Below are 57,671 nucleotides of genomic sequence, written 5' to 3'. Positions count from 1 at the left end.
ACGGGCTCGACGGAAACGGCCCGCCTCATCAACCGCACCCTGGCGGCCAAGGACGGGCCGATCGTCCCGCTCATCGCCGAGACCGGCGGGCAGAATGCGATGATCGTCGATTCGTCGGCGCTCCCCGAACAGGTGGTGCGCGATGTGCTGATCTCATCATTCCAGAGTGCCGGACAGCGCTGCTCTGCCTTGCGCGTGTTGTTCGTGCAGCAGGATATCGGCCCGAAGCTGGAGGAAATGCTGTCGGGCGCCATGGCGGAGCTGCGGGTCGGCGACCCGGCGCAACTCAAGACCGATATCGGGCCGGTGATCGATGCCGAGGCTAAATCGGTGCTGGATGCCCATGCCCAACGCATGGAGCGTGAAGGCAAGCTCATCTACCGCGTGGGTCTGGATAAGGATTGCGGCAAGGGGCATTTCTTCGCCCCCGTCGCCTATCGCATCGACGGTCTCGCGCGCCTGCAGCGCGAAGTGTTCGGCCCGGTGCTGCATGTGGTGCATTACGCTGCCGACAAGCTCGATGATGTCCTGGCCTCGATCAATGCCACCGGCTATGGCCTGACGCTTGGCATCCACAGCCGTATCGACGGCAAGGTCAAGTACATCGCTGAGCGGCTGCGAGTTGGCAATACTTACGTCAATCGCAACATGATCGGCGCGGTGGTCGGCGTGCAGCCATTCGGCGGCGAGGGTCTCTCCGGCACCGGCCCCAAGGCCGGCGGGCCGCATTACCTGTACCGGTTTGCGACTGAACGTACGCTCACCATTGACACGACGGCGGCCGGTGGCAATGCGAGCCTGCTGAGCCTGGAGGAAGAGGGTGCTTGGGATGGAATATGGCGATGACGAACTAGCGCCATTTGGACTGCGGTCAATTTGCTTTGGAAATGGTCGCGGCGTTTACTATGTCGAGGTAGATGAAACGAACCAGGACAGTGTGAGCGTACGAGTTGGGGGCGACAAGCGTAGCTGGTTTATCGAAACTAAGGAATCCATAGACAACGTGCTCGTGCTTTCGGGAATGACAGCGGGAGTCGGCGATCCTCATCCGGAGGATGTGTATTGGTACGAACTAATTTTAAGTGCGCCGGCGGTTCTGCGATACTGGGGCAATCAAATCGTCGTGCACGAAGACCGGGAAATGTCAGCGTCATTCTGAAAGCAAGATTTGTCAGTACGAGATGCCGAATAATTCGTTCCTGTTTATGTTTGTCATACCCGCGAAAGCGGGCATCCATGGAACGGGTTGCCGGGTCGATGGACTCCCGCTTTCGCGGGGGTGACAAAAAAGCAGCGGGAACTAGAACACCACCTGCGTCGCCGTTGCCAGTTCCGCCATCGGGATGTGGCAGGCGATGCGGTGACCGGCGGGGGAGACTTGTTCCGCGGGTGGCGTGTCGTCGCAGATGGAGCCCACCTTGCGCGGGCAGCGCGTCGCGAAGGGGCAGCCCTTGGGGCGGTTCTGCGGGCTGGGGATATTGCCTTCGAGGATGATGCGGCGTTGCTTGACGTCCGGATCCGCGATCGGCACCGCCGACATCAGCGCTTCCGTATAGGGGTGGTAGGGCGGCGCGAACACATCCGTGACCGAGCCATATTCCATCACCTTGCCGAGATACATGACCGCGACATGGTCGGCGAGATAGCGCACGACCGAGAGATCATGGGAGATGAAGAGCAAGGTCGAGCCGCGCTTCTTCTGGATATCGACCAGCAGGTTGATGATGGCGGCCTGCACGGAGACGTCGAGAGCCGAGACCGGCTCGTCCGCCAGGATCAATTCCGGCTCGCCGGCGAGCGCCCGGGCGATGGCGACGCGCTGCTTCTGGCCGCCGGACAATTGGCGCGACTTGCGGCTGGCGAATTCCAGCGGCAGGTTGACGGTCTTCAACAATTCGTCGACCTGGCCGCGCGCTTCCTTGCCGCTGATGCGCTTCAGCTTGGAGATCGCCCGTTCCATGACATAGCCGATGGTATGGCTGGGATTGAGCGTGCTTTCCGGATTCTGGAACACCATCTGGATCGAGCGCTTGGTATCGCTATCGCGGTCCTCGACCGCGGTATTGCCGATGTCCTTGTCGGCCAGGATCACCTTGCCGCCGGTCGCGAGTTCGATGCCGGTGAGGACCTTGGCGAGGGTCGACTTGCCGCAGCCGGATTCGCCGACGATTGCCAGGGTTTCCGATTTCCGGGCAGCCAACGTGATGTCGTCGACGGCATGGACATCATACCCGGTCGAGCCGAACATGCCGATCGCCTGATGATAGGTCTTCTTGACGTGGTCGAGGCTGAGGATCGCCGGCTGCGACGTGAACTCGTTGGCGGCCGCATCGGCCGTGCCGGCGCCCGGACGTGCATGCTTGGGCACTCGGCCATCCGCACGCATTTCACCCGGTGCTGGCCGCTGGCCCGGTAGGTCGAGGTGGGAATGGCCCCAGCGGTGCAACGCGGACCATCGGCATCCGGACAACGGGGGGCAAAGATGCAGCCCGGCGGCCGGTTGAGGATCGGCGGGACCTGGCCCGGAATGGCGCTCAAGGGCCGCGAGCGCTTGTCGGCGTTGAGCGTCGGGATGCAATTGAGGAGACCGCGTGTATAGGGATGGCGCGGATCGCGAAACACCTCGCCGATGGGACCCTCTTCGACCAGCTCGCCCGCATACATGACGCCGATGCGGTCGCAGATGCGCACGACGGTGCCGAGATTGTGGCTGATGAAGACGATCGAGCTGTTGCGCGTACGGCGCAACTGCGCGACGAGGTCGAGCACAGCGGCTTCGACCGTCACGTCGAGACCGGTGGTCGGCTCGTCCATCACCAGCAGCGACGGCTCCGACATCAGCGCCATGGCGATCACCACGCGCTGCTGCTGGCCGCCGGACAATTGATGCGGATAGCGCGTCATGATGCGCGCCGGGTCCGGCAGATTGACTTCCTCCAGCATCTGCAAGGCGCGCTTATACGCCTGATCCTCGCTGATATTGGAATGGATGAGGGGCACTTCCATCAGCTGCTTGCCGATCGGGATGACCGGGTTGAGGCTGCTCATCGGGTCCTGATAGACCATGGCCATGCGGCCACCGCGCAGCTTGCGCAACTCCTCGTCGGACATCCTGGTCATGTCCTGGCCTTCGAACAGGATCTGACCGCCGGTGACGCGGCCGGCACCACCCAGATACTTCATGATGGCAAAGGCCACCGTCGACTTGCCGCAGCCGGATTCGCCCACCAGACCCAGGGCTTCGCCTTCATAGAGCGTCAGGCTGATATTGGGCACGACCTTGAGCTCGCCGGCGCGGACGAAGTAGGAGATCGAGACATTGCGCAATTCCAGGATCGGTTTGCGCGTCTCGGTCCTGGCTTCGATCGTCGCGGCGGCGCTGGTGCTCATCGGTGCGCGTCCTTCATTCACTTAGTCGCGGATGCTGATCTCGCGCATGCCATCGGCCAGCAGGCTGAGGCCGACCACGAGCGATGAAATGGCGGCGGCGGGAAACAGCGACATGTGCGGATAGATGCTCATCATCGCATAGGTCTCCTTGACCATGCCGCCCCAATCAGGATCGGGCGGCGGCAACCCCAGGCCGAGAAAGCCGAGGACGCCGATGGCGATGGTGGTGTAGCCGAGACGGAGGCACGCATCGACGATGAGCGGCCCGCGGGCGTTGGGCAGGATTTCCACCAGCATGATGTAGAGCGCCGATTCACCGCGCATCTTGGCGGCCGCTGCATATTCGCGTTCGCGCAGTTCCAGGGTCATGCCGCGCACGATGCGGGTGATCTGCGGCGATGAAATGACGATGACGGCGATGACGATGTTGATGGCCGAGGGACCCAGCTTCATGATGACGATGATGTAAAGCACGATCGCCGGGAAGGAGAGCACGATGTCTGAAATGCGGTTGATGAGATCGTCGACCCAGCCGCGATAGTAGCCGGCCATCAGGCCCATCATGCAGCCGATCGCATAGGCACAGAGCACCGCGATCGGTGCCACCTGGAACACCGTGCGTGACCCCCAGATGATCCGCGAGAGAATGTCGCGGCCGGAATTGTCCGTACCCAGCCAATGCGCGGCTGTGGGCGGCGACATCAGCGCTTCCATGTCGTTTGCATTGGGATCATAGGGCGAAATCAACGGCGCGAAGATCGCGACGAAGACCCAGAACAGGACCAGGAACGCGCCGACCATGCCGACCGGCGATTCCTTCAGCAGTCGAATGCGGTTCCAGGTGAGGGCGATGATACCGTCGTTAGACATCTTGCCCTGCCTTAGCTGAAGCGAATGCGCGGGTTGAGCATCATGTAGCCGAGATCGCCGGCGATCTGCGTGCTGACCGAAATCAGCACGGCAAACAAGGCCGCGGCTTCGACGACGGCAACGTCCTGGGCAAGGGCCGCTTCCAGCAGCATGCGGCCGAATCCGGGATAGGCGAACACCGCCTCGACCACCACGACGCCGGTGACCAGGTAATTGATCTGCAGCAGGATCACGGTGAAGGGCGCGATCATGGCATTGCGCAAGGCGTGCTTCAGGATGACGGCGCGGAAGTTCAAGCCCTTGAGGACGGCGGTGCGGATATAGGGCCTTGTCATCACCTCGACCATCGAGGCGCGGACCATGCGCACGACATAGCCGAGGTCATAGAGCACCATCACCGCCACCGGCAGGATGAGCTGCTGCCAGAGCGACCATCCTGTCCCGGTTTCGAGCGGGGAGGTGCCCGGCAGCCAGGCCAGCCAGATGACGAAGATGGAGGCCAGAAACACGCCGGAGGCAAATTCCGGAACCGAGGTGGTGACGATGCTGGCAACCGAAATGGTCCGGTCGAGCATGGAACCTTCACGCATGCCGGCGGCGATGCCGAGGATGATGGAGAGCGGCACGATCACGGCAAAGGCGGTTCCTGCCAGCAGCAGTGTGTTGCCGAGGCGATCCCAGATGATGGCGTTGACCTCGGTCTTGTACAGCGTCGAATAGCCGAGATCGCCGGTGAGCGTATTGCCCAGCCACTCGCCATAACGGACGATGACGGGGCGATTGAGGCCCATCTCTTCGGTCAGGATGTCGACCTGGTTCTGGGTCGCGAAGGGCCCGAGGACCTTCCGTGCGACCTGACCCGGCGTGAATTCGAACGCGGCAAAGACCAGCGCCGAAACCACCAACATCGTGAAGGCAAGCAAAGCTATACGCTTGGACAGAAATGCCAGCATGTCCCCTCAGCCATCCCTGAGCCCTCAACCCGATACCGGGTCCCGATCTTTGCCGGGAAGTAGCTCTTGTCACCAACTAAAGCATAAAAGCTTGACCTTGCCAGCCTCTAATATCGAATAGTGGCATAACTGCCAGTAACTGGGCGCATGGCTGGATTCATTGGGAATTGTCAGGACATCGTCCCTGACCGTTCAAAAAGGTACTGGGCCACGGCCAAATCCTCATGACCGCCACCGCCGGATTTGAACCAGGTGATCTCATCGGCGGATTGTCGCCCCGAAGCGCCGTCCCGGTTGAGGTCGAACATGTCGATGAAATCCCCAGCGGTCGCGAGGCCGGCCGCGATCGGTTGACAGACATCGCCGACCACATCGATCGTGGTGAGGCGCGCATCAATGTAGTGGCGCGGGGCGCGGATGAACGCATTGTCGTCAGCCTCGCGCATATCGGGCAGATAGCCGCCCACGAGATCGAGGTGGCAGCCCGGTTTCAGCCAAGCGCCCAGAATGATTGGGGCGGTCGCGCGGGTCGCTGTCGATATGATGTCGGCCTGCCGTGCGGCGGCGGCAAGGTCGGTGGTGATCTCGACCGGCAAGCCGCGCGCGCGGAGCGGCGCAGCGTCCAAGGTTTCCGGCCGCCGGTTCCACCACAGCACGCGCCGGATCGGGCGTGTCGCGCAATGCGCTGCGATGAGGTGGGGCGCCAGGGCACCTCCTCCGCAGACCAGCAAAGTGGCCGCATTGGGCCGGCTGAGAAGATCGGCCGCCATGGCGGAGTTGGCAGCGGTCTTCACCAAGGTGAGGGCGGCGCCGTCCAGCGTCGCGATGGCGGCGCCTGTCTTGCCCTCGAACAGGGCATAGAGGCCCTGTACCGCCGGCAGATCGCGCGCCGGATTGTCCGGGAAGACGCTCACCAGCTTGATCCCGAAATAGCTGTCATAGGTCCAGGCCGGCAGCAGCAGCCAATCGTTCTGCGTGCCCGTGGCGGTGGTCTGGCCCAACAGCATCCGGTCGAGCACATCGACACCGCGCCTGTTGATGGCCTTGAGGGCGGCAATCAGGCCCGGATAGTCGGCCAGCGCATGGATCCGGTCGGCGTCGAGATGCTGCATGGTCAGAGCGTCAAGGCGAGGCGTCGGCCTTCGAAGATCGCCGCCGCGGCATGGCGCGGTGCCAGGCAATCGCCGATCGCATGATGGCCGAGGCCTGCACTTTCCAGCTCCGCCTGCAGCGCACTGTCGGCGGTGTTGGTGGTTGCCAGCACCAGGGAGTCGAAGGGCAAGCGCTGCTCGACGCTCGTCGACAGGTCGCGGATCGTCGCGGCGTCGCCATGCCATTCCAGGATGACGGAATCGGTGATGAAGGTGACGCCGAGCTTCTTCAGGCGGGAACGCATCGGAAAATCGGCGGCGGTCCGCGCCAGGTCACGGCCGACATAGGCATCGCCGGTGAGCAGCGTGACGGTGTGGTCCTTCTCGGCCAGATGCCAGGCGGTGCCGGGGCCGCGCCAATTGCAGGCATCATCAAGCAACAGCACGCGCTTGCCGAGCCGTGCCTCGCGCCGCAGGACATCTTCCACCGACCAGACATTGGCGCCTTCGACGCCTGGCAGCGTATCGCGATGGGCGAGGCTGCGCTGCCAGCCGCTCATGCTGGGCTGAGAACCGGTGGCGAGGACAATCTCATCGGCGCCGATGTCGGCGATATCCGCCTGTTCGAGATAGGTGTTGGTGCGGATCTCGACCTGCAGCTTGGTCAACTGGCCTTCATACCAGCCGATGAGGTCGGTGATCTGGCCACGGCGCGGCTGCAGGCCGGCAAGGCGGAACTGTCCGCCCAGTTTGTCGGTGGCTTCCGCGAGGATCACATGATGGCCGCGTTCGGCAGCAACACGTGCCGCCTCCAGGCCGCCAGGACCGCCGCCGACCACAAGCACCTTCTTGGGTTTGGGCGCCGGCGTGAATGTATCGCCGCCCCATTCGAACTCGCGGCCGGCTGATGGATTGATGAGGCAGGAGATCCAGTAATCGCGCGACCGCCGGCCCCAGCACATCTGGTTGCAGGAAATGCAACCGCGCACATCCTCCGGTCGGCCCGCCTTGGCCTTGTTGGCAAGATGCGGGTCGGCGATTTGCCCGCGCACGATGCTGACCGTGTCCGCCTGGCCGGAGGCGATGACATAATCGGCATTCTCCGGCGTGCGGATATGGCTTTCCGCCTGGACGCGCACGGTCTTCAGTGCCGCCTTCATCGCCTCGGCGAAAGGTGCCCCCATCTTGTCTTCATAGACGAAGGGCGGAATGATCTTGGTGAAGTCGAAATAACTGCCGGTGCCCAGGGTGATGTAGTCGTAGAGACCGCGCGCCTCATGCCATTGCGCGATCTCGATTTGCTGCTCGATGCTGAGGGCCGCCGGACTGCCGGGATCGAGGCTGATCGCCATGCCGATGATGAAATCCTCACCCACCTTGCGGCGCAAAGCGGTCAGAAGATCGCCTGAGAACTTCATGCGCTTTTCGAACGAGCCGCCATAGGCGTCGTCGCGGCGGTTGGCCTGGGCCGACCAGAACTGCTCGATGATGGCATTGTAGGCGGCCATCAGTTCGATGCCGTCATAGCCGGACGCCTTGGCGCGGCCGGCGGCGGCGGCGAAATCGCTGATCGTCTGCTCGATCTCGGCCACACTCATGCGGTGACTGCCATCGCTGTCATGCATGGACGGCGCGCCGGAGGGCGAATGGGCGGCTTCGAAGGAATTGTCCCAGTCGCCATGGGCGCCGACATGATAGAGCTGCTGGATCATCACCGTGCAAGGCGCGTGGCAGGCATCGGTGATGCGGCGGAAATGGGGAATGACGCCGTCGTCATTGGGCGGAAATTGCCGCGCGTCAGAACGGCGGCCTTGTTGACCGGTACCGGCTCGACCACGATCATGGCCGCCCCACCGCGAGCGCGCTCGCGGTAATAGCCGAGATGCCGATCGCTGGGCCAGCCGTCGACGCTCATGTTCGCGGTATGCGCGCCAAAGACGATGCGATTCTTCAGCGTCTTGTGACGCAGGGTGAGCGGCTGGAAGAGGTGCGGGAAGGGCTGCGACATCTGCGGTCTCTGGCTCTGCTCTGGCTGGTGCCAGATTGGTTGGCCGGGGCGCGCGGTGTCAAGCGGCGATCAGGCGGTCCTGGCCGTCGCCTGCATGCCGAGCGACCATTGAATGCCGGCCAGATGCTGCTGGTCATGGCTGCACAGAAAATGGATGAGGCCCTGCACGGTGACGGGGCCATAGCCTTCGAAGGTTCCGCGCCGCGCGAGGTCCATGGGTGTGACTGCATCCAGCAGCTTCATCGTGCGCGCCCTGCCGTTTTCGAAAGCAGCCAAAGCAGTACCGATCTCAGTCTGGTCATAGCGCCGGCTCTCAACCAGGGCATAGCCGTCGATCGAGGGCAGGAAGGGATCCACCTCGCGCAGCAGACTTTCGAAGCGCTGGATGTAACCGTCAATCTCGATATCGCGCACATGACAGATCTGTTGGCGGATGGTCAGCATCTCGCTCGGGATCCCATCCCAGCTCAGCGGTCGCCAATCCACCGCCTCGGCCGGGGTATCCGTCAGATAAGCGCGCAGCACCGACGGAAAAGCGCGCAGCGATTGCAGTGTGTTGGCGAGATGGTCCACGGCAGAGATCAGTCGATGAAGGGGGATTGGGCCGGCAGTTCGCCACCCGCTTCCTTGACGGCACGGGCATAGGCGCGCGGGCTTTTGTAGGGGCCGGTCTTGACCATGTCCTTGGGTGTGGCCGCGCGTACCTCAGCCGTGCCCGGCATGACCTTGAGGAAGCCGCCTTCCTTGCCGATGAGCAGGATCGGCTTCTTGTAGCGGGTCGAGATGCGGCGATGATTGGCGGAATGACGCTTCATCGCGTCCTTTTCCTCGGCGTCGCGGGCAAAGACGTATTCATAGGCGTCGATGAATTCCTTGACGAAGTCGCGCTCGACCACCTGCATGTTGGAGATGAGCCAGCAGCGATCGGCAAAGATCCAATAGGTGCCAAGGCCAAGCAACTCGCCCTTCCTGTCGAAATAGGGATAGAAGGGAAAGGCGCGGCAGGCGAGCGTCCGGTTGTCACGCTCGCAAAATCGGGCCCCCTTGCATTCGATGGCCCGGCAATTCTTGTGCAGTTCGTCGACGATCTTGCGCGCCGTCGCATCGGTCGGCTTGTAGCGATGCCACAGATCGGTGCGGCTTTTCAGCAGGTCGAACTCCGGCTTGTCGACCACGGGAATAGCATGTTTGGTGTCGCAGCAGACCGGCTGGCCCTCGTTCAGCGGGGCACAGAAACGACCGCAATCGAAGCGAGAGACATTCGCCTGAAAGCGGTCATAGACCGTCTTGAAATCCTCCGGCTGCATATCTTTGGTCATAACATCTTTACCTTGGCTTTTTATAGTAGGAGCCGGAATACGAGTGGACGCACACGCGCTTATGCGATTTATGCTTTGCCGCCGACTCGAAATCCAGTTAAGAATGAGCAGGTTAGCATGGTTTTTTGGCGCGAGTCTGTATTCCGCCGAGAGCGAAGGAACTGAAAAAAATCATGGCCCGTTTCTGGGTAATCGGCGGCGCATATGCCGATACGAACTTTGATCGCATTCAAGAGGGCGGCAAGGAAGAGCGGATCGGCCCCTTTGCTACCTATGACGAGGCAAAGGCAGCCTGGCAGAAGCGCGCCTGGGAGACAGTGGATCAGGCACATGCCCGCTTCCGGATCGAGGAAGAGGGTGGCGATATCTGCTTCTGGGTGGTTGGTGGGCCCTATTGCGACACGACCTTTACCGAGCCGGCGCCGGGTGGCGGCGAGCAGTGGTTTGGCCCTTTCGACACCTATGAGGATGCCAAGACGGCCTGGTCGCGCCACGCCTGGTCGACCGTCGACGACGCGATGTGCCGCTATCGCATCGAAAAGCTGGCCAAGGGCGAGCATCCCAAATCCGGGAAAGCGCACTGATCCGGCCATGGCGAATCCCGGCGATTTCTGGGTCGAGGTGATCGGCATTGTTGCCGCCTGCTTGACCACCTTCAGCTTCCTGCCGCAAGCCTTGCGCATCTGGCGCAACGGTTCGGCCAGAGACGTCTCACTCACCATGTATCTCATGATGTTTGCCGGCCAGATTCTGTGGCTGACCTATGGTGTCGTCATCGGCTCTGCCTCATTGATTCTCGCCAATGTCAGCGCCCTGCTGCTGGTGGGATCGGTCCTGCTGCTGAAACTGCGCGACCGGGCCGCCGCGGCTAGATAGAAGCGCGCGCCGCCAGACGTTGCACCATGGCCGGCTTGGGCTGGCTGACTTCACCACTGAAATAGCCAAGGACCGTGAGGCCGAATTCCTGCGCCAGACGCAGCAACTCGGCGGGCGCCAGCAGGAAGGCCGGTTTGCTGGGCCGGCCGAAGCGCTCATTGCCTGCGGCGAAGGTCTCGTAGATCAGCAGGCCACCCGGTGCCAGGGCGGAAACCAGCTGCGGCAGCAGGGGGCGGTGCAGGTAATTGGTGACGACGATTCCGGCAAAGCGCCGGTCACCCAGTGGCCAGGGCGAGCCATCCTCCAGATCGGCGGAAATGATCTCGGCCCCCACGCCCCCCAGCGCTGCCAGCGCCGTGACGTCTCGGTCGAGTGCCACGACCGGATGGCCCAGCCCGCGCAGGAAATGGGTATGTCGTCCGCTGCCGGCGGCAAGGTCGAGGACGCAGCCGGCAGGATCGATCCGGGCGCTGAACTGAACCACCCAGGGCGATGGCGGCGTGGTGGGCGCAACTGGCGTCAAATCACACTCATTTGTTAAAGGAGACGTTGAATGGTAGGGGTGAAGGGTAGCATTTCCAAGGCTCGCCTCTATATTCTTAAGACTTGTCGGCGAGAATAGGTCGATCGGGATTGGCGCGGCTGTTGCATGGGATGACCGCGCATAAGAGGCAGTGACGATGATTGTGTTTCAGCTCAATTGTGGCAAAGGCCACAGCTTCGACATCTGGTTCAAGGACGGCAACACGGCCGACCGCCAATTGGCGCGTGGCATGGTGGAATGCCCCGAATGCGGCGACCGCAAGGTCGGCAAGGCGCTGATGGCGCCGAGGATTGGGGCCAAGGGCGACAAGGCGCCGGCGCAGAACATGGCGGTATTGGCCAGCAACATGCGCGCGCAGCTCGCCGAGGTGCGTCGCCAGGTCGAAGAGAATTGCGACTATGTCGGCGACAAGTTCGCCGAGGAAGCGCGCAAGATCCACTATGGCGAAGCCGATGCGCGCGGCATTTTCGGTGAAGCGAATGAAGACCAGCACCGTGAGCTCGCGGAAGAAGGCATCGAAGTCGCACGCATTCCCTGGCTGCCCAGAGATGACGCCTAGGGAGATGACGCCTAGGCGACAACGCCTAGCGGCGCCTCACGCTATTTGATCCAATCGACGATGTGATCTTCCGGTTCGCCGGCGCGGGTTTCCGAGATCGCGCGCTTGCGCACGGAGATGCCGGCTTGGTGCACGGTCTTGGGATCGCCCGAGACCAGCGGATGCCACCAGGGCAGATCCTGCTTCTGATGGACCAGCTTATATGCGCAGGTTTCCGGCAGCCAATCGATGCGGCCGAGACTGCGCGGATTGAGCTGCACGCAATCCGGCACGATCTCCTTGCGATGGGCGTAGTCCTTGCAGTGGCAGTTGCGCAGGTCTAGCTGCTTGCAGGCGACATTGGTGAACAGCACCTGATTGGTGTCGGCATCGCGCAGCTTGACGAGGCAGCATTTGCCGCAGCCGTCGCACAGACTCTCCCATTCCGACGGCGTCATCTTGGAAAGGGGCGTCGTCTTCCAGAAAGGCTCCTTGGCGGAAGCCTTGGTCACGAGGCCTTGTTGCGACGGATGAACTCGCCGATGGCCGGGCTGATGCGCTCGCGCCAGGAACGGCCGCTGAAGAGGCCGTAATGACCGACCTTCTCTTCGGTGAGCTGGAGCCGCAGCTTGTCCGGGATGCGCGCGCAGAGCTCATGCGCTGCGTGGCATTGGCCCGTTCCCGTGATGTCGTCGCGGCCGCCTTCGACGGTCATCAAGCCGACATTGCGCATGGCGCCGGGATCGACCAGATGGCCGCGATGCTTGAGCGTGCCCTTCATCAGGGCGTGTTCCTGGAAAACGATGCGAACCGTGTCGAGATAGAACTGCGCGTCGAGATCCATCACCGCGAGATATTCTTCGTAGAAACGGCGATGTGCCCGGGCAAAGCGATCGTCGCCCTTGGCATGGGCCCAGAGGAAATCGATATGCGCGCGGAGATGCCGATCAGGATTGAGCGACATGAAGCCGGTCAATTGCAGCAGGCCGGGATAGACGCGACGTCCAGCACCCGGATGGAGCGGCGGTACATTGTGAACGGCGGCTGCCTCGAAGGATGAGATCGAATGGGATTGCGCCAAACGCGTCACTTCGGTGGTGCCGCGCCGCGTATCGACCGGGCCGCCCATGATGATGAGGTTGCGCGGCGTGAAAGGGTCCTTTGCTTCGGCCATCAGGGCCGTGGCAACGATCGAGGCCGGTGCCGGCTGGCAGATCGCCAGCACGGTGACGCCGGTGCCGATGCTGCGGATGCAGCGGTGGAGCACGTCGACATAATCTTCGAAGCCGAAACGGCCGTCGCTCAAGGGTACTTCGCGCGCATCCTGCCAGTCCGTCACATAGACTTCATGGGAGATCGCTAGACTCTCGATCGTGTCGCGGACCAGAGTGGCAAAGTGCCCGGAGAGGGGGGCCACCAGGAGGACCTTCGGATCCTTGCGAGGCTTTGCCAGAACGCGTTCGAAATGAACGAGGCGGCAGAAGGGCTCGCCATGGATCAGCTTCTCGGCGATGGCGACGGTCTGCCCGTCGATCTCCACGCTGTTGATGCCGAATTCAGGGCGCCCATGGCGCCGCGCGGAGCGCGCCATGATTTCCCAGGCCGCGGCACCGGCTCGGTGCAACGTGGTCTCGGCGAGCGGATTGCCTGGATGCGCCAGCAAATTGCGCCACGTGTCGGCGGCGATGCGGAATGGCGTCAGGGCGAGGTATTGAGCCTCTATGGCATGATAAAGCATATTAATTGTCCACGCTGCAGTGCGACATAAGGCAACCCTAACCCTGAGATGTGACCTAACTATTAAGCAGGACACCGGCCTCGACCGGCCATGTTAACCATATTGGCGCATCCATGGCGACAGAATCCGTGCCGATAATGGATCCGGGCGCGGCTGCGGCGAGCGCCTTGCGGTTCTGCAACGACACGGAGATCGGCGCCGTCCCTTCACGCCATTGGGCAAGAACGAGGCTGCGGTCGCCAAGATAGGAGCCGGCCAGGGCCTGCGCCTTGATGACATTGGCCGTGGATGAACCATTCCGCTGCGGCATGGTTGCGGTCGCGTCGATCTTTTCCGGGCGAACAGCGACGATGGCGGCTTGACCTGGCACTGATCCGGCACCGGCGGGGACACGCACATGCTGGCCGGGACCGATCTCCACTGCCGCGACCCCGTTGGCGATGCTGGCGATGCGCCCTTCAAAGAAGTTCATATTGCCGATGAAGCCCGCAACCTCGCGACAATTGGGCCGTTCGTAGAGGGAGGTCGCGGTATCGATCTGCAGGACCTTGCCACGTGCCATGACGGCAATGCGGTCGGAGAGCGACAACGCCTCCTCCTGGTCGTGGGTCACGAAGATGAAGGTGATGCCAAGGCTCTTCTGCAACTGGCGCAATTCGATCTGCATCTCCTCGCGCAGTTTCTTGTCGAGGGCGCCCAGCGGTTCGTCGAGCAACAGGACCTTGGGTTCGCAGACAATGGCGCGGGCCAGCGCCACCCGCTGGCGCTGACCACCGGAAATCTGGTTGGTGCGGCGATTGCCGAGACCTTCGAGGCGCACCATCTCCAACGCCTGGGTGACCTTCTTGGCGATGGTGGCCTTGTCGAAGCCGCGATTGATGAGGCCATAGGCGATATTCTCGGCGATATCGAGATGCGGGAAGATCGCATAGCTCTGGAACACCATGTTGGTCGGGCGCTGGTTCGGCGGGCGGATGCCCATGGGTTCGCCGTCGATGAGGATGTCGCCCTCGCTCTGTCGTTCAAAACCGCCAATCATGCGCAGCAAGGTGGTCTTGCCGCAGCCGGACGGACCCAGCAGCGAGAAGAACTCGCCAGGCGCGATATCGAAGGTGGCGGCATCGACCGCTGCGAAGCTGCCAAACCGCTTGGTAACGGCCTGAAGCGAGATCATGGGTCGGGGGTTGGTGGGTGGGGTCATGCCTGCCTCAGATAACAGATGAATCGCTGCCGGAAACGCCGCGGCGGCGCAGCCATTCGGCAAACACCACGAGCACGATCGAAACCATCAGAATGAGTGACCCCAGCGCCAGCACGTCGGGAATCTTGGAGGGGAAGCGCAGGCTGCTGAAGATGAAGATGGGCAATGTCGAATCGCTGCCGGCGAGGAAGAAGGCCAGCAGATACTCGTCGAACGAGGTAATGAAGCAGAGCAACAGGCTGGAGACGATACCCGGCATGACCAGGGGCAAGGTCACGCGCCGGAAGCTGCGCCACGCTGTGTCACCCAGGTCGCGCGAGGCTTCTTCTAGGCTGCGGTCGAAGCCCTCCATGCGCGCCATCAGCACCAGCATGGAAAGCGGCACGGTGATGAGGACGTGGGAGGCGCCGACGGTCCATAAGGAGAGGTCCATGTCGAGGCCCCGGCGCAGGATGACCAGGGTCGAGACGCCGATCACCATATATGGAATGACCAGCGGCAGCATGATGAGCGCGTAGATCGAGCGCCGGAACGGCAGGCGATAGCGGGTCATGGCACGAGCCGCCAGCAGCCCCAGAAAGGTACTCAGAATGGCGACGCCGATGCCGACCTTGACGCTGGCCCAGAGTGCCGATTGAAGGCTCGAATTGGCGAGCAGGTTCGCATACCATTTCAAGGTGAAGCCCTTGAACGGCAGGGTCACGTAGATGTTGTCGTTGAACGAGAACAGTGGCAGCAGCAGGACCGGCACATAAAGAAAGGCCAGGTACAGCACGGCGAAAAGCGAGAGCAGGTTGAGGTGCTTGCGGATCGTCTCCATGGTCTAGAGGTCCGCGGCCTTGAGGCGCTTGCGACCGATCGCGGCGAGGAACGCGCAGACCGCGAGCGTGATCGCCAGCATCATGATGCAGGAAAGGGCAGCGCCGAGCGGCGCATTGCTGGCCTTGCCGAACTGCGTGACGATGGAGTTGCCGATCATGATTCCGGACGTACCGCCGACCAGGGTCGGTGTGATGTAGTCGCCGACCGTCGGAATGAAGACCAGCAGGATGGCGGCGATCGTACCCGGCAGGGAGAGCGGGAAGGTAATGCGCCAGAAGCGCTTCCACTTTGAATCGCCGAGGTCGGTGGCGGCTTCGAGATAGGAGCGGTCGATCTTCTCCAGGCTGACATAGATCGGCAGCACGGCATAGGCGGCCCAGGCATGGGCCAGCGTGATGGTGACCGAGGTCGGGTTGTAGAGCAGGAATTCAAGCGGCTTGTCGATGAGACCCACGGCCTTCAGGCCGGAATTGATCACGCCATTGAAGCCCAGGATCACCTTCCAGGCGAAGATGCGCAGCAGATAGCTGGTCCAGAAGGGCACAGTCAGCAGGATGATCCAGATGAGCTTGGCGCGTTCGATGCGGAAGGCCATGAAATAGGCCATGGGATAGGCGAGCAGCACGACGGCGATGGTGGCTGTAAGCGACATCCACAGCGATTTCACGATCAGGATGCGATAGAGGGCACCCTCCGGCGTAAACAGCACACGGTAATTGTCGAGCGTCCAGGTGGCCTCGATATTGAAGCCGGTCTGGGTCCAGAAGCTGACGACGATAATACCCACCAGCGGCACCACCATCATGCCGATGACGATGAGGAGCGTCGGGGCGATCAACCAGAAACCGTCCAGCCATTCGGGCCGGGCGGTTATGGCGACGGCGTCGGTCGCGGGGAAATTCAAAGCTGCCTGTGTGCTCATGTCATCGAAGCCGGGAGTGACAGGGATGGAACCAGCCACCGAGGCAGCCGGTTCCATCCCAAGTCAATGCCGTGGCCGGATCAGGCGCCGGCCTTCACTTCCTCGAACAGCTTCTGCACCTTGTCGACATTGAGTGTCGGCTGCTGGAAGATGCCCTGACCGAAGAACTGGGTCGGATCCTTCGGCAGGCCACGCTCGGCCAGGATCTTTTCCTCGACCAGATCGAAGGATTTGGCGTTCGAATGGCCGTAGCCCTGTGCCTCGATCAGCCATTTGCCCCCTTCCGGCGAAATCATGGCATCGATGAGGTCATAGGCCTTGTCGGGATGCGGTGCGTCCTTGGTCATGACCAGGCCACAGCAATAGCTCATGATGCCTTCCTTCGGGTTGGCATACTTGATGTTGACGCCTTGGCCGGTGAGCGTCACGACCGAGCTGTTCCAACCGGTGGCAGCAACCAGTTCGCCAGACGCCAGGGCCTGTTCGACGGCGGAGTTGCTGTCCCAATAGAAGCGCATCAGCGGCTTCTGCTTCACCAGCAGTTCCTTGGCCTTGACCAGTTCCTCATCGGTCAGATTGAACGGATCCTTGACGCCGAGCACGATGCCAGCGATGGCCACGGATTCGGTGGCGTCTGCCGCCATCGAGAGCTGGCCCGCATAGCGCTCGTCCCACAGCATGGTCCAGGATTCTTCCTTTACGTCGAAGAGATCCGGGCGGTAGAGGATCGAGGTATTACCCCAATCGACGGGAATGAAGAACTGCTCGCCCTTGTCGCCTTGGGCATAGGGGAGCTTCTTAAGGCTTTCGAAGAGATTGCCCCAGTTGCTGAGGCGGCCGGTATCGATCGCCTGCAGGACATCGGCTTCGCGCCAGCGCTGGAGATCGAGATTGCAGGGATGCACGACATCGACCTGGAAACCGCTGCGCACCTTGGTCAGTGCTTCCTCGACATCGCCAAAGACCGGACCTTCCGGCTCGGCGCCGTGCTTGGCGGTGTAGCCGGGATGGAAACCTGGATCGTTATAACCTTCCCAGGTGAAATAGATGGCTTCGCCATCCGCGGCCTTGGCACGGCCGACTGGCAGCATGGTCATGGTGAGGCCCGCGGCCGTCAGCATCTGCAGAATGTCGCGGCGCGACATGCGACCCGCTTTCATGGCATTCAGGAAATCTTGGTTGTCCATCACGTAACTCCCTCCTGTCCCGGTTTGAGTCTTCTTGTTTTGTGCCGGTGTTGGGGGCCGGCACCTTATTATTCCTGTGTACAGCTAATCTTGCCATCGCCGGCACCGCACCGCAACTATGCTTCACCAGCAAAGGCGAATTCCGGCTAAAGATGTCGTGATCGACCTGGATCAGGAAAGACAAAATCGGTTGCGGCCGGTTGTTTTTGCTTTCCGACCGGTCAGAATTCCCCCATCACGCGATACTGTGGGCTCGGCGGGACCGGAAAGGTGTGGTCGTTGACGCCTGCGGGTGAGCAACGTCACTTTGTTGCGCGCATCGCATGCTTAAATCCATGCCGTCCGATCGGAGTCGCCGCCGGATTCTTGATATGAGGTTGAAATGACCACCAGACGGTGTTCGCAGTTTGTAGGCATTGTCGGTGTCCTGGTTGCCGTCTTTTTCGCCGCAGAGCGGATGGGCCGGGGACCAAGCTGTCGCCATCGTGGAGGACACCACCGGCACCATTGAGGGCGTCGAGCCCCTCGACCTGCTGTCGGAGGGACGGGAAATCTCGTTGCGGCCGGATAGCGGCCTCATCATCTCCTATCTCGATTCCTGCCAGCGCGAGAACATCCGGGGCGGCAAGATCGTGATCGGCAAGGCGCAATCCGATGTCACGGACGGCAACGTGTCCCGCAAGCGCATTTCATGCGACCCGGCCGCTTTGGCCCTCACGCCCGAGCAGGCCAATCAGAGCGCCACGCTGGTGTTCCGGCCAGCGCCGCTTGAGGACGGCGTGAAGTTCGTCATGGGCACACGCCGGCCGGTGGTCATCGCCGGCGACCTCAAGGACGTGCTGATCGAAGACCTTCGCAAGCCTGGCACGACATGGTCGGTCGTGGTGGTGAATGGCGTCGCCGATCTCACCGCCGACCGCAGAATTCTGGATAGAGGCGGTCATTATCGCCTTGTCGGTGGCGGTAGGACCTTGGTGTTCCAAATCGGGTTGGAAGCGACCGACGCGCCACTGCCCTTGCTCCTGCGCGTCATCCGCTTCTGACATTCAGTGGCAGTGCGCCGCCTTCTCTGATGCCAGCCCTTCCAGGATCGGGCAATCCGGGCGCTCGTCGCCATGGCAGTTCTGGGCAAGGTGTTTCAGCGCCGCCGCCATCTCCTGCATTTCGGCGATCTTGGCCTCCAGGGTTGCGACATGGGTGAGCGCCAGCTTCTTGACCTGGGAACTGGAGCGTTGCCGGTTGCGCCAGAGCGCCAGCAATTCGCGGATCGTCACCAGCGGGAAGCCCAATGACCTGGCGCGGTGGATGAAGCGCAGATTGTGGACATCCTGTTGACCATAAAGCCGATAATTTCCGTTGCTGCGCTGGGCCGCCGGCAGCAGGCCGATGCTTTCATAGTGCCGGATCATCTTGGCCGAGACGCCACTGGCCTTGGATGCAGCACCGATGCTGAGAGCGTCGCTCATTTGGGGCTCCAGCGATTGAGGGTGAGGGCGTTGGTCACGACCGCGACCGAGGACAGGGCCATGGCGCCACCGGCGATGATCGGGCTGAGATAGCCAAAGGCCGCGAGCGGTATGCCGAGCAGATTGAAGATGAAGGCCCAGGCGAGGTTTTCCTTGATCTTGCGACACGTGGCGCGGGCGAGGCCGATTGCCTGCGGCACCAGGGCCGGATCGCCGCGCATCAAGGCGATGCCCGCGGTCTCGATGGCGACATCGGTGCCGGTCGCCATGGCGAGGCCGAGATCGGCCGCGGCCAGGGCCGGCGCGTCATTGACGCCATCGCCCACCATGGCGACCTTGGCGCCATCCGCCTTCAACGCCGCGATGGCATGGGTCTTGTCGTCAGGCAGCAATTCGGCGCGGACATCGTCGAGGCCCAGTTCGACGGCGATCCTGGCGGCCGCACCCTTATTGTCGCCGGTCAACATCAGCGACCGGATGCCCAAGCCGTGCAGCGCGGCGATGGCGCCCCGCGCGGTTGGCCGCAGCTGGTCGGCAAAGGCGAAGAGGGCGAGGAGACGCGGCTGTTTTCCTGTCTCGGCGAGATAGGAAATGGTGGCGCCGTCCTGCGAATGACGCGCTGCTGCCGCGGCAAGGGGCGATATGTCGAGACTGGCTTCCAGCATCATCTTCGGCGTGCCGAGGACGTACTGACTGGGGCCGATGCGGGCGGTGACACCACGTCCGGCGACGACACGGGCATCTGCCGCGCGCGGAAGGTCCATGCCTGCAGCTGCCTGGCGCAGCGCGTCGGCCAAGGCATGGGTGCTGCCCGCCTGCAACGCAGCGGCCAGGGTCAGGACGGCCTTGCCGTCTTCGCCTGGCATCGGCTCCGTGGCGAGCAGGCGCGGCTTGCCCTCGGTCAGGGTCCCGGTCTTGTCGAAAGCGACGATCGTGATATCACCGGCGGTCTCGAGTGCCGCCGCATCGCGAATGAGGATGCCGCGCTTCGCCCCAGCGCCGACGCCGACCATGATCGCCGTCGGTGTGGCAAGGCCCAGCGCACAGGGACAGGCGATGACCAGGACAGCCACAGCATTGATCAAGGCAGTTTCGATGCCGGCACCGGCCAGCAGCCAGCCGCCGATGGTGATCAAAGCGACCAGCAGCACGATCGGCACGAAGATCGCCGAGACGCGGTCGGCCAGGCGCTGGATCGGCGCCTTGGCACCTTGCGCCGCGGTGACCATGCGAATGATACGGGCCAATGTCGTCTCCGCCCCCACGGCGGCGACCGTGATTTCAAGCGCACTCATGCCGTTCACCGAACCACCGATGACGCGGTCGCCTGGGGCCACGGCGCGTGGGCTGCTTTCACCGGTGATGAGCGATTCATCGATCTCGCTTTCGCCCAGTGTGATCTTGCCGTCTGCCGGAATGCGCTCGCCGGCGCGAATGAGGGCGACGTCGCCGGTGAGCAATTGCTGCAGGGGAATGTCGCTTTCGATCCCATCGCGGCGCACCCGGGCCTGGGCCGGCCACAGGGCGTTAAGGGCGCTGAGCGCGGAGAGCGTGCGCTTCTTGGCGCGTTTTTCCAGCCATTTGCCGAGGCGCACCAGCACGATGATGACGGCGGCAGATTCGAAATAGAGATGATGGGGATTGATCGCCATCATATAGAGGCTGAGGCCGAAGGCGGCGCTGGTGCCCAAGGCCACCAGCAGGTCCATGTTGCCGCTGAAAGCCCGGACCGCGCGCCAGGCGCCGAGATAGAAGGGCAGGCCTAGGCCGAACTGCACCGGCAGCGCAAGACCCAGCTGGATCCAGGGATCCAGCATCCACATGCCGCCCAGGGCCATTTCCAGGATCATCGGCGCCAGCAAAGGCAGGGTGAGTGCGGCACCCATGAGCAGGAACCAGGCCTCGTGATCGGGCTCCGCGCGTGCATCGTCGGATCGGACGCCGTAGCCGGCCTGCTCGATCGCCTTCGCGACAACTGCGCGGGTAACGGAGGGATTGCCGGTGACCAAGGCCACTTCGCTCGCCAGATTGACGTCGGCGGTGGCAATGCCGGGCAAGCGGCGCAAGACCTTCTCGATGCGCGTGGCACAGGCGGCACAGGTCATACCCGTGACACCCAATCTCAGTTCGGTGTCGGCGCTGGTGGTCATGTTTGGCTCCTTCATACTCGCGCCACCCTCATATGCTCCTTCCAATCATGGGAAGGTCAAGGCGAAACAGGATGTGACGCGGGCAGCCCCCTTTGCTAGGGTGCGGCGACACAATCTGAAAGCAGCTAAGTCATGGTAGAACAGCGAAAATCCCGACCCAACGCAGGCGCCAAGCGGCTCGCCGAGCGGATCAGCTCAAAGCGCGCGAAAGTCGGCATCATCGGTCTTGGCTATGTCGGGCTGCCGCTTGCCTGCCTCTTTGCCGAGAAGGGCTTTGCCGTGACGGGTTTCGACGTCGACCAGGGCAAGACCAGCAAACTCAATGGCGGGCGTTCCTATATTCGCCACATTCCGGGACGCCGCATCGCCCCGCTGGTCAAAAGCGGCCTGCTCAAGGCCAGCGCCGACTTCCGCGGCCTCAAGGCAATGGATTGCATCATCATCTGCGTGCCGACACCACTCTCGAAACAGCGCGAACCGGATCTCTCCTTCGTCGCGGATACCGCCGCGGAGATCGGCAAACATCTCAAGGCGGGCCAGTTGGTGGTGCTGGAATCGAGCACCTATCCCGGGACGACCGATGAGGTGGTGCGGCCGGCGCTTGAAACCAAGGCCCTCAAGAGCGGGCGTGACTTTTACCTTGCCTATTCGCCGGAGCGCGAAGATCCCGGCAATGAAACATACGGGACGGCCGCTATTCCCAAGGTGGTCGGCGGCGATGGCGAGACAGCGCTCACTCTCGCTTTGGCCCTCTATGACTCGGCCGTCGTCAAGACGGTGCCGGCGTCGAGCCCGGCCACGGCGGAAGCGGTAAAACTGACCGAGAACATTTTCCGTTCCGTCAACATCGCCCTCGTCAATGAACTGAAGGTGATTTTCGACGCCATGGGTATCGATGTCTGGGAAGTGATCGACGCTGCCAAGACCAAGCCCTTCGGCTTCATGCCGTTCTATCCAGGGCCGGGGCTGGGTGGGCATTGCATTCCGATCGATCCCTTTTACCTGACCTGGAAGGCGCGGGAGTTCGGCATCACCACGCGCTTCATCGAACTGGCGGGCGAAATCAACACGCTGATGCCGCATTACGTGGTGTCAAAGCTCAGCGAGGCTCTGAACGCGCGGGCAGCGAAAGCGCTGAGAGGTGCCCATATTCTGGTCATCGGCCTCGCGTACAAGAAGAATGTCGACGACATGCGGGAAAGCCCGGCGCTGACCCTGATCGAGCTCCTGGAGGCACAGGGTGCCAAGGTCGATTACCACGATCCGATCATCACCCAGATCAAGCCGTCGCGTGAACATCCGCATCTCGCCGGCCGGCGGTCGAAGGCACTCTCGGATGCCACGCTCAAGCGCGCCGACGCCGTGCTGATCGTGACGGATCATGACGTGATCGACTTCAAGCGCATCGGCAAGCTGGCGTCGCTGGTCGTCGATACGCGCAACACCATGGTGCGTGCCGGCTGGCGCGGCCGCAACGTCGTAAAGGCTTGATCCGAGATGACCATCCTCGTTACCGGCGTTGCCGGGTTCATTGGCTATCATGTCGCCGAGGCGCTGCTGGCGCGCGGCCAGCAAGTGCTTGGCCTCGACAATATGAATGCCTATTACGACACCAGGCTGAAGCAGGCGCGGCTGCATCGCCTGGAGCGGCATCCCAACCTTCGCTATGTCTTTGCCGATATCGGCCGCGCACCGGCCTTGAACGCCGCCGTGCAGCGGCGGCACGACGACATCACCGCAATCGTTCACTTGGCGGCGCAGGCCGGGGTGCGCCATTCGATCGACCATCCGACCGACTATGTCGGACCGAATCTCAGCGGCCATCTCAACATCCTGGAGCTTGGCCGTCACCTCCCGAAGCTTGCACATCTGGTCTATGCCAGCTCCAGCTCCGTCTATGGCAAGAGCAAGCGGGTTCCCTTTGCAATCGACGACCCGGTCGATTGTCCAACCTCACTCTATGCCGCGACCAAGCGCGCCGATGAGCTGATGAGCATCTCCTATGCCCAGCTCTATCATCTGCCGTTGACGGGCCTGCGCTTCTTCACGGTGTTTGGTCCCTGGGGCCGGCCGGACATGGCCTATTACCGCTTCACCCAGGCGATCTTTGCCGGTGAGAAGATCGAGGTATTCGGCGATGGCAGCGTGGAACGCGATTTTACCTACATCGACGATATCGTGGCCGGCGTGCTCGCGGCACTTGATCGACCGCCAGATCGCCATGAAGCCATGCCGCATCGGCTCTACAATCTCGGTAGCGACCGGCCCGTCAGCCTTAATCACCTGATCGACCTGGTGGAGCAGGCCTGTGGTCAGAAGGCGCAACGCAATATTCATCCGCCGGCAGCGGGCGATGTGCCGGCGACCTGGGCCGATCTTACCTTGAGCCGTGCCGATCTCGGCTATGAACCCAAAACGTCGCTGGCCGAGGGGCTGGAAAAGTTCGTGGCGTGGTACCGGGGGTATGCGAAGGACTAGGGCTTCTTCGCCAATGGCAGGCTGACCACCCAGCAATATCCGTCCGGGTCCAGGATATAGGCCTCGCGCATGCCGTGAGGTTTGTCGGCGGGCTCGTTGAGAACCACATAGTCGGCGGCCTTGGCGCGCGCCACGGCGGCATCCGGGTCGAGGTGATAGAGCCGCAATTCGGCGCCGGCGCCGCGGACGCCGCTTTCAGGCAGCAGGCCCAAAAGCGGATTGGCATGATAGGTGCCGTCGGCATGCAGCATCCATTCAGCAAGGAGCTGCCCGTTCACGCGGTGGCGCAGCACGGCAAAGTCCTCATTCGCCATGGCGGTTTCCGTGAGCAGGATGTCACGGGAAAAGGCCACCGTGCGCGCCACGTCGCGGACCAGCAGGTTGACCCCGAAGCCCTTGAGGCCACGGCCATAATCGTCGGCGGCGGGGAATTCCTGGTCGGTGGCGCTCATGGCTTGGCTTCCGTTCATGTTGGCGGCGGGGCGCCATTCAGCCATTGAGCCGCACGCCCCGCAAGTCCCCAGCGACGGACGGTACAATTGCTCCCGGATAGGGTGCTAGACTAAACCTCATGCCGATTCGTCTTTTGCCAGCCAATCTCGTCAACCAGATCGCCGCCGGCGAGGTCATCGAACGACCTGCCTCGGTGGTGAAGGAACTGGTCGAGAATGCCGTCGATGCGGGCGCCGCCCGCGTTGCCGTCGAACTGCGCGAGGGTGGCAAGAGCTTTATCAGTGTCACCGATGACGGCCATGGCATGGGCCCTCGCGAGCTGGCCTTGGCCATCGAGCGGCACGCGACCTCGAAACTGCCCGATGACGATCTCGTCCATATCGGCTTCTTCGGTTTCCGCGGCGAGGCCCTGCCCTCGATCGGCGCGGTGGGGCGGCTTTCCATCGCCAGCCGCGCGCGCGGCGCCGAGGAAGGCTGGATCATCCGGGTCGAAGGCGGTGAGCGGCAGGGACCGGAGCCGACCGCCATCACCGCCGGCACGCGGGTCGAGTTGCGCGACTTGTTCTATGCCGTCCCCGCGCGCCTCAAGTTCTTGAAGACCGCGCGGTCCGAGCAGAATGCCGTGGTCGAGATCCTGGAACGGATCGCCATGGCGCATCCCGAAATCGCCTTCTCGTTGACCGATGACGGAAAGAGCGTGCTGCGCCTCGATGCCGCGCAAGCGGACCTCATGGAGGCGCCGGATGCCGCACGGTTGAAGCGCCTCGGCGACGTCATGGGGCGCGATTTCGCCGCGAATGCCGTGGCGCTCTCGGTCGAGCGGGAAGGGCTGAACCTCAGCGGTTTTGCCGGCTTACCAACGCTCAACCGGGCGACGGCTGCCTCGCAATATCTCTTCGTCAATGGCAGGCCGGTGCGCGACCGGCTGTTGCAGGGGGCCATTCGCGGCGCCTATCAGGATTTCCTGGCGCGCGACCGGCACCCGCTGGTGGCCTTGTTCCTCAACTGCCCGCCCGAGCTCGTCGATGTGAATGTGCATCCGGCCAAGGCCGAGGTGCGCTTCCAGGATCCGGCCATGGTGCGCGGCCTCATCGTCGGTGCCATTCGCCGCGCCATGGATGCGTCGGGGCACCGCGCCTCGACCACCGTTGCCAATGCGGCGATCGCGGCCTTCGGTGGCATGTCCGGCGTCGCGGCACCTTTGCCGACAGCCTACCAGGCGATGCATGGCGGCAACGGCCAACTCAATCGCTTCAATGCCGGTGTCGTGCAGCAGGCGATGGCCGCTTTTGCCCCCCTCTCGCCGGAAATGGCGCGGCCATCCGGCGTCGCTCATGCACCGATGCAGGACAATGTCCCCCAACAGGATTATCCGCTGGGCATCGCGCGGGCACAGATCTTTGGCACATATATCGTGGCGCAGACCAAGGACGGCATGGTCATCGTCGACCAGCATGCCGCCCATGAACGCCTGGTCCTGGAGCGCATGAAGGTGGCGCTGGCCAGCGGCGGTGTGAAGCGCCAGGCGCTGCTCATCCCGGAGATCGTCGAACTCCCGGCCAAGCTGGTGGGATCGCTGCTGGCGCGTAGCGCGGAACTCGAGGAACTGGGCCTTGCGATTGAAGCCTTCGGTCACGATGCGATCGCGGTGCGCGAAGTACCGGCCCTGTTGGGACAAAGCGATGTCAAAGGCCTGGTGCGTGATTTGGCGGAAGAAATCGCCGAACTCGGTGCGGTCCTTAGCCTCAAGGAGAAGCTCGAGGACATCTGTGGGACCATGGCGTGCCATGGTTCTGTGCGCGCCGGGCGGCAATTACTGCCAGCCGAAATGGACGCGCTGCTGCGCCAGATGGAGGCGACTCCTCATTCCGGCCAGTGCAATCATGGCCGGCCGACCTATGTTGAGCTGAAGCTCTCCGATATCGAACGGTTGTTCGGGCGTCGATGAGGGCGGAGGGGCAGCGGCCCGCTTTGCCACGCACCATCTGGATGCTGGGATTGACCAGCTTGCTGATGGATGGGTCGAGCGAGATCGTGCACGCAGTGCTCCCGCTGCTGCTCGTCAACACGATGGGTGCCAGCGTGCTCTTGGTTGGGATCATCGACGGTCTCGCGGAAGCCACGGCCTCGATCACCAAGATTTTCTCCGGCGCGCTTAGTGACTACTGGCGGAACCGCAAATACATCGCCGCCCTGGGCTATGGCCTGAGCGCTTGTTCCAAGGTGATCTTTCCGATGGCGGCAACGCCCTTCATGGTGTTCGCGGGTCGCTTTGCCGATCGCTTCGGCAAGGGTGTGCGCGGCGCGCCGCGCGATGCACTGATTGCCGATTGGGTGGCCCCCGAGCATCGTGGCTATGCCTATGGCGTGCGCCAGGCGCTCGACAATGCCGGTGCCGTCATCGGACCCCTGGCCGCCATCCTGCTGCTGCAGCTTTATCTCGGCGACGTGACGCCGGTTCTGTGGTGGGCCTGTGTCCCCGCCATCCTCTCGGTCGCCGTGATGCTGACCGGTGTGCGCGAGCCGGCCGTCACGGAGCCCCGCGTGAAGCGGCCCTTTCCCCTGCGCCTCAGCGAACTCCGTCAACTCGGGCGACCCTTCTGGCTGGCGATGGGTCTTTTGTTCCTGCTGCTGCTGCCACGCTTTTCCGAAGCGTTCCATATCCTGCGCGCACAGGATGTCGGCGTTGACGCGGCCTGGGCGCCGATGACCTTGGTGGTGATGAACCTCGTCGCCGTTCCGCTGACGCCATTGGCCGGCATCTGGTCCGATCGGATCGGCCGCACACGCGTGATCGCCCTCGGCTTTGCGCTGCTGGTCCTCTCGCATCTGACCATGGTGCTTGCGACGGGACCGCTGCTGGTCTGGATCGGCGCCGGCATCTGGGGCCTGCACCTCACCTTCACGCAGGGTGTCTTCTCGGCCCTGGTGGCCGATTACGCACCGGCACATCTGCGCGGCACGGCCTTCGGTGTTTTCAACCTGGCCGCCGGCATCGCGATCTTCGTCGGATCAGCGGCGATGGGTTTGGCTTGGGACCAGCTTGGTGCCAGCACCGCTTTCGCACTGGCGGCAGCCGTCAATGTCGCTGGGCTGGCGCTGTTCCTGCTGCCGCGCAAATAGCGCTGTGCCGAAAGATCACGCGTCGCGTTGCAGGAAGATGATGCGCGCCTTGCCATAGCGCCGCTCATCGACCAGGCTGAAGCCGGGTGGTGGCGCGAACGCATCCCGCCCCCCCATTTCCGCCACGATCAGAGCATTCGCGGCGATCCATCCGCGCCGGTCGAGCGCCGTTAAAGCCGGGACAATCAGATCCTGGCCATAGGGCGGGTCCAGAAAGGCCAGATCGGCCGGGGTGAAGCGGGCGTGGCGGTGTGCTTCGGGCGGATTGAGCGCGTCGCCCAGCACGATCGTACTGCGCTGGGTTTCCTGGCAGGCGGCGATATTCTGCTTGATGCAATCCGCGGCGGCGCGATCCTTCTCGATCGCGATCAGTGACGTGGCCCCCCGCGACAAGGCTTCCAGCCCCAAGGCGCCGGAGCCGGCGAAGACATCCAGCACCTTGGCCCCGGCGACCACATCGTGGCCGTGGACGAGGATGTTGAAGATCGCCTGGCGTGCCCGGTCCGAGGTCGGCCGCACATCGCTGCCTTCCGGGACAGCGAGGCGGGTTCCACGATGGCTACCTGAATCGACGCGCATTGCCCGATCCCGGCTTGCCGCCAGATTTGCCGGCTGGTTTTCCACGGGGCTTGTCGCCCGTCGGTTTCGGCCCCCTCGGCTTATCGCTCCTGGGCATGTCGCCGGCCGGCTTCAGAAAGCTCTTGCGCGGCCGCTCGTCGACGGTCGGGCGTTCGCTCCGGGCGTAGCGCTCGTCCTTGATCGCGCGGTCACGGTCCGGCTTGCGGCCGGTGCCGGGCTGCGGTTTGGTGGGCTTGTTCTTCGCCCAACCGGGTTTCAGGCCGGGTTTGGGCGCATCGCCGCGCGCGGCCTGTTCGTTGCGGGCGCCGCGATCGTTGCGGCGGGCACGCTCCTGGCGCACCGGCTGCTCATCGCGATCCGGCTGTCTCGACCAGCTTGGCTTGCCGCCTTGTCCGCCCGACTCGTTGCGACGCGGCCGCTCGTCCCGCGCCGGTCGATCCTCACGCTTCACAAAAGCCGGTCGTTCGCCGCGCTCGGGTCGATCGCCACGGCCCGGTGAATCGCTCCGCCGCGGCTTGTCCGCCCAGCTCGGCCTTTCGCTGCGATAGGGCGCGTCGGTGCGCGCGGGCCGCTCGGTCCGTGGTGCTCGCTCTTCACGCGGCCGCTCATCGCGCAAGGGTCGCTCAGACCGGCTGGCTTGCTCGGCACGTGCTGGCCGGATCGGCTTTTCAGGCCTGTTCCCCGGACGCGGTGACTTGTCCCAACTCGGCTTCTCGCTGCGGGCCGGCCGTTCGAAGCGCGGCGCTGCGCCGTCTTCGCGGGCCATGCGCTCGTTGCGGCCTGGCCGCTGATTGCGGCCGCGACCTTCGCTGCCTGCAGGAACCTCGGCACGCGCGGGCCGTTCACTGCGCTCGGCGCGGACCGGTCGTTCGGCCCGAGCTTCCCGCTCGCTGCGCGGCATGTTCTTCTCGCGGGTACGTTTGTCAGGACCCTTGTCGAAGGCCGGACGTTCGCGACGGGCGCGGCGGTTCTCGGATTCCTGGGCCGCCTTTTCCAGATCGGTCTTTTCTTCGTGGCGGTAATCGTTGCCGAACTGCAACTGCTCTTTCAGCAATTTGCCCTTAACTTCATGGACCTGACCCGGCTCCATCTCGTCCAGGCGGAAGGGACCATAGCCGACGCGGATCAAACGGCTGACCGGCCAGCCGAAATGCTGGCAGATGCGGCGGATTTCGCGATTCTTACCCTCGGTCAGCGCCATGTTGAGCCAGGCATTGGCACCCTGCTGGCGGTCGAAGGACGCGATGATCGGGCCGTAGCGCACACCGTCGATCTCGATGCCGTCCTTCAGGCCATCAAGCAGCTTCGGGTCGAAGCGGCCATTGACGCGGACGCGGTAACGGCGGATCCAGGCGGTGGTCGGCAGTTCCAGCTTGCGCGCCAGCTCGCCATCATTGGTGAGCAGCAGCAGGCCTTCGGAATTCAAGTCGAGACGGCCGATCGAGATCACCCGCGGCATATCGGCCGGCAGGTTGTCGAACACGGTGGCACGGCCTTCCGGGTCGTAAGCCGTCGTCATCAGGCCCTTGGGCTTGTAATAGAGCCAGACCCGCGACAGCTGCTTCTCCGGCAAGGGCTGGCCGTCGACCAGGATCACATCCTTGGTGCCGACATTCACCGCCGCCGAGGTGAGGACCTTGCCGTTGACGCTGACGCGGCCATTGACGATCCAGATCTCCGCGTCGCGCCGCGAGCAGAGACCAACACGCGCCATCACCTTGGCAATACGTTCGCCAGCATGGGCACTTTTGATCCGCTTCTGATCCTTGCTCATGCTGCGACGACCGATGAAACACGGGCCGCATCAACGAAGGCAGAAAGGATCTTGGCATCGCCTGCCGAGACATTGAGTTCGGGATGCCACTGCACCCCAAGGCAGAATTTATAGCGAGGGTCCTCGATCCCCTCGATCACCCCGTCGGGGGCGGTTGCGTTGACGACCACACCTGCACCGACCGACTTCACCGCCTGGTGATGTGCGCTGTTCACAGGCAGTTCTTCAGCACCGATGATCCGCTGCAGGAGCGTGCCGGGGGTCAGCTTGACCTTATGCCCGGGCTCGGTGCGCGGGTTGGGCTGTTCGTGGAGCAGCGAATCCGCGACCTCATCCTCGATATGCTGGATAAGGGTTCCCCCCAAAATGACATTGATAAGCTGCTGGCCACCGCAGATGCCGAGCACCGGCTTGTTGCGCTTCAGCATTGCCTTCACGATGCCGAGCTCGAACGACGTGCGACCTTCCTTGGTGCGCACAGTCGCATGCTTGGTGTTCTCGCCGAACAGCGCCGGGTTGACGTCGAAGCCGCCGCCGGTCACGACCAGGCCGGCAATGGTGTCGGCATAGGCCTCGACCATCTCGGGTTCATGGGGCAGGCACATGGGCATGCCGCCGGCGCTCGACACCGCCTGGGTATAGGTGGCGCGCAGGGAATAATGCGGTGCCTTGGAAAGGCCGCGCGGGGCATCGACATCCAAGGTGAGGCCGATGAGGGGATTGGTCATGATTTGGCTCCAAATTCACCTGCGCGCCGGACTATGAATGCCCGGTTATGTCGGGGATTGGCGGCTCTGGCAGGATTTCAGGGCAAGCTATTTCATATCGCCCCCGCCGATACAAGGGCGTCACGCGCAGGGCGGCCCCGCTTGACCGGCGCTTTTGGGGAGGGGAACATAGGCAAATGCCTGATTTAGCCCCCCATCCACCCGTCGATTTCATGGAACTGGCCTTTCGCCAGGCCGAAGCCGCCTATCAGCGCGCCGAGGTGCCGATCGGCGCCGTCCTGGTCGATCCGGTGAGCGGCGAGGTGCTGGCGGCCGACCACAACCGGGTCGAGGAGCTGCATGATCCGACCGCGCACGCCGAAATGCTCGTGATCCGGGCCGTGGCCATGGGGCGGAAGGAAAAGCGCCTGCCTTTCGCCGATCTCTACGTGACACTGGAACCTTGCCCGATGTGCGCCACCGCGATCTCGTTCGCGCGCCTGCGACGGGTGATCTATGCGGCGCCGGACCCGAAGGGCGGCGGGGTCGACAGCGGGCCCAAAATCTACACCCTCCCCACCTGCCATCATCGGCCGAATGTTACCGGCGGCGTCGGCGAAGCACGGAGTGCCGAGTTGCTGCGGAGTTTCTTCCGGTCGCGGAGATAGTTAGATCGGCAGCGAATCCTTGATCCGGTAGTAGAGGATCGACGGCGCCAGGAACCACGGATTGCCTTCATAAAGCGGGCGCGTCTGGAACGGCACGTTGTCGAGCGCGGATCTGCCGTCCGCCTTGCCCAGGACCTGCTGGCCGATCTTCATGCCGAAATAGGTGGCGAGCGACACGCCCGAGCCGCAATAGCCCATCGCATACCACAGGCCGTCCTGCTTCCCGATATGCGGCAACGTGTCGAAGGTATAGGCGACATAGCCCATCCAGCTATGGGTGACCTTGGTCTCCTTGACCTCCGGGAAAATCAGCGACATCCAATTGTGGAGGCGTGGCGCGCTGACCTTCGGGTCGTTCTCCTTATAGGCGACACGGCCGCCGAACAGGATACGGCGCTTGTCCGGTGACAGGCGGTAGTAGAACACGAGCTTCCTGGTGTCGGAGATCATGCGATTGGTCGGCAGCAGCCGGCTGGTCAACTCCAGCGGCAGTTCTTCCGTGGCGATGATATAGCTACCGATCGGGATGACCCGCCGGCGATGCCAGGGTGTCAGTGGTCCGGTATATCCGTTGGTCGCGACAACCACGTCACGCGCGGAAACCTTGCCAAGCGGTGTCGAGACGATGAAGCCCTGGCCATCCTTCTCGATCGTCGTGACCGGGCAATAGCCGACCACCTGCGCGCCGGCGGCCTCAGCGAGGCGCAGCAATTCGAGATGGAACTTGCCGGGATGGAGTGCTGCATGTTTCGAATGCACGGCACCACCATGATAAAAGGCGCTATCGATCTCCTTGGCCTGCTCTGCCTTCGGGACCATGAAATAGGGGCTGGAGAGGTCCTTGGGCTGGGCGGCGAGGCTCTTGGCCAGGGCGTCGTACTGCTTGGGGTTGTGCGCGGCATGGAAGCGACCGCTCACCTCCCAATCGCAAGCGAGGTTTTCGCCGGTGATCAGATCGCCGATGTACCCAAGCGCATTCAAGCCCTCGCGGCGGATCCCAAAGGCGGTTTCCTGATTGAGGCGACCTGAGAGTTCGCCATAGGTTGGTTTAATGCTGGTCGAGACTTGGCCGCCATTGCGGCTGGAGCAGCCAAAACCGGCTGCCTCCGCATCGAGAACCAGGGTCGAGCGGCCGCCTTTGGCGGTTTCGCGCGCGGCCATCAGCCCGGTATAGCCGGAGCCGATCACCAACACGTCCACCTTGGCAGGCAGGCTGGTCGCGCATCGATCCGGACGGGGGGCTGCCTCCCACCAATAGGCCTCGTTCTTGTAGTTGGCGGCGAAAATCGACTCGGACATGTCGCGGACGCTCCCCCAGAACCCAAGGAATTGGGCGCGGAATTGATAGACCGGATTTCGCGCGGTTTCCAGACGGTCCGGAAAAATTGTCCTGGACAGATATTTGTCTCGGTCGCGGGAATCTGCAAAGCTTCGCGGCGAAGGAACCTCATATCATGGCCGACCGCCGACCTCGCCGCCTCGCGATCACCGATCTCGACCAGATCGCCCTCGATTATCTCGCACGCTTTGCGACTACCAAGAAGCGGGTACAGGAAATGCTGACGCGCCGCATCCGCAGATCGACCCATTTCCACGGCGACGATCCCACCGAGATGCTGGCCGCGATCCCGGCGGTGATCGAAAAGCTGGAGCGCAACCGCTTCCTCGACGACCAGGCCTTTGCCGGCATGAAGGCCGCGAGCCTCACCCGCCGCGGCGCCTCGCGCCGTCAGATCGGCGCCAAGCTCGCGCAGCTCGGCATCAATCAGGACATGCAGGGTATGGCGATGGAAAGCCTGGTCGAGGAATTCGGCGACACCGAGGAGGCAGCGGCCATTGCCTATGCCAAGCGCCGCCGGCTCGGCCGCTACCGCGCCCGGCATATCGCCGGCGAGCAGCGCCTGGTACAGGCCAAGCGTGACCTTTCCGCCATGGCCAGGGCCGGATTCAGCTTTGCGCTCGCCAAACGCGTGCTGGGTGCGGCGGATGATATCGACATCGACGGTGACGAAGGGTAATACCGAGAGCATCTGCCGTCGGGCAAGCATCAGGGGACAGTTTCATGAAGATCACCGCCATCCGCGCCCATCGCGTCGAACTGCCGCTGCATGAAGGGACCTACAAATGGTCCGGCGGTAATTCCGTGACCGTGTTCGACTCAACGGTCATCGTGGTAGAGACCGACAAGGGCATCACCGGCTATGGCGAAGTCTGCCCGCTGGGGCCGGCCTATCTACCGGCCTATGCGGAAGGTGTCAGGACCGGCCTCAAGGAAATCGGGCCAAAGCTCATCGGCCTCGACCCGCGCGATCTGGATGTCCTCAACCGCCGCATGGACCAGGCCTTGCGCGGGCATCCCTATGTGAAATCCGGCATCGATGTCGCCTGCTGGGATATTCTCGGCAAGGTTTCCGGCTTGCCGGTGGTGACCTTGCTCGGCGGTCGCTTTGGCGAGGATTTCAAGCTCTACCGCGCCATCAGCCAGGAGGCTCCGGCCGATATGGCGCAGCGCGTTCATCAATACCGCGCCGAGGGCTATTCCAAATTCCAGTTGAAGGTCGGCGGTGATCCCGACACCGATATCGAGCGTATCGAAGCCTGCGCCGACGAGCTTGAGCCCGGCGACGTGCTGATCGCCGATGCCAATACCGGCTGGCTGATGCATGAAGCCGCACGCGTTGTCGACGCTGTCCGTGATATCGACGTCTATATCGAGCAGCCCTGCATGTCCTACGAGGAGTGCCTCTCGATCCGGCGCCGGACAGCGCGCCCCTTCATCCTTGATGAAGTGATCGATTCCCTCGGTGCCGTGCTGAAGGGCCATACCGACCTTGCCATGGATGTCATCAATCTCAAGATCAGCAAGGTTGGCGGCCTTACCAAGGCCAAGCAGATTCGTGACCTCTGTGTGGCGCTGGGTATTGCCATGACGATCGAGGATACCTGGGGCGGCGATATTGCCACGGCGGCCATCGCCCATCTCGCGCATTCGACGCCGCCCGAATTGCTCTTCTCTGCCACGGATTTCAATTCCTATGTCACGCGATCAATTGCCGAAGGTGGACCGCAACGCAAGCAGGGACGCATGTCCGCCAGCACGACGCCGGGCCTCGGTGTCACACCGCGCAGCGATGTCATCGGACCCGCGGTCGTGAACATCGGCGGATAGCGGCATTTGCTTAACGCCCGCTTGCGATCCCGACTAAGTCATGTAAGGTCGCGCAAGCGGGAAATCGCCCCACATTTTACGAATTTGAGGAGCATTGTCCTCAATATGCGTCCTTTCTGGTCCGTTCGCACGGCATTGCTGATTGCTCTGCCATTGCTCGTCGGCTTTGCCGCCTTGTCGATCATCGGCGGAGGCATCGTCATTGCCCAACGCGGGACCGATTCGGCCGCGCGAGCCCTGATGCAAAGTGCCAATGGCCACATCATCTCCCGGACCACGGGATATCTTGCCGAAGCTGAGCGCTCAACCGACGCCACCGCCCGTGCCATCACCGAAGGTACGATCGCGTCACAGGATCGTGCGATCCTGCAGCGCTATCTGTGGCAGCAACTGATGGCGCATCCCAACCTATCCGGCATGTATGTCGGCTACGAAGATGGCAGCTTCAACTATGTGCTGCGCATGAACACGGTGGCCGGCGATCAGTTCATGTTCAAGTCGATCGAGGTGCAGCGCCGCAGCCGCGACGTGAGGGTGACATGGCGCAATGCCTTCTACGAAGACATCGTGCCCGAGGCGGGCATGGTCGACGGCTTCGACCCACGCCTGCGCCCCTGGTACGCGGCGGCGACCCGCGGCCTCAACAGCGGTTGGACGGAACCTTATATTTTCTGGACCACGCGCCAGCCCGGGATCAGTGTCGCCCGGCCGGCGAATTGCGGCGGCGCCATGAACTGCGTGATTGGCGCAGATATCACGCTTGCCGATCTGTCGCTGTTCTTCGGCGGTCTCGAACGGGATATCGGGGGCCGCGCCTTTCTGCTCACTGATGACGGCAAGGTGATCGCGGCTTCCGAGATGACCGCCGGCGCCATCTCCCGCAGCCTGGGGCGCAATTCCGCGCGCGCACTCCCCGAGATGTCCGATATCGGCGCCTCCTTGCTGCAGGCGGTGTGGCAGGCGGGCATGTCCCCGGCCGGCTCCCGCCCGGTTGGCTATCGCGCGCTGGAATGGGACGGTGCCGGCTATCTAGCCGAACTGGCGCCCATTGATTTTCACGGCCTCTCCTGGCTGGTAGGTGTCGCCGTGCCGCGCGCCGGTCCCCTTGGGTGGTTTGCCGGCGTCCGCGATTCTGTGGTCTGGCTGGTGGGCGGTATCGCGCTGGTGACGGTCCTCTCGGGCATGGCGCTGTCGCAGCCGATCGTCAGTGGCCTGCGCCGCCTCGAGCGCAATGCGCTGAAGGTCCGCGTCGGCGAGTTCACCGACCTCGCTATGCCGGAGGGTGGCTTCAAGGAGATACGCCAGACCGAGGAAGCCTTGCTCGACATGGCGCATAATTTACAGTCGCAGATGCAGGCAACACAGCTGGCGCTCGACGAAGCCATTCGCGCGGGGCAGATCAAATCCGAATTCCTCGCCCATATGAGCCATGAATTGCGCACACCGCTCAACGGCATCATTGGCTTTTCCGAATTGCTGGAGATGACCGCGGCTGCGAAGCTGGAACCGCGCGAACGCAGCTATCTCGCTGACATCATTGGCCTTGGCCGCCATCTGCAGCATCTTATCGAACAGGTCCTGGAATTTGCGCGCCTTGAGGGTGACGGGCAGGGGCCGGTCGCTGCCCCGCTGCGCCTCGGCGAGGTCGCCGACAGCATCAAGCGCATGCTGGAACGGCAATGGGCCGAGAAGCGGATCACCTGGATAAACGGTATTCCCGCAAATCTCGAGGTGAGCCTCGACGAAACGCCATTGCGCCAGATCCTGACCAATCTCTTGACCAATGCGGTGAAATACACGCGGCCCGATGGCAGGGTCAGCCTCTTCGCCGCGCGCCAGGAAGATGGATCGACCCTGGTCACGATCAAGGACACCGGAATCGGCATGAGCCCGGAGGAGTTGCGCAATGCCTTCGTGCCGTTCTCCCGCTCGCTGCGCAATCCTTACGTGGCGGCCAACAGTGGGGTCGGGCTGGGTTTGCCGATCACCAAAATGCTGTGTGACAGGTTGCGGATTGCGATCACGCTCACCAGCGAGCCAGATGCCGGGACAACGGCGACGATCCGCATCCCCGCCGGACCGGCCGTGATCCAGCCCAGCCAAGCGGAAATCATGGGCGTGGCAACCGAGCAACCCAGCCATATGCTGCGGTTGAACGCAGAAGTTTAGGTCAGAATCCCCATTTTTCGAACTTTACTGTACCGTCTGGACGGTATAGTTTGCCGCGCTGCAACAGATTCTCAGTCACTTCAGTAGAGTCCATCACGGCCCAATGAGTATGTGCGAATGAGCACCCGCGAACAGATCATCGATGCCGCCCTCAGCGTCGTCCGCACCCAAGGTGTCGCGGCCCTGACGCTGGATGAGGCCGCGCGCATCGCCGGCATCAGCAAGGGCGGTGTGCTCTATCACTTCAAGAGCAAGGAAGCGCTGATCCAGGGCATGGTCGCGCGCCTCGCTGGACAATGTGAGAGCCTGCAGCAGGCGCATTACGACCGCCTGACCCCCGGGCCCAATCGCTGGGCTCGGGCTCTGGTGGCAACCTCGTTCGACCCCGCGGCACCGACAATGGACCCGGCCGGTTGCGCGCTCCTTGCCGCGATCGCCACCAATCCCAGCCTGCTGGAACCGCTCGAAGACACCATCGACACCGCGTTCCGCCGCCTGACCGCTGATTCCGAAGATCCCAGCATGGCGCTGTTGGTCGCCCTGGCGATGGACGGCTTGTGGCTGCACCGGCTGGTGGGCTCGCCGGTCATGGATGAGACCCGGCGCCACGCTATCCGCGAAAAGGCCTTGGCTCTGCTGGGTGACAATGCGCCTTCCGAGTTATCCGATCCAATCATTGCCCAGACCGCGTAGTGACCACGCGGCCGTGACTGACCAGATGCAGAGAGTTGAGGAGACGACGATGCCGACCCCGTCAATGACCAGGACGATCCTGCGCAGCATTTTCAGCTGGAAGATGCTGATCATGCTGGTCGGCAGCGTGATCGTGTTCGGTGGCGTGTTCTGGAAGATCTTCTCAGGCTTCCAGGCCATGGCCGATGCGATGGCCAGCATGCCGGTCCCGGTCGTCAACGTGACGGCGCAGCCGGCCGAGGCCCAGGATTGGGGGGTCGAGGTCTCGGCCATCGGTGTTCTGGAGGCGCGCCGTGGTGTTGATGTCACCACTTCGGTTTCGGGCCTGGTGCAGCAGATCAAATTCGAATCCGGCCAGACGGTGTCCCAAGGCCAGACGCTGGTACAGCTCGATGCCGACGTCGAACGCGCCAATCTGTCGAGCGCGCAGGCATCGCTGAAGCTGGCCAAAGCCAATCTGGCGCGCGGTGAGTCTTTGCGCACCAGCGACAATATTTCGAAGGCAACACTCGAGCAGCGGCAGTCGGAATATGAGGTCGCCTCTGCTGAGGTCGCGGCCCTGTCCGCGCAGATCGAGAAGAAGGTGATCGGCGCGCCCTTCGATGGCGTCCTCGGTATTCGCAAGGTCAATGTCGGCCAGTATCTCGATGCCGGCAATGCGATCGTCAATATCCAGGATCTCACCGTGATGCTGGTGAACTTCAGCGTCTCGCAAAAGGAATTGTCGGATCTGAAGGTGGGCCAGGACGTGCGCATGACCACCGACGCCTATCCGATCAGGACCTTCGACGGTAAAATCTCGGCGATCGAACCGCTGGTCAATGAGGCGACCGGCATGGTCGAGGTGCAGGGTTATTTCGACAATCGGGATGGTTTGCTGCGCCCCGGCATGTTCGCAAAACTCGCCATCATCCTGCCGACGCGTATGCAGGTCGTGGTCGTGCCGCAAACATCCATCAGCTATAGTCTTTATGGCGACTTCGTCTATGTCGCCAACCAGGTCAAGACCGAACAAGGCGAAAGTGTGACCACCGTCGAACGGCGCATCGTGAAATCGGGCGAACGCCGCAATGGCGTGGTCATTATTGAAGACGGATTGAAGGCCGGCGAGAACGTCGTGACCTCGGGTCAGTTGAAGCTCGACACGGGGACCAGGGTGGCCATCGTTCCGGACAATACCCTGGCCGTGCCGGCCGAAGTGCCGGTGGAGTAGGATCAGGCCATGTTCGATATCTTCATCAAACGACCGGTCCTGGCGACCGTCATCAGCCTGCTCATTCTGCTGCTCGGCCTGCAGTCGATCGTGTCGTTGCAGATCCGGCAATATCCGGAGCTGTTCAACACGACCATCTCGGTCACCACGACCTTCCCAGGCGCCGATGGCGATCTGATGCAGGGCTTCATCACCGACCCCATTCAGAAGGCGGTGGCGACCGCCGACGGCATCGATTACCTGGTCTCGCGCTCCTATGCCGGTACCAGTGTGGTGACCGTCAATGTGCGGCTCAACGAGGATCCCGATGCGGCCATGACGGCCGTCACCGCCAAGGTCAACCAGACCCGCTCTCTGCTGCCGCGCGGCATCAACGATCCGGTGATCGTGAAGTCGACCGGCGATCAGTTCGCGGCGATGTATCTCGCTTTCTCCAGCGAGACGATGAGCCCGGGCCAGATCACCGACTATGTCAGCCGCGTGATCCAGCCGAAGCTTTCAACCGTGCCCGGTGTGGCCGATCCGGAACTGTTCGGCGGACAGAAATTCGCGATGCGCATCTGGCTCGATCCGAAGCGCATGGCGCAATACAATGTTTCAGCCGGCGAAGTGCAGGTGGCAATTGAGGCCAACAACTATTTGGCTGCGGCGGGCAGCGCCAAGGGTTATTTCGACGTCATCGGCACAACCGCGCGCACCGATCTCAGGAGCGAGCAGGAATTCCGCGACCTGGTCATCCGCAACAGGGGCGCGCAGCTGATCCGCATGTCGGACATTGCCAATGTCGAGTTAGGCCCCGAAAGCTCCGACTCGTCGGTCTATGTGAACGGCGACAAGGCGGTGTTCATCGGCATCAAGACCACCCCGGATGCCAATCCGCTGACCGTGATCGACGATGTCCGCGCCATGATCCCGACGCTTGATGCCAATCTGCCGGCAGGCATGAAGATGCAGATCGCCTATGATTCGACCATCTTCATTCGCGCCTCGATCGAGGAAGTGCTGAAGACGATTGGCGAAGCGGCGCTCATCGTCATGGTCGTCATTTTCCTGTTCATGGGCTCGATGCGCTCTGTGCTCATCCCGCTGGTGACGATGCCGCTCTCGCTGATCGGCGTTTGCCTCTTTCTGCTGATCCTCGGATTTTCGATCAACCTCCTCACCTTGCTGGCCATGGTCCTGGCCATCGGCCTGGTGGTCGACGACGCCATCGTCGTGGTCGAGAACGTGCATCGACATATCGAGGAAGGATTGTCACCGTTCCAGGCCGCTCTGGTCGGCACGCGAGAGATTGCCGGCCCGGTCATCTCGATGACGATTACGCTGGCCGCCGTCTATGCGCCGATCTCCTTCATGACCGGCCTCACCGGTGCCTTGTTCAAGGAATTCGCCTTGACCCTGGCCGGCGCCGTGATCGTGTCCGGTGTGATCGCGCTTACCTTGTCACCGATGATGTGCTCGAAGCTGCTGAAGCACGACCCGGACAAGCGGGGTCTGGCACACCGCATCGATGTCGTGTTCGACAGCGTGCGCAGCTTCTATCTGCGCCTGCTGGGTGCCTCGCTGCGCGACCGCGCCGCGACCGTCGTCTTCGCCTTCATCGTCTGCGGCGCGCTATACATGTTCCTCCAGGTCATCCAGAAGGAGCTGGCGCCGACCGAGGACCAGGGTGCGGGTTTCATCATCTATGCCGGGCCGACCAGCGCCAACCTCGATTACATGGACCGCTTCGGCGACGCCATGAAGAACGGCGTCCAGAGCATTCCGGAAATCGACGGCTTCTTCACCATCAACGGTACGGACGGCACCAATTCCGGTTTCGGCGTCTCCGTTCTGAAGACCTGGGATGAGCGCGAGCGCGGCCAGGCCGAGGTCCTGCAGGAACTCACCGGCAGTCTCAGTCAGATTTCCGGCCTCAACACCGCCGTCATCGCCGTGCCGTCCTTGCCGGGCGCCGATGGCGTGCCGATCCAGTTCGTGATCAACACGACGGCGGACTACCGCACGCTTGCCGATGTCGTCGACCGATACATGGTCCGGCTCAAGGAGCGCCTGGGCGAGAGCAACATGATGATGTTCTATTCGGACATCGATCTCAAATTCGAGAAGCCGCAGACCATTGTCGAAGTCGACCGTGACAAGGCGGCGGCCTACGGCGTCACCATGCTGGGAATCGCCCAGACACTGGCCACCATGACCGGCGGCAACTATGTCAACCTCATGAACCTTTACAACAAGAGCTACAAGGTCATTCCGCAGGTCGCCCGTGTCGACCGGCTTGATCCGCAGAAGCTTGGCGAATTCTATGTGCGGACGGCGAGCGGCAGCAGTGTGCCGTTGGGCAGCCTCGTGACGCTGCACGAGGAGGTCCAGCCGATCTCTCTCAACCAGTTCAACCAGCAGAACGCCGCGGTGATTTCCGCGGTGATCGGCGCGCCGATGGGTGCGTCACTGGCCTTGATGGACGAAGTCGCGGCGGAAGTCCTGCCGGAAGGCTTCACCGTCGACTATGCCGGCCAGTCGCGCCAGTTCATCCAGGAAGGCAGCGCCTTTTATGTGACGCTCGCCTTCGCCATCGCCATCATCTACCTGGTGCTGGCGGCGCAGTTCGAAAGCCTGCGCGACCCGATCGTCATCATGATCAGCGTGCCGCTCTCGATCTGCGGGGCGCTCATACCGCTCGGCCTCGGCTACTCGACCATGAACATCTACAGCCAGGTCGGGCTTGTCACGCTGGTGGGACTCATCACCAAGCACGGCATTCTCATCTGCGAGGTGGCGAAGGAACAGCAGGAGAAGTATGGCAAGAGCAAGCTGGAAGCCGTGGAGATCGCCTGCGGCATGCGCCTCCGGCCAGTGCTGATGACGACGGCGGCGATGGTTGCCGGTCTTATCCCGCTGATGTTCGCGAGCGGTGCGGGCGCTGCCAGCCGCATGTCGATTGCGATCGTCATCGTCGCCGGGATGAGCATCGGCACGCTTTTCACCTTGTTCGTGCTGCCGGTCTTCTACACCTTCCTGGCGTCGGATCATCGCAAGGCGAAGCCTGGCGAGATTGCGTCCGAGCAACCTTCCCTGGGTGGTCAGGTTCATCCGGCGACGATCGAGGGTTAACGCCCAGCACCAGCCGGGGCCAACTCTTGCCCCGGCTGGTTTGCGTTCTATATTATGGGTCGAACCCCGAGGTGACCGGGCAAGGACCTGCGAATTGCGCAAGCTGTTCCTGACACTCATATCCCTGTGCTTTCTGGCCGGATTGGCCGTGGCCGGTCTTGCGCCACTCCCCATGCCGCATGCGCATGCGGTCATGGTGGCGGATCAGGGCAATCACTGTGATCATCCGGCGCCGCAGAAACCGGCTGGCCACGTGAAGATGGATTGCTGTGCTGCCGGCTATTGCCCGATGCTGTCGCAAGGTACGCTGCCAACCGACTCCGAACCCGTGCAGGTCCGGGGCGGGCACGTTCTCCATCCCGAAAAAGCGACCGTTTGGTCCGGATTGGCAAGCGCTCCGTCTCTGCGACCACCACGATCGTTTTCCTGATGCGACCCAGTGACGCGCATGGGGGTACTCCCTTCTGCCGCGTTCCTTCTTCTTTCGCAGAATGGAAATGAACCATGTTTCAGCAGATCTCACGTCGTCGGCTCATGTCCGGCAGCGTTTCACTCGCCACATTTGCAGCAATGCCCCGTCTTGCCTTGGCCGCGGCACCGCTCAAGCTTGCGATTACCCGACGCACGCTGGAGGTGAACGGCAAGGCGGCCAGTGTCTTTGGCATTGTGCAACCCGATGGTGTCTCCGGCCTGGTGCTCGATCCGGGTCAACGATTTCAGGTTGATCTCACCAACGATGCCGGCGAAGCAACGATCATCCATTGGCACGGCATGACGCCGCCTTACCTGCAGGACGGTGTCGCCGACAAGATGCGACCGTTGCTGGCAGCCGGCGCCACCGCCAGCTACGATTTCATCCCGCGCCCCGGCACGCACTGGATGCATTCGCACCATGGCCTGCAGGAGCAAAGCCTGATGGCGGCTCCCCTGATCGTGCACAGCGCTGAAGATCTGACGGCCGACATCCAGGAGGTCGTCGTCCTGCTGCACGATTTCGCCTTCCGCGATCCGGCTGAGATCCTGGCCGACCTTACTGGCGGAACCATGTCGCATAGTGGTCACGACATGGGCGGTGCCGACATGTCAGGTCACGATATGTCGGGCCACGATATGTCGAGCATGGATATGCCTGATATGGCGATGGACCAGATGCCGATGGACCTCAATGACGTCGAGTACGACGCCTATCTCGCCAATGACCGGACCCTTGCTGATCCGCAGGTGGTGCGGACCGAACGCGGCGCCCGTGTTCGCCTGCGCTTGATCAACGGCGCCACGACGACGGCCTTTCACATCGATCTTGGCGCCTTGATCGGTACCGTGGTCGCCGTCGATGGCAACCCGATCCGCCCGGTGAGCGGCCAGCGCTTTCCGATAAGCATGGGACAGCGCCTCGACATCCTGCTCGATCTGCCCAAGGAAGGCGGCGCCTTCCCCATCCTCGCCCATCGGGAAGGGGCCAGGCAGCGCACCGGAATCATTCTGGCAAGCCCGGGTAGCAGCATCGCGAAGATCCCGGATCTGGCCGAGGCAGAAAGCGCGCCGCTCGACCTCCAGTTCGAAGCAAAGCTCGTTGCCCTGGCGCCCCTTGTCCCGAAATCCCCCGACAAGGTCATTCAAGTGGCGCTGAACGGCACGATGTCACCCTATGTCTGGTCGATCGACGATCCGGCCACGGGCCGGCAAGCGCCGCTCGATGTGGCTCAGGGCCAGCGCATCATCGTCGAGATGGTGAACAGAAGCCACATGGCACATCCGATGCATCTTCATGGCCATCATTTCCAGGTCGTGGGATTGCAGGACCGCGTGGTGCCGGGTGCCATGCGGGACACCGTGCTGGTGCCGATGGGCGGCAAGGTCAAGGTCGCCTTCGACGCCGACAATGATGGCCGCTGGCCCTTCCATTGCCATAACCTGCTCCACATGGCGACCGGCATGATGACAGAGGTTGCCTATAGCTGAAGGCGAGCGGCGTTCCTGCTTCGGATCCTCTTTCCTTTGCGGGAATCGCCGCGCTCCTGCGGGGGCGCACCCTCTGTTTTAACCATATGATTTTGCTCAGTCTTCTCTGCGCCCCATAAGTCACCGATGAGAAAAACTCGCCTCTTCGGAGAGAAAGGGTAGTTTGTCTACTAAGTCAGTAGAGATTTATCCTCTCACCAGACGAACAGCAGTGGTGGGGGCGAAAAGGCGCCCGCCGCACTTTCTTTGGCAAATCCGGGCAGGAGGTCAGCATGAGCAACCGCGTCGCCGCCGATCGCATCAGAATCGAGCCGCTTAGCCCCGTCATTGGTGGATTGGTCGACGGCGTTGATCTTGCCCGTCCGCTCGATGCGGCGAGCCGCGCGCGGCTTGGCGACGCGCTGATCGAACACAAGGTGCTGTTCTTCGAAGACCAGATCATCACGCCGCAGCAGCAGCGCAATTTCGCGGCAAGCTTTGGCAAGCTCCACATTCACCCGATCTATCCGCAGGTCGAAGACGTGCCGGAGATTCTCATCCTCGACACTCATGTCGATAATCTGCCCGATAACGACACCTGGCATACGGACGTAACCTTCATCGAGACGCCGCCACTGGGTGCCGTGCTCTATGCCAGGCAATTGCCACCGGGCGGCGGCGACACGCTGTGGGTCAACAATGAGGCAGCCTTTGCGGCCCTCTCGCCAACCTATCGCGCTTTCCTGGAGCGGCTCACAGCGACCCATGATTTCGAGAAATCATTCCCTCGCGAGCGCTATGCGACGACGCCGTCGGCGGAGAAGAAATGGCTGGCAGCGCGGGCCAGAAACAAGCCAGTGAAACACCCGGTTATCCGCACCCATCCGGTCAGCGGCACCAAGGGTCTGTTCGTCAACGAGGGATTCACGGCGCGCATCAACGAATTGTCGGCGGCGGAAAGCCGCGCGGTCCTTGATCTGCTGTTCGCGCACATCGCCAAGCCTGATTTCCAGATCCGCTATCGCTGGAAGCCGAATGCTGTCGCCATGTGGGACAACCGGGCAACGCAGCATTACGCGGTGGCCGATTACTTGCCCCACCGGCGTGTGATGCACCGCGCGACCATCCTCGGCGATCGTCCTTTCTGATCTTCTTTCCCTTATCGGACTGAATGCCATGGCGGCTGTCGGTGATCAGCGCGGGCGTCGCATTGCCATCAGCGGGGCCGGCTTCAGCGGTTCGTTGCTGGCGCTTCATCTCTTGCGGCGCTGCTGGCCGGATGACCGCATCTATCTCATCGAGCGGAACCGGAATTTCGGTCGCGGCCTAGCCTACGCTACCGGCAATCCCAACCATCTGCTCAATGTCCGTGCTGGCAATATGAGCGCCTTCCCGGACGAGCCCGATCATTTCGTGCACTGGCTGCAGGCCCTGACCCCGGCGGAAAAAGCGGAGATCGCCGGTGAGCCAAACGCGTCGACCTTTGTCCCGCGCCGTGTATTCGGTAACTACATCCAGCAATTGCTGGGCGACAAGATCTGGCGGGAAGGGCAGGGGCACAATCTCTTCCTGGTGACGGACGAAGCCGTGGCCCTGCACCGCGGGCCGCGCGGCCTCACCGTCGAACTGGCCGTGGGCAGGCGCTACGATGTTGACCACGCTGTCCTCGCCGTAGGCAATTTTCCGCCGGCGCCCTCGACGGAGGGCTATTTCGGCGATCCCTGGAATCCTGCCTGCCTTGACGACCTGCCCGCAGAGGCGCCCGTTCTTCTCCTCGGCACGGGCCTCACTTTCATCGACACAGTCCTCTCGCTGCTTGATCGCGGCCATCGGGGCAGGATCTATGGCTTGTCCCGCCGCGGTCAGTTGCCCCGGGTTCATGCTGCCGTGCCGGCGCCCTGGCACTATGATCTACCACCCAAGGGCCAGAATCTGCTCAAGCTTCTGCGCCAGGTGCGTGCCGCCTGTGCGGCTGCCGAGCGTGCAGGCGTTGGTTGGCGCGCGGCGATCGACGGCCTGCGCCCGCATACCCAGCGCCTGTGGCAGGAGATGCCGCACCCTGAGCGCGCACGCTTCCTGCGCCATGTGCGGCCCTGGTGGGACGTGCACCGCCATCGTTGCGCACCGCAGGTGGCTGAGCGAATAGAGGCGGCCCTCGCGCGTGGGCAGTTGGAGATCATCAAGGGACGGATCGCCACCACGACACGCTGCGACGGTATCACCGAGGTCGAGATCAACCTGCGCGGCGATAGTGGCAGACGGTCGCTTACCATCGATCGTGTCATCGATTGTTCGGGTCCGCGGTCGGACGCAACCCGGATCGATCAGCCGCTGGTCCAGCAATTGCTGGCCAGTGGCCAGGTGCACCCGGACCCGTTTGGTCTCGGTATCGATGTCACAGTCGACGGTGCGGTGATCGATCATTTTGGCTGTGCCGCGCGCGACATCCATGCCATCGGCCCGATCACCAAGGGTGCCTTCTGGGAGATCATCGCGGTCCCTGATTTGCGTCTGGCTTGTGCCAATCTCGCTTGGAAACTGCTTTCAGACTAATCGTCGTATCCTGGCCCACCAATGATGTTCAGCAAACGAAAACGGGGCCCTTTCGGACCCCGTTTTTTGTCGGCCAGGCCGGTTCCAGATCAGTTGGTCGGCTGATAGATCTGGTCGAAGGTCCCGCCGTCGCCGAAATGCTCGGGCTGCGCCTTGCTCCAGCCACCGAAGACCTCATCGATCGTGATCAGGTTGACCTTGGGGAAATCCTTCTCATGGGCCGCCGCCACTTTGGGGTCGGTCGGTCGATAGTAGTGCTTGGCGGCCAGCTCCTGGCCTTCCGGCGAGTAGAGATAGTTGAGATAGGCCTCGGCCACCTTGCGGGTGCCGTGCTTGTCGACATTCTTGTCGACGATGGTGACCGGCGGTTCAGCGAGGATGCTGACGGTCGGCACCACGATGTCGAATTGATCGGGGCCAAGTTCCTTGATGGCGAGGAACGCCTCGTTCTCCCAGGCCAGCAGCACGTCGCCGATGCCGCGTTGAACGAAAGTCGTCGTCGAACCGCGGGCGCCGCTGTCCAGCACCGGCACATGGGCATAGAGATTCTTCACGAAGGCCTGTGCCGTTTCAGGGCTGCCGCCTGGTTGCTTCAATGCCCAGGCCCAGGCAGCGAGATAGTTCCAGCGCGCGCCGCCCGAGGTCTTCGGGTTGGGCGTGATCACTTCGACGCCTTCCTTCACCAGATCGCCCCAATCGTTGAGGCCCTTGGGGTTGCCCTTGCGCACCAGGAACACGATGGTCGAGGTATAGGGTGAGGAATTGTGGGGCAGGCGGGCCTGCCAATCCTTGGGCAACAGATCGGCCTTGGCGCTGATCTCGTCGATGTCGTAGGCCAGCGCCAGGGTCACCACATCGGCTTCCAGCCCGTCGATCACCGAGCGGGCCTGCTTGCCGGAGCCACCATGGGAGGCCTCGATGCTGATCTCCTCGCCGGTTTCTTTCTTCCAATGCTCGGCGAAGGCGGTATTGAATTCCTTGTAGAGCTCACGTGTCGGGTCATAGGACACGTTGAGGAGCGTCGTTTCGGCATGGGCGAGGTGCGGCAGGGCGCTGCCGGCCAAAGCTGCGAGCACGACGGCAAGAGATAGAGAACGTCTTGAAATCAACATGTTAGCCTCCTGTGGGCGCTTTGAATCGGACGTTTCGCGTCGCCGCCTGCCACCTTCCTTTCATCATAGAAGGGCCGCGGCTTGGGAGTAAGATTAAATCTCTACTGATGTGGTAGACAAACGAGGCTAACTCCGAAGCGCCGCGAGTTTTTCTTATCTCGGCCAAATTTCACCGCCAGTATTGGATAGCGGTGCAATCTGCATCGTTGTGTTAAACACCTCATATCGTTGGGTCATTTTCAGCGGGCGTTCCCAGCAGCCCCAGGTCGAGTGATTGCAATCGTCCATGTTTTCCTTTCGCGCCATAGCAACTGTCGGCGGCATGACCCTGCTCAGCCGGATTCTGGGTTTCGTCCGCGAAGTCATGATCGCCGGCATCCTGGGCGCCGGTCCCATTGCCGAAGCCTTCATCGTTGCCATGCGCCTCCCCAATCTCTTGCGGCAGATGTTCGCCGAAGGCGCGTTCAGCGCTGCCTTCGTGCCAGTCTTCACCCGGCATGTGGCCGAGGGCGGTGTTGTCCAGGCGCGCGCCTTTGCCGAGCAGGTGCTCTCGGTGCTGTTGGTTGTGCTGTTGCTGACGACAATCGGGGCCGAACTTGCCATGCCCTGGCTGATCCATCTTTTCGCTCCCGGCTTCGACGCCATTCCGGAAAAGTTCGGGGCGACCGTGCTCTTCACCAGCATCACCTTTCCCTACATCGTCTTCATGTCACTCTGCGCTCTGCAAGGCGGCATGCTGAACGGGGTGCAGAAGTTCGCTGAGAACGCCGTCACCCCGGTCATCCTCAACGCCATCCTCATTGCCAGCATGTGGTTCATCCGCGGTGACGATTTTTTTGTCGGCAAGGCCTTGTCCTGGTCGGTGACGCTGGCCGGCCTGGTCCAGTTTCTGTGGCTGGCTTTCGCGTGCCACCGCGCTGGCCTCAGGCTTCGGCTGCCCTGGCCCCGCTTCACGCCGGAGGTGCGGCGTCTCTGCGTCTTGATGGTGCCGGGACTGATCGGCTCCAGCGTCAATCAGATCAATCTTGCCGTCTCCACGATTCTGGCATCGCTCCATCCGGGTTCGGTCTCCTACATCTATTACGCCGACCGTCTCTACCAATTGCCCCTCGCCTTGATCGGATCCGCCATCGGCGTCGTCCTGCTGCCGGCCCTGACGCGATCGCTGCGCAGCGACGAGCCGGCTGTGGCGTTGCGCATGCAGAACCGCGCCCTTGAACTGGGCCTGCTCCTGTCGCTGCCGGCAACCGTCGGCCTGATGGTCGCTGCCTTGCCGATCGTGACGACTGTCTATCAACGCGGCGCGTTCGGCCACGACGACGCCAAATCCGTGGCGCTTGCCTTGATCATCATGTCGGCCGGGCTTCCGGCCTATGTCGCCAACAAGGCGCTGACGGCGGCGTTCCTGGCACGCGAAGACACGACGACGCCGTTCAAGCAGGCGGCGATCAGTGTTGCCATCAACATCTCCATCAGCGCCCTGCTGACGCCGACCTACGGTTTCATCGGGGTGGCGATCGGCGCCATGGCATCGGCCTGGATCAACGCGATCCTGCTCGCAGCCATTCTGCTGCGGCGGGGCTTCCTCACCTTTGACGACCGTTTGCGGCGGATCATGCCGCGCCTCTTCCTGTGCTGTGCCGGCCTTGGCCTCGCGACCTGGGGCGCCAGCAGCTGGGTCTGGCCGGGGTCGTTCGCCAGCACATTTCAACAGGCGATCGCCCTCTGCGTCATCATTGCGGCCGGCGGGGTCGCCTTTGGCATACTCGTCCTGCTGCTCCGCGTCAGCAGCTTTGCCGAGCTGCGCGACTTACGCCGCAGGCGCTAACAGACCCTTCCTGCACCCAGCAGCGAAAGCGGATTGGCAGAGCGCCCACGGCGTGACTAGTCTCTAGGCGCGCTTCAACCCTGCCGGACCGATCCATGTTCACGCCCACGCCACGACAGAACGACATTCTTGGCATGGCCCGCCTCAACGGCCGGGTCAATGTCGAGGAACTGGCCGCCAAGTTCGATGTGACCCCGCAGACCATCCGCAAGGATCTCAACGATCTCTGCGGCCAGCGCCTGCTGACGCGCACTCATGGCGGCGCCATCCTGGCCTCCGGCGTCGAAAACGTCGCCTATGAAGCAAGGCGCCATCTGGCCGATGACGAGAAGCGGCGGATCGGCGAACATGCGGCGACGCTCATCTCCAACGGATCGTCGCTGTTCATCAATATCGGGACGACCACGGAAGAAGTGGCCCGGGCGTTGCGCGCCCATGAGGGGCTGCTGGTGATCACCAACAACATCCATGTGGCCGGCATCCTGCTGCCCTCGCAGCGCATCGACGTCATCGTGGCTGGCGGCATGCTGCGCCGCGCCGATGGTGGCATCGTCGGCGAGCAGGCGGTCGATTTCATGTCGCAGTTCAAGGTCGACTATGCCGTCATCGGCGTCTCGGCCATCGACGATGACGGATCGCTGCTCGACTTCGATTACCGCGAGGTGCGCGTGGCGCAGGCGATCATCGCCAACGCCCGCAACGTCATCCTGGTCGCCGATTCGATGAAGTTCACCCGCACGGCGCCGGTGCGGATCGGGCATCTCTCCGAGATCAATATCTTCGTCACCGACCGCGCGCCGCCGGAGACGATCGGCGAGATCTGCCGCCACAGCGGCACGACAATCGCGGTGGCACCAGGCGGCCCGCCGCCGGAAGAATCTGAGGCCGGGTAACAGGTTAGATTTCTTTCGCATCTGCGAAATCCGCAAGTACCCTTGTTCGAATTGTGCGTTTGATCGGCGATTTAGGGCGCAAGCGAACCGCATTCGCCTGAAAATTTTCCCTTGTCTTTCGTTTTGTTTCGTTTCACGATCGCTTTCGAAAGTAACGAAACCCGATACTTGGTCACGACGCGGTCCGGCGGAAACAAACCCTTCGGATCAGCCAAAGCCCGCAACTTGGTCCGCTGAATCAAGGGAGGGGTCGACCGGGATCGGCTGCGGAGGAAGCGCTAGCCCATGCCCAACGGGGCGGAAATTTACGACATCGCCGTGATCGGCGGTGGCGTCAACGGGTGCGGTATTGCCCGTGATGCCGTCGGCCGCGGCCTGAAGGTCCTGCTCGCCGAGCAGAACGACCTTGCCAGCGGTACGTCTTCGGCCTCCACCAAGCTGATCCATGGTGGTCTCCGCTATCTGGAGCATTACGAGTTTCGCCTGGTACGCGAGGCGCTGATCGAGCGCGAAGTGTTGCTGCGTGCGGCACCCCATATCATCTGGCCGCTGCGCTTCATTCTGCCGCATCACAAGGGCTTGCGGCCGCGCTGGTTCGTGCGCCTGGGCCTCTTCCTCTACGACAATCTCGGCGGCCGCAAGATCCTGCCCGGCACGCGCAGCATCGATCTGCGTCACGATGCGGCCGGCGCGCCGTTGAAGCCCGGTTTCACGCATGCTTTCGAGTATTCGGATTGCTGGGTCGAGGATGCGCGCTTGGTCGTCCTCAATGCGCGCGATGCCGCCGAGCGCGGTGCCCACATTCATGTGCGCACCCGCTGCACCTCCGCCCGGCGCGAAGGTGATCTTTGGCGCCTGCGGCTTGAAGGCCCGAACGGCGTCGTGACCGAAGCCAAGGCGCGCGCCCTGGTCAACGCGGCCGGGCCCTGGGTTTCGAACTTCCTCGGCGGCGCCGTCGGCATGAACGCGCCGGACAAGATCCGCACCGTCAAGGGCAGCCATATCGTGGTCGAAAAGCTGTTTGACCATGACCGTGCCTATATTTTCCAGAATGCCGATGGCCGCATCTGCTTTGCCATTCCCTATGAACAGGATTTCACGCTGATCGGCACCACCGATGCCGACTATCAGGGCGAACCCGGCAAGGTGGCGATCTCCGACGCCGAGACGGACTATCTCCTGTCGGCTGCCAGCGAATATTTCCAGGCGCCGGTGACGCGCGCCAACATCCGCTGGACCTATGCCGGCATCCGGCCGCTTTATGACGACGGCGCCAGCAAGGCGCAGGATGCAACCCGCGACTATGTGCTGAAGCTCGACCAGAAGGCGGGCGAGGCGGCGCTGCTGTCGGTCTTTGGCGGCAAGATCACGACCTATCGTCGCCTGGCCGAGGCGGCGCTAGAAAAACTGCAGCCGAGCTTCCCGGCCATGAAGGCGCCGTGGACCGCAACTGGCACGCTGCCGGGGGGCGATTTCCCCGTTAACGAATTTGCCACACAGGTCGGCACGCTCGCCAAGAAATACCCGTTTCTCGAACTGCGCGAAGCGCGCCGCCTGGTGCGCGCCTATGGCACGCGCGCGCAGCGGATGATGGGCAATGCCCGAACGCCGGATGATCTCGGCCGCCGCTTTGGTCCGAGCTTGACCGAGGCGGAAGTCCGCTATCTCATGGACCAGGAATGGGCCACCAGCGCCGAGGATATCGTCTGGCGGCGCTCCAAACTTGGCCTGCATATGACCACGGCCGAGCAGTCGGCCCTCGAAGAATTCGTTGCATCATTGCTCGTGCATCACAATCAGCCGGCGCTTGCCAGCCATGTGTGAGTGCGCGATGTCGATGTCGCAATAGCTGATCTTAGGAATCGTCCGGCTGGAAAAGTGCGCACTGGCCGGGTGCTAAATCTTTAAGCGCACATGAGGAGGAAAACGATCATGGCGATCCGTCGTACCGTGTCGTTGGCCGCAATGATGCTGGCAATGGGAAGTGTCCCGGCGTTCGCAGATATGGATGCGGCCAAGAAATGGATTGATTCGGAGTTCCAACCTTCGGCTCTGTCCAAGGACGAGCAGATAAAGGAAATGGAATGGTTCGTTAAGGCTGCCGAACCCTTCAAGGGGATGGAAGTCAACGTTCTGTCGGAAACCATTCCGACGCACGAATATGAATCGAAGGTCCTGACCAAGGCCTTTGAAGAAATCACCGGCATCAAGGTCAACCACCAGCTCCTCGGCGAAGGCGAGGTCGTGCAGGCGGTGCAGACACAGATGCAGACCAACCGCAGCCTCTATGACGGCTATGTGAACGATTCCGATCTCATCGGCACGCATTCGCGTCTGCAGAGCGCTGTCAACCTCACCGACTTCATGGCCGGCGACGGCAAGGACGTCACCAGCCCGACCCTCGACATCGACGACTTCATGGGCAAGTCGTTCACCACGGGTCCGGATGGCAAGCTGTGGCAGCTGCCCGACCAACAGTTTGCGAACCTCTATTGGTTCCGCAAGGACTGGTTCGACCGCAAGGACCTCCAGGAAAAGTTCAAGGCCAAGTACGGCTACGACCTGGGCGTGCCGGTCAACTGGTCGGCCTATGAGGACATCGCTGAATTCTTCTCGAAAGACGTGAAGGAAATCGACGGTGTCCAGATCTATGGCCACATGGATTACGGCAAGCGTGCGCCCGATCTCGGTTGGCGCATGACCGATGCCTGGCTCTCGATGGCCGGTGCCGGCTCGAAAGGTCTGCCGAACGGCCGCCCGATCGACGAATGGGGCATCCGCATGGAGGAAGGCTCCTGCAATCCGGCCGGCGCGTCGGTCAGCCGCGGTGGCGAAACCAACGGCCCGGCTTCGGTCTATGCAATCGCGAAATGGGACGAATGGCTGCGCAACTACGCCCCTCCGGGCGCTGCCGACTATGACTTCTATCAGTCATTGCCGGCCTTGAGCCAAGGCAACGTTGCCCAGCAGATCTTCTGGTACACCGCCTTCACCGCGTCGATGGTGGCCCCGAAGGCTGATGGCAACAACACGGTCGACGATTCCGGCACGCCGCTCTGGCGTATGGCGCCGTCACCGCATGGCCCGTACTGGAAGGAAGGCCAGAAGCTCGGCTACCAGGACACCGGTTCCTGGACGCTGTTCAAATCGACCCCGCTCGAGAACCAGAAGGCGGCCTGGCTCTATGCCCAGTTCGTCACCTCGAAGACGGTCGACGTGAAGAAGAGCCATGTTGGTCTCACCTTCATCCGCGACAGCACCGTGCGTCACGAGTCCTTCACCGAACGTGCGCCCAAGCTGGGCGGCCTGGTAGAGTTCTATCGCTCGCCTGACCGTGTCAACTGGTCGCCGACTGGCGTCAACGTGCCTGACTATCCGAAGCTGGCTCAGCTCTGGTGGCAGAACATCGGTGACGTGAACTCGGGTGCGTTCACGCCGCAGGAAGCCATGGATCGTCTCGCCGGCGAGATGGATGATGTCATGGCCCGCATGCAGCAGGCCGATGAAGCCAACAAGACCTATGGCGGCTGCGGTCCGCGTCTCAACGAGCCGAAGGACCCGGCGGAATGGCTTGGCAAGGACAATGGTCCCCATGCCAAGCTCGACAATGAGAAGCCGAAGGGCGAGACCATCGCCTATGACGAGCTGATCAAGCGTTGGACGGAAAACCAGTAATCCGTTCCACGACACGAACGACGGCGCCATCGGGGGCTGGCTTTGCCCCCGATGGTCGTCGGTCTTCCAGTACACCTGCAAAGTGACCTGAATGACCCTTGAACTGAGACATGTAACGAAAACCGTGGGCGCCGAGACGCATGTCCATGAAACCAGCCTGGTGCTGGAGGAGGGCAGCTTCAACGTGCTCCTCGGCACGACGTTGGCCGGCAAGACCACGCTCCTGCAGCTGATGGCCGGGCTCGACCGGCCAAGCTCGGGCGAAATCTGGTTCCGCGGCACCAATGTGACCGGTGTCGCCGTCCAGAAGCGCAATGTCTCGATGGTCTATCAGCAATTCATCAATTACCCGCATCTCTCGGTCTATGAGAACATCGCCTCGCCCCTCAAGGTGGCGAAGATGGGCCAGGCAGAGATTGAACGTCGGGTCGGCGCAGTGAGCGATCTCCTGCGCTTGACGCCCATGCTGCAGCGCCGGCCCTCGGAACTCTCCGGCGGCCAGCAGCAGCGCACCGCCATTGCCCGAGCTCTGGTCAAGGACAGCGACCTTGTGCTGCTCGATGAGCCGCTGGCCAATCTTGATTACAAGCTCCGTGAGGAATTGCGCGACGAGCTGCCTCGCCTCTTTGCCGGCCGTCGCTGCATCGTCGTCTATGCGACGACCGAACCCACGGAAGCGCTGCTGTTCGGTGGCAACACCGCGAGCTTGTTCGAAGGCCGCATCACGCAATTCGGCCCGACCGGCGACGTCTATCGCAAGCCCAAGGACCTGGTGAGCGCCGAGGTCTTTTCCGATCCGCCGCTCAATACGGCGCAGGTCTTGAAGACCGGCAACCGGATCGAGCTCAGCAACGGGATCGGCTGGGCGGTCGGCCCGAATTTTGCGCGCCTCCCGGACGGCAAATACACCTGGGCCATCCGCGCCCATCACATCACGCCCTTCCAGCAGGCGGCCGACCTTGCCACGGTCGATGGCAAGGTGCTGCTTGCCGAACTGACCGGCTCCGACAGCGTCCTTCATTTCGACCTCAACGGCGCCACCTGGATCTCGCAATCGCACGGCGTGCATCCGTTCGATGTCGGCGCCATGGCGCGCCTCTATATCGATGTCGGACGCAGTTTCCTGTTCGGGCAGGATGGCAATCTGGTCGGAGGGTCCGAATAATGGCGCGTATCAAACTCGATGGCGTCAAGCACAGCTATGCCGCCGACCCCAAGACCCCGGCCGATTGGGCGCTCAAGGAGGTCAATCTCGACTGGGACGATGGCGGCGCCTATGCGCTCCTGGGTCCGTCGGGCTGCGGGAAGACGACGCTCCTCAACCTCATCTCCGGGCTGCTGACGCCGACCCGCGGGCGCATCCTGTTCGATGACCGCGACGTCAGCCACGCGACGCCCGAAGACCGCAATATCGCGCAGGTGTTCCAGTTTCCGGTCATCTACGACACCATGACCGTCTACGACAATCTTGCCTTCCCCTTGCGCAACCGGCGGCTGCCGGCGGCCGAAATCGACCAGCGCGTGCGCGAGATCGCCGACATGCTGGACCTCGGCCCATCGCTGATGAACCGGGCCTCCGGCTTGACGGCGGACGGCAAGCAGAAGATCTCGCTCGGCCGCGGCCTGGTGCGTTCCGACGTCAACGTCATCATGTTCGACGAACCGCTGACCGTGATCGACCCGCATCTGAAATGGGTGCTGCGCTCGAAGCTCAAGGAACTGCATCATCGCGTCAAGCGCACCATGATCTATGTGACCCATGACCAGACCGAGGCGCTCACCTTCGCCGACCGGGTGGTGGTCATGAATAATGGCGAAGTCGTCCAGGTCGGTACCCCGATCGAATTGTTCGAGCGGCCCGAACATACCTTCGTTGGCCATTTCATCGGCTCGCCCGGCATGAACGTCCTGCCGGCGACGAAAGAGAATGGCGGCATCTCGTTCCTTGGCACCAGGGTCGACGCCATCGAGGGAATCCGCGCCGATTCAGTTGGGGATGGTCGCCTGGAAATCGGTATCCGGCCGGAATTCGTGAGCTTTGACGTGGCGGGCATTCCGGTCGAGATCGGCAAGGTGTCCGATGCCGGCCGCTTCCGCATCGTCGAAGCGCGGCACAAGGGGCAACTGCTCAAGGTGCTGGTGACCGAAGGCGACGCCATACCGAGCGGGACGGCCCATGTTCGCTTCGACCCAACGCACACGCATCTTTATAGCGACGGCTGGCTGGTGAAGTGAGGGATCATGAATAAGCAAGTCAATCAGAAGGCCTGGTTCCTCGTCCTGCCGGTTGTCATCCTGGTGGCGTTCAACGCCGTCATTCCCTTGATGACCGTGGTCAACTATTCTGTCCAGGAAACCTTCGGCGACCACGTCTTTACCTGGGCCGGCGTGCAATGGTTCGAGCAGGTGCTGAACTCGCCCCGCTTCCATGACGCGCTGCTGCGCCAGATGCTGTTCACCGGCATCATCCTGGCGATCGAAATTCCGCTCGGCCTCATCATCGCCCTCGCCATGCCGCGCAAGGGTTTCTGGGTCTCGGTCTGCCTGGTCCTCATGGCTCTGCCGCTGCTCATTCCCTGGAACGTCGTGGGCGCGATGTGGAACATCTTTGCGCTTCCCGAAATCGGCCTGCTGGGCAAGGGGCTGAACTCGCTTGGCTTCGACTACAATTATACTCGCCAGCCATTGACCGCCTGGTTCACGACCGTGCTGATGGATGTATGGCATTGGACCTCGCTCGTCGTGCTGCTGTGCTATGCCGGCCTCGTCTCCATTCCGGACGATTACTACCGCGCGGCCAAGATCGACGGCGCCAGTGCCTGGGCCGTGTTCCGCTTCATCCAACTGCCCAAACTGAAGCGCGTGCTGACCATCGCCATCCTGCTGCGCTTCATGGACAGCTTCATGATCTATACCGAGGTCAAGGTGCTGACCGGCGGCGGTCCCGGCAACGCGACCACCTTCCTCTCCATCGACCTCGACAAGATCGCGCTCGGCCAGTTCGATCTCGGCCCGGCTGGCGCGATGTCGCTCATCTACTTCCTGATCATCCTGCTGTTCAGCTGGCTGTTCTATACCCTCATGATGCGGAACGAGGCACAATGATGCGCAAGCGCTCCCTCCTGCCGATCGTCTACATCCTCTTCCTGATGCTGCCGATCTATTGGCTGGTCACGATGTCGTTCAAGACCACGAACGAGATCCTGGGCGGATTCTCCCTGTTCCCGCAGGCCTTCACGCTGGAGAACTACGCGAAGATCTTCACGGATTCGACCTGGTATAACGGCTACATCAACTCGATCATCTACGTCGTCGTGAACACGCTGCTGTCCGTCTCGGTGGCGCTGCCGGCAGCCTATGCCTTCTCGCGCTACCGCTTCTTGGGCGACAAGCATCTGTTCTTCTGGCTGCTGACCAACCGCATGGCGCCGGCAGCCGTGTTCGTGCTGCCGTTCTTCCAGCTCTATTCCGCGGTCGGCCTGTTCGACACGCACATTGCCGTGGCGCTGGCGCATACGCTCTTCAACGTGCCGCTCGCCGTGTGGATCCTGGAAGGCTTCATGTCCGGCGTGCCGAAGGAACTCGACGAGACCGCCTATGTCGACGGCTATTCCTTCCCGCGCTTCTTCGTGAAGATCTTCGTTCCGACGATCGCCAGCGGCATCGGCGTCGCCGCGTTCTTCTGCTTCATGTTCTCCTGGGTCGAACTGCTGCTGGCGAAGACCTTGACCTCGGTCGATGCCAAGCCGATCGTCGCCACCATGACGCGGACCGCCAGCACCTCGGGCTATGAGCTGGGGCTGCTCGCGGCGGCCGGCACGCTCACCATCATTCCCGGCGCCTTCGTCATCTATTTCGTGCGCAACTACATCGCCAAGGGCTTTGCCCTCGGCCGCGTCTGACAAGGATCCACTGCGATGGAAGGTACCTCACTCATCTCCTGGATGGCCTGGACCTGGCAGACGGCGGCGTTCTTCGCCTTCATTATCGCCTGCCTTGTCGCCATGACCGTCTGGGAAATCCGCTCGCCCGGCGGTGCGCACCGGCACGGCATCCTGGGTCTGGAAACCACGCGGGGTGACCGCTTGTTCATCTCCCTGCTCGGCAGCGCCTTCATCTTCCTGGCGTGGCTGGGCGTTTTCGGGGTGCCGCTGTGGGCGCCACTGGCCATCGCCTTGATTTACGCCTTTGTCATCTTCCGCTGGGCCTGAGTTCCCAACGTCAATATCGTCACCGGGCCGCAGCTGACTATGCGTCTCAATCTCAGGTTAATCGTTCTTTTGTAATGACTTAGATGATTGTATCCTGCGCCCTCGAAAACGATCGAATCCGCGAGCAGGAAGACCAGTGATGAAGGGCGACAAGAAGGTCATTCAGATCCTCAACAAGGTGCTGAAGAACGAGTTGACCGCCATCAACCAATACTTCCTGCATGCGCGCATGCTGAAGAACTG

General features: G+C 62.4%; 50 protein-coding genes and 3 pseudogenes (2 of these 53 only partly in view). 31 read left to right on the top strand and 22 right to left on the bottom strand.

All coding sequences use genetic code 11. The annotated features are described in order from the left end of the window. Together putA and IPK59_08810 are read left to right on the top strand one after the other, a co-directional pair. Positions 1-846: pseudogene (gene putA / locus IPK59_08815) on the top strand (bifunctional proline dehydrogenase/L-glutamate gamma-semialdehyde dehydrogenase PutA); it begins 2,171 nt to the left of the window's first position. Continuing rightward, complete coding sequence (locus tag IPK59_08810; GenBank protein MBK8158842.1) at positions 830-1,159, top strand: hypothetical protein; 330 nt, start codon at positions 830-832, stop codon at positions 1,157-1,159. The pseudogene putA and the gene IPK59_08810 overlap by 17 nt, the downstream one beginning before the upstream one ends. A gap of 141 nt (positions 1,160-1,300) precedes the next feature. On the opposite strand, the pseudogene IPK59_08805 reads toward IPK59_08810, so the two are convergent. The 7 genes and pseudogenes from IPK59_08805 to IPK59_08775 form a co-directional block, all read right to left on the bottom strand. Beyond that, positions 1,301-3,390, bottom strand: a pseudogene (locus IPK59_08805) (ABC transporter ATP-binding protein). Between the two features lie 21 nt (positions 3,391-3,411). Beyond that, on the bottom strand, positions 3,412-4,260 hold the full coding sequence (locus IPK59_08800) for an ABC transporter permease (GenBank protein MBK8158841.1): 849 nt from the start codon (positions 4,258-4,260) through the stop codon (positions 3,412-3,414). 11 nt (positions 4,261-4,271) lie between these two features. Further along, positions 4,272-5,213, bottom strand: a complete 942-nt coding sequence (locus IPK59_08795) for an ABC transporter permease (protein MBK8158840.1) — start codon at positions 5,211-5,213, stop codon at positions 4,272-4,274. A gap of 170 nt (positions 5,214-5,383) precedes the next feature. Further along, the gene (locus IPK59_08790) at positions 5,384-6,325 is read right to left on the bottom strand and encodes an ornithine cyclodeaminase (GenBank protein ID MBK8158839.1); all 942 of its coding nucleotides are present in this window, start codon (positions 6,323-6,325) and stop codon (positions 5,384-5,386) included. A 2-nt stretch (positions 6,326-6,327) separates the two neighbouring features. Further along, positions 6,328-8,312: pseudogene (locus IPK59_08785) on the bottom strand (FAD-dependent oxidoreductase). 69 nt (positions 8,313-8,381) lie between these two features. Continuing rightward, a complete protein-coding gene (locus IPK59_08780; GenBank protein MBK8158838.1) occupies positions 8,382-8,894 on the bottom strand; it encodes a DinB family protein in 513 nt (170 codons plus the stop codon). Next, a complete protein-coding gene (locus tag IPK59_08775) occupies positions 8,894-9,631 on the bottom strand; it encodes a hypothetical protein (GenBank protein MBK8158837.1) in 738 nt (245 codons plus the stop codon). Before IPK59_08775 ends, IPK59_08780 begins: the two co-directional genes overlap by 1 nt. A 173-nt stretch (positions 9,632-9,804) precedes the next feature. Between IPK59_08775 and IPK59_08770 the strand changes: the two genes are divergently transcribed. Beyond that, a complete protein-coding gene (locus tag IPK59_08770; protein MBK8158836.1) occupies positions 9,805-10,215 on the top strand; it encodes a DUF4170 domain-containing protein in 411 nt (136 codons plus the stop codon). Between the two features lie 7 nt (positions 10,216-10,222). Next, positions 10,223-10,507: a SemiSWEET transporter gene (locus IPK59_08765; GenBank protein MBK8158835.1), complete on the top strand. Its 285-nt coding sequence runs from the start codon at positions 10,223-10,225 to the stop codon at positions 10,505-10,507. On the opposite strand, the gene IPK59_08760 is transcribed toward IPK59_08765, so the two are convergent. After that, positions 10,500-11,030, bottom strand: a complete 531-nt coding sequence (locus IPK59_08760) for a class I SAM-dependent methyltransferase (GenBank protein MBK8158834.1) — start codon at positions 11,028-11,030, stop codon at positions 10,500-10,502. The genes IPK59_08765 and IPK59_08760 overlap by 8 nt on opposite strands. 157 nt (positions 11,031-11,187) lie before the next feature. On the opposite strand from IPK59_08760, the gene IPK59_08755 reads away from it, so the two are divergent. Next, on the top strand, positions 11,188-11,610 hold the full coding sequence (locus IPK59_08755) for a DUF1178 family protein (protein MBK8158833.1): 423 nt from the start codon (positions 11,188-11,190) through the stop codon (positions 11,608-11,610). A 41-nt stretch (positions 11,611-11,651) separates the two neighbouring features. Here IPK59_08755 and IPK59_08750 read toward each other — a convergent pair whose 3' ends face one another. From IPK59_08750 to IPK59_08725, 6 genes are all read right to left on the bottom strand, one after another. Next, positions 11,652-12,101, bottom strand: a complete 450-nt coding sequence (locus IPK59_08750) for a YcgN family cysteine cluster protein (protein ID MBK8158832.1) — start codon at positions 12,099-12,101, stop codon at positions 11,652-11,654. Beyond that, a complete protein-coding gene (locus IPK59_08745) occupies positions 12,098-13,327 on the bottom strand; it encodes a polyhydroxyalkanoate depolymerase (protein ID MBK8158831.1) in 1,230 nt (409 codons plus the stop codon). Before IPK59_08745 ends, IPK59_08750 begins: the two co-directional genes overlap by 4 nt. Positions 13,328-13,382: 55 nt before the next feature. Beyond that, positions 13,383-14,528 (bottom strand): ABC transporter ATP-binding protein, encoded by a 1,146-nt coding sequence (locus IPK59_08740; GenBank protein MBK8158830.1) that lies wholly within the window; start codon positions 14,526-14,528, stop codon positions 13,383-13,385. A gap of 7 nt (positions 14,529-14,535) precedes the next feature. Next, positions 14,536-15,348 carry an ABC transporter permease gene (locus tag IPK59_08735; protein MBK8158829.1) on the bottom strand — a complete coding sequence of 271 codons (813 nt, stop codon included), beginning with the start codon at positions 15,346-15,348 and terminating at the stop codon, positions 14,536-14,538. Positions 15,349-15,351: 3 nt separating this feature from the next. Continuing rightward, positions 15,352-16,272: an ABC transporter permease gene (locus IPK59_08730; protein ID MBK8158828.1), complete on the bottom strand. Its 921-nt coding sequence runs from the start codon at positions 16,270-16,272 to the stop codon at positions 15,352-15,354. Between the two features lie 80 nt (positions 16,273-16,352). Beyond that, the gene (locus IPK59_08725) at positions 16,353-17,459 is read right to left on the bottom strand and encodes an extracellular solute-binding protein (GenBank protein MBK8158827.1); all 1,107 of its coding nucleotides are present in this window, start codon (positions 17,457-17,459) and stop codon (positions 16,353-16,355) included. Between the two features lie 485 nt (positions 17,460-17,944). Here IPK59_08725 and IPK59_08720 point away from each other — a divergent pair, with 485 nt between their 5' ends. Further along, the gene (locus IPK59_08720; protein MBK8158826.1) at positions 17,945-18,502 is read left to right on the top strand and encodes a hypothetical protein; all 558 of its coding nucleotides are present in this window, start codon (positions 17,945-17,947) and stop codon (positions 18,500-18,502) included. Between the two features lie 3 nt (positions 18,503-18,505). Here IPK59_08720 and cueR read toward each other — a convergent pair whose 3' ends face one another. Continuing rightward, the gene (gene cueR / locus IPK59_08715; protein ID MBK8158825.1) at positions 18,506-18,925 is read right to left on the bottom strand and encodes a Cu(I)-responsive transcriptional regulator; all 420 of its coding nucleotides are present in this window, start codon (positions 18,923-18,925) and stop codon (positions 18,506-18,508) included. Further along, positions 18,922-21,075, bottom strand: coding sequence for a copper-translocating P-type ATPase (locus IPK59_08710; protein ID MBK8158824.1), 2,154 nt, complete (start codon positions 21,073-21,075; stop codon positions 18,922-18,924). Before IPK59_08710 ends, cueR begins: the two co-directional genes overlap by 4 nt. A 132-nt stretch (positions 21,076-21,207) precedes the next feature. On the opposite strand from IPK59_08710, the gene IPK59_08705 reads away from it, so the two are divergent. Both IPK59_08705 and IPK59_08700 read left to right on the top strand, forming a co-directional pair. Next, positions 21,208-22,566, top strand: a complete 1,359-nt coding sequence (locus IPK59_08705) for a nucleotide sugar dehydrogenase (GenBank protein MBK8158823.1) — start codon at positions 21,208-21,210, stop codon at positions 22,564-22,566. A 6-nt stretch (positions 22,567-22,572) separates the two neighbouring features. Beyond that, positions 22,573-23,553, top strand: a complete 981-nt coding sequence (locus IPK59_08700; GenBank protein ID MBK8158822.1) for a GDP-mannose 4,6-dehydratase — start codon at positions 22,573-22,575, stop codon at positions 23,551-23,553. Here IPK59_08700 and IPK59_08695 read toward each other — a convergent pair. Beyond that, entirely contained in the window at positions 23,550-24,005 is a 456-nt protein-coding gene (locus IPK59_08695; protein ID MBK8158821.1) for a glyoxalase, read from the bottom strand. The two genes, IPK59_08700 and IPK59_08695, sit on opposite strands and share 4 nt — an antisense overlap. Before the next feature lie 119 nt (positions 24,006-24,124). On the opposite strand from IPK59_08695, the gene mutL reads away from it, so the two are divergent. Continuing rightward, a complete protein-coding gene (mutL, locus tag IPK59_08690; GenBank protein MBK8158820.1) occupies positions 24,125-25,954 on the top strand; it encodes a DNA mismatch repair endonuclease MutL in 1,830 nt (609 codons plus the stop codon). Continuing rightward, the gene (locus tag IPK59_08685; protein MBK8158819.1) at positions 25,951-27,129 is read left to right on the top strand and encodes an MFS transporter; all 1,179 of its coding nucleotides are present in this window, start codon (positions 25,951-25,953) and stop codon (positions 27,127-27,129) included. The genes mutL and IPK59_08685 overlap by 4 nt, the downstream gene beginning before the upstream one ends. 15 nt (positions 27,130-27,144) lie before the next feature. On the opposite strand, the gene rsmD is transcribed toward IPK59_08685, so the two are convergent. Genes rsmD through IPK59_08670 form a run of 3 tightly spaced genes read right to left on the bottom strand, consistent with a single transcriptional unit; the run spans position 27,145 to position 30,210 of the window. After that, a complete protein-coding gene (rsmD, locus tag IPK59_08680) occupies positions 27,145-27,708 on the bottom strand; it encodes a 16S rRNA (guanine(966)-N(2))-methyltransferase RsmD (protein ID MBK8158818.1) in 564 nt (187 codons plus the stop codon). After that, on the bottom strand, positions 27,689-29,482 hold the full coding sequence (locus tag IPK59_08675; GenBank protein ID MBK8158817.1) for a pseudouridine synthase: 1,794 nt from the start codon (positions 29,480-29,482) through the stop codon (positions 27,689-27,691). Before IPK59_08675 ends, rsmD begins: the two co-directional genes overlap by 20 nt. Continuing rightward, positions 29,479-30,210: a gamma-glutamyl-gamma-aminobutyrate hydrolase family protein gene (locus IPK59_08670; GenBank protein MBK8158816.1), complete on the bottom strand. Its 732-nt coding sequence runs from the start codon at positions 30,208-30,210 to the stop codon at positions 29,479-29,481. Before IPK59_08670 ends, IPK59_08675 begins: the two co-directional genes overlap by 4 nt. 212 nt (positions 30,211-30,422) lie before the next feature. Here IPK59_08670 and IPK59_08665 point away from each other — a divergent pair, with 212 nt between their 5' ends. Beyond that, positions 30,423-30,857 carry a nucleoside deaminase gene (locus IPK59_08665; GenBank protein MBK8158815.1) on the top strand — a complete coding sequence of 145 codons (435 nt, stop codon included), beginning with the start codon at positions 30,423-30,425 and terminating at the stop codon, positions 30,855-30,857. Here the strand turns inward: IPK59_08665 and IPK59_08660 are convergent, their stop codons facing one another. Further along, positions 30,858-32,156: an FAD-binding oxidoreductase gene (locus tag IPK59_08660; protein MBK8158814.1), complete on the bottom strand. Its 1,299-nt coding sequence runs from the start codon at positions 32,154-32,156 to the stop codon at positions 30,858-30,860. It lies immediately after the preceding gene. 155 nt (positions 32,157-32,311) lie between these two features. Here IPK59_08660 and IPK59_08655 point away from each other — a divergent pair, with 155 nt between their 5' ends. From IPK59_08655 to IPK59_08610, 10 genes are all read left to right on the top strand, one after another. Beyond that, the gene (locus IPK59_08655) at positions 32,312-32,875 is read left to right on the top strand and encodes a RecX family transcriptional regulator (protein ID MBK8158813.1); all 564 of its coding nucleotides are present in this window, start codon (positions 32,312-32,314) and stop codon (positions 32,873-32,875) included. A gap of 44 nt (positions 32,876-32,919) precedes the next feature. After that, on the top strand, positions 32,920-34,026 hold the full coding sequence (locus IPK59_08650) for a mandelate racemase/muconate lactonizing enzyme family protein (protein MBK8158812.1): 1,107 nt from the start codon (positions 32,920-32,922) through the stop codon (positions 34,024-34,026). A 105-nt stretch (positions 34,027-34,131) separates the two neighbouring features. Further along, the gene (locus IPK59_08645; protein ID MBK8158811.1) at positions 34,132-36,195 is read left to right on the top strand and encodes a hypothetical protein; all 2,064 of its coding nucleotides are present in this window, start codon (positions 34,132-34,134) and stop codon (positions 36,193-36,195) included. Between the two features lie 117 nt (positions 36,196-36,312). Further along, the gene (locus tag IPK59_08640; protein ID MBK8158810.1) at positions 36,313-36,888 is read left to right on the top strand and encodes a TetR family transcriptional regulator; all 576 of its coding nucleotides are present in this window, start codon (positions 36,313-36,315) and stop codon (positions 36,886-36,888) included. 112 nt (positions 36,889-37,000) lie between these two features. Then, positions 37,001-38,101 carry an efflux RND transporter periplasmic adaptor subunit gene (locus tag IPK59_08635; protein ID MBK8158809.1) on the top strand — a complete coding sequence of 367 codons (1,101 nt, stop codon included), beginning with the start codon at positions 37,001-37,003 and terminating at the stop codon, positions 38,099-38,101. Positions 38,102-38,110: 9 nt separating this feature from the next. Next, positions 38,111-41,215, top strand: coding sequence for an efflux RND transporter permease subunit (locus tag IPK59_08630; protein MBK8158808.1), 3,105 nt, complete (start codon positions 38,111-38,113; stop codon positions 41,213-41,215). 94 nt (positions 41,216-41,309) lie between these two features. Continuing rightward, positions 41,310-41,645 carry a hypothetical protein gene (locus tag IPK59_08625; GenBank protein MBK8158807.1) on the top strand — a complete coding sequence of 112 codons (336 nt, stop codon included), beginning with the start codon at positions 41,310-41,312 and terminating at the stop codon, positions 41,643-41,645. A 74-nt stretch (positions 41,646-41,719) separates the two neighbouring features. After that, positions 41,720-43,177, top strand: coding sequence for a multicopper oxidase family protein (locus IPK59_08620; GenBank protein MBK8158806.1), 1,458 nt, complete (start codon positions 41,720-41,722; stop codon positions 43,175-43,177). Positions 43,178-43,449: 272 nt separating this feature from the next. Further along, entirely contained in the window at positions 43,450-44,304 is an 855-nt protein-coding gene (gene tauD / locus IPK59_08615) for a taurine dioxygenase (GenBank protein MBK8158805.1), read from the top strand. 28 nt (positions 44,305-44,332) lie between these two features. After that, on the top strand, positions 44,333-45,709 hold the full coding sequence (locus IPK59_08610; protein ID MBK8158804.1) for an FAD/NAD(P)-binding protein: 1,377 nt from the start codon (positions 44,333-44,335) through the stop codon (positions 45,707-45,709). 89 nt (positions 45,710-45,798) lie between these two features. On the opposite strand, the gene IPK59_08605 is transcribed toward IPK59_08610, so the two are convergent. Further along, complete coding sequence (locus IPK59_08605; GenBank protein MBK8158803.1) at positions 45,799-46,821, bottom strand: sulfate ABC transporter substrate-binding protein; 1,023 nt, start codon at positions 46,819-46,821, stop codon at positions 45,799-45,801. A gap of 286 nt (positions 46,822-47,107) precedes the next feature. Here IPK59_08605 and murJ point away from each other — a divergent pair, with 286 nt between their 5' ends. The 10 genes from murJ to bfr all read left to right on the top strand — a co-directional run. Further along, positions 47,108-48,649 carry a murein biosynthesis integral membrane protein MurJ gene (gene murJ, locus IPK59_08600; GenBank protein MBK8158802.1) on the top strand — a complete coding sequence of 514 codons (1,542 nt, stop codon included), beginning with the start codon at positions 47,108-47,110 and terminating at the stop codon, positions 48,647-48,649. Positions 48,650-48,744: 95 nt separating this feature from the next. Next, positions 48,745-49,542 (top strand): DeoR/GlpR transcriptional regulator, encoded by a 798-nt coding sequence (locus IPK59_08595; GenBank protein ID MBK8158801.1) that lies wholly within the window; start codon positions 48,745-48,747, stop codon positions 49,540-49,542. 285 nt (positions 49,543-49,827) lie between these two features. Next, a complete protein-coding gene (gene glpD, locus IPK59_08590) occupies positions 49,828-51,366 on the top strand; it encodes a glycerol-3-phosphate dehydrogenase (protein MBK8158800.1) in 1,539 nt (512 codons plus the stop codon). Between the two features lie 108 nt (positions 51,367-51,474). Next, positions 51,475-53,217: a carbohydrate ABC transporter substrate-binding protein gene (locus IPK59_08585; GenBank protein ID MBK8158799.1), complete on the top strand. Its 1,743-nt coding sequence runs from the start codon at positions 51,475-51,477 to the stop codon at positions 53,215-53,217. A 91-nt stretch (positions 53,218-53,308) separates the two neighbouring features. Next, complete coding sequence (locus tag IPK59_08580; GenBank protein MBK8158798.1) at positions 53,309-54,382, top strand: ABC transporter ATP-binding protein; 1,074 nt, start codon at positions 53,309-53,311, stop codon at positions 54,380-54,382. Next, positions 54,382-55,452: an ABC transporter ATP-binding protein gene (locus IPK59_08575; GenBank protein ID MBK8158797.1), complete on the top strand. Its 1,071-nt coding sequence runs from the start codon at positions 54,382-54,384 to the stop codon at positions 55,450-55,452. Before IPK59_08580 ends, IPK59_08575 begins: the two co-directional genes overlap by 1 nt. Positions 55,453-55,458: 6 nt before the next feature. After that, the gene (locus IPK59_08570) at positions 55,459-56,322 is read left to right on the top strand and encodes a sugar ABC transporter permease (protein ID MBK8158796.1); all 864 of its coding nucleotides are present in this window, start codon (positions 55,459-55,461) and stop codon (positions 56,320-56,322) included. Further along, positions 56,322-57,119 (top strand): carbohydrate ABC transporter permease, encoded by a 798-nt coding sequence (locus tag IPK59_08565; GenBank protein ID MBK8158795.1) that lies wholly within the window; start codon positions 56,322-56,324, stop codon positions 57,117-57,119. Before IPK59_08570 ends, IPK59_08565 begins: the two co-directional genes overlap by 1 nt. Before the next feature lie 15 nt (positions 57,120-57,134). Continuing rightward, positions 57,135-57,428 carry a DUF2160 domain-containing protein gene (locus tag IPK59_08560; GenBank protein ID MBK8158794.1) on the top strand — a complete coding sequence of 98 codons (294 nt, stop codon included), beginning with the start codon at positions 57,135-57,137 and terminating at the stop codon, positions 57,426-57,428. 139 nt (positions 57,429-57,567) lie between these two features. Then, positions 57,568-57,671, top strand: the 5' end (the start) of a protein-coding gene (gene bfr / locus IPK59_08555) for a bacterioferritin (GenBank protein MBK8158793.1). 379 nt of this gene lie beyond the right edge of the window; only the first 104 of its 483 coding nucleotides appear in the window; its start codon is at positions 57,568-57,570; the stop codon falls past the right edge of the window.

The organism is Rhodospirillaceae bacterium (assembly GCA_016712715.1).
Classification (GTDB): domain Bacteria; phylum Pseudomonadota; class Alphaproteobacteria; order Dongiales; family Dongiaceae; genus Dongia.
The sequence above is the reverse complement of the archived record's forward strand: the minus strand, read 5'-3'. Positions and strand labels throughout refer to the sequence as shown.

What these genes read in the sequence shown, in the direction of transcription:
- IPK59_08765 (MBK8158835.1), top strand. Translation starts at nt 10,223, where the DNA reads ATGGCGAATCCCGGCGATTTCTGGGTCGAGGTGATCGGCATTGTTGCC.
- mutL (MBK8158820.1), top strand. Translation starts at nt 24,125, where the DNA reads ATGCCGATTCGTCTTTTGCCAGCCAATCTCGTCAACCAGATCGCCGCC.
- IPK59_08700 (MBK8158822.1), top strand. Translation starts at nt 22,573, where the DNA reads ATGACCATCCTCGTTACCGGCGTTGCCGGGTTCATTGGCTATCATGTC.
- IPK59_08585 (MBK8158799.1), top strand. Translation starts at nt 51,475, where the DNA reads ATGGCGATCCGTCGTACCGTGTCGTTGGCCGCAATGATGCTGGCAATG.
- IPK59_08790 (MBK8158839.1), bottom strand. Translation starts at nt 6,325, where the DNA reads ATGCAGCATCTCGACGCCGACCGGATCCATGCGCTGGCCGACTATCCG.
- IPK59_08735 (MBK8158829.1), bottom strand. Translation starts at nt 15,348, where the DNA reads ATGGAGACGATCCGCAAGCACCTCAACCTGCTCTCGCTTTTCGCCGTG.
- rsmD (MBK8158818.1), bottom strand. Translation starts at nt 27,708, where the DNA reads ATGCGCGTCGATTCAGGTAGCCATCGTGGAACCCGCCTCGCTGTCCCG.
- IPK59_08705 (MBK8158823.1), top strand. Translation starts at nt 21,208, where the DNA reads ATGGTAGAACAGCGAAAATCCCGACCCAACGCAGGCGCCAAGCGGCTC.
- IPK59_08670 (MBK8158816.1), bottom strand. Translation starts at nt 30,210, where the DNA reads ATGACCAATCCCCTCATCGGCCTCACCTTGGATGTCGATGCCCCGCGC.
- IPK59_08605 (MBK8158803.1), bottom strand. Translation starts at nt 46,821, where the DNA reads ATGTTGATTTCAAGACGTTCTCTATCTCTTGCCGTCGTGCTCGCAGCT.
- IPK59_08650 (MBK8158812.1), top strand. Translation starts at nt 32,920, where the DNA reads ATGAAGATCACCGCCATCCGCGCCCATCGCGTCGAACTGCCGCTGCAT.
- IPK59_08580 (MBK8158798.1), top strand. Translation starts at nt 53,309, where the DNA reads ATGACCCTTGAACTGAGACATGTAACGAAAACCGTGGGCGCCGAGACG.
- IPK59_08775 (MBK8158837.1), bottom strand. Translation starts at nt 9,631, where the DNA reads ATGACCAAAGATATGCAGCCGGAGGATTTCAAGACGGTCTATGACCGC.
- IPK59_08710 (MBK8158824.1), bottom strand. Translation starts at nt 21,075, where the DNA reads ATGACCACCAGCGCCGACACCGAACTGAGATTGGGTGTCACGGGTATG.
- IPK59_08635 (MBK8158809.1), top strand. Translation starts at nt 37,001, where the DNA reads ATGCTGGTCGGCAGCGTGATCGTGTTCGGTGGCGTGTTCTGGAAGATC.
- IPK59_08595 (MBK8158801.1), top strand. Translation starts at nt 48,745, where the DNA reads ATGTTCACGCCCACGCCACGACAGAACGACATTCTTGGCATGGCCCGC.
- IPK59_08570 (MBK8158796.1), top strand. Translation starts at nt 55,459, where the DNA reads ATGAATAAGCAAGTCAATCAGAAGGCCTGGTTCCTCGTCCTGCCGGTT.
- IPK59_08730 (MBK8158828.1), bottom strand. Translation starts at nt 16,272, where the DNA reads ATGAGCACACAGGCAGCTTTGAATTTCCCCGCGACCGACGCCGTCGCC.
- IPK59_08795 (MBK8158840.1), bottom strand. Translation starts at nt 5,213, where the DNA reads ATGCTGGCATTTCTGTCCAAGCGTATAGCTTTGCTTGCCTTCACGATG.
- IPK59_08770 (MBK8158836.1), top strand. Translation starts at nt 9,805, where the DNA reads ATGGCCCGTTTCTGGGTAATCGGCGGCGCATATGCCGATACGAACTTT.
- IPK59_08810 (MBK8158842.1), top strand. Translation starts at nt 830, where the DNA reads ATGGAATATGGCGATGACGAACTAGCGCCATTTGGACTGCGGTCAATT.
- IPK59_08665 (MBK8158815.1), top strand. Translation starts at nt 30,423, where the DNA reads ATGGAACTGGCCTTTCGCCAGGCCGAAGCCGCCTATCAGCGCGCCGAG.
- cueR (MBK8158825.1), bottom strand. Translation starts at nt 18,925, where the DNA reads ATGAGCGACGCTCTCAGCATCGGTGCTGCATCCAAGGCCAGTGGCGTC.
- tauD (MBK8158805.1), top strand. Translation starts at nt 43,450, where the DNA reads ATGAGCAACCGCGTCGCCGCCGATCGCATCAGAATCGAGCCGCTTAGC.
- IPK59_08745 (MBK8158831.1), bottom strand. Translation starts at nt 13,327, where the DNA reads ATGCTTTATCATGCCATAGAGGCTCAATACCTCGCCCTGACGCCATTC.
- IPK59_08560 (MBK8158794.1), top strand. Translation starts at nt 57,135, where the DNA reads ATGGAAGGTACCTCACTCATCTCCTGGATGGCCTGGACCTGGCAGACG.
- IPK59_08695 (MBK8158821.1), bottom strand. Translation starts at nt 24,005, where the DNA reads ATGAGCGCCACCGACCAGGAATTCCCCGCCGCCGACGATTATGGCCGT.
- glpD (MBK8158800.1), top strand. Translation starts at nt 49,828, where the DNA reads ATGCCCAACGGGGCGGAAATTTACGACATCGCCGTGATCGGCGGTGGC.
- IPK59_08630 (MBK8158808.1), top strand. Translation starts at nt 38,111, where the DNA reads ATGTTCGATATCTTCATCAAACGACCGGTCCTGGCGACCGTCATCAGC.
- IPK59_08755 (MBK8158833.1), top strand. Translation starts at nt 11,188, where the DNA reads ATGATTGTGTTTCAGCTCAATTGTGGCAAAGGCCACAGCTTCGACATC.
- IPK59_08675 (MBK8158817.1), bottom strand. Translation starts at nt 29,482, where the DNA reads ATGAGCAAGGATCAGAAGCGGATCAAAAGTGCCCATGCTGGCGAACGT.
- IPK59_08685 (MBK8158819.1), top strand. Translation starts at nt 25,951, where the DNA reads ATGAGGGCGGAGGGGCAGCGGCCCGCTTTGCCACGCACCATCTGGATG.
- IPK59_08620 (MBK8158806.1), top strand. Translation starts at nt 41,720, where the DNA reads ATGTTTCAGCAGATCTCACGTCGTCGGCTCATGTCCGGCAGCGTTTCA.
- murJ (MBK8158802.1), top strand. Translation starts at nt 47,108, where the DNA reads ATGTTTTCCTTTCGCGCCATAGCAACTGTCGGCGGCATGACCCTGCTC.
- IPK59_08660 (MBK8158814.1), bottom strand. Translation starts at nt 32,156, where the DNA reads ATGTCCGAGTCGATTTTCGCCGCCAACTACAAGAACGAGGCCTATTGG.
- IPK59_08800 (MBK8158841.1), bottom strand. Translation starts at nt 4,260, where the DNA reads ATGTCTAACGACGGTATCATCGCCCTCACCTGGAACCGCATTCGACTG.
- IPK59_08575 (MBK8158797.1), top strand. Translation starts at nt 54,382, where the DNA reads ATGGCGCGTATCAAACTCGATGGCGTCAAGCACAGCTATGCCGCCGAC.
- IPK59_08655 (MBK8158813.1), top strand. Translation starts at nt 32,312, where the DNA reads ATGGCCGACCGCCGACCTCGCCGCCTCGCGATCACCGATCTCGACCAG.
- IPK59_08565 (MBK8158795.1), top strand. Translation starts at nt 56,322, where the DNA reads ATGCGCAAGCGCTCCCTCCTGCCGATCGTCTACATCCTCTTCCTGATG.
- IPK59_08640 (MBK8158810.1), top strand. Translation starts at nt 36,313, where the DNA reads ATGAGCACCCGCGAACAGATCATCGATGCCGCCCTCAGCGTCGTCCGC.
- IPK59_08645 (MBK8158811.1), top strand. Translation starts at nt 34,132, where the DNA reads ATGCGTCCTTTCTGGTCCGTTCGCACGGCATTGCTGATTGCTCTGCCA.
- IPK59_08610 (MBK8158804.1), top strand. Translation starts at nt 44,333, where the DNA reads ATGGCGGCTGTCGGTGATCAGCGCGGGCGTCGCATTGCCATCAGCGGG.
- IPK59_08725 (MBK8158827.1), bottom strand. Translation starts at nt 17,459, where the DNA reads ATGGACAACCAAGATTTCCTGAATGCCATGAAAGCGGGTCGCATGTCG.
- IPK59_08740 (MBK8158830.1), bottom strand. Translation starts at nt 14,528, where the DNA reads ATGACCCCACCCACCAACCCCCGACCCATGATCTCGCTTCAGGCCGTT.